The sequence below is a fragment of the Oribacterium sp. WCC10 genome (genome assembly GCF_900113415.1).
Taxonomy (GTDB): domain Bacteria; phylum Bacillota; class Clostridia; order Lachnospirales; family Lachnospiraceae; genus Oribacterium.
Window position 1 is genome coordinate 1 of record NZ_FOPH01000015.1, and the last position, 57,671, is coordinate 57,671.

39 protein-coding genes and 1 pseudogene are annotated in these 57,671 nt (G+C 43.6%); 6 read left to right on the plus strand and 34 right to left on the minus strand.

What is annotated here, in order from left to right; all coding sequences use genetic code 11:
* From BM294_RS11095 to BM294_RS11115, 5 genes and pseudogenes are all read right to left on the minus strand, one after another.
* Positions 1–247: pseudogene (locus BM294_RS11095) on the minus strand (transposase); the annotation flags it as partial.
* Positions 248–443: 196 nt separating this feature from the next.
* Complete coding sequence (locus BM294_RS11100) at positions 444–1,634, minus strand: ABC transporter permease (RefSeq protein WP_091208165.1); 1,191 nt, start codon at positions 1,632–1,634, stop codon at positions 444–446.
* On the minus strand, positions 1,618–2,277 hold the full coding sequence (locus BM294_RS16715; protein ID WP_091208319.1) for an ABC transporter ATP-binding protein: 660 nt from the start codon (positions 2,275–2,277) through the stop codon (positions 1,618–1,620). Before BM294_RS16715 ends, BM294_RS11100 begins: the two co-directional genes overlap by 17 nt.
* 371 nt (positions 2,278–2,648) lie before the next feature.
* On the minus strand, positions 2,649–4,442 hold the full coding sequence (locus tag BM294_RS11110) for a beta-barrel domain-containing protein (protein WP_091208322.1): 1,794 nt from the start codon (positions 4,440–4,442) through the stop codon (positions 2,649–2,651).
* 72 nt (positions 4,443–4,514) lie between these two features.
* Complete coding sequence (locus BM294_RS11115) at positions 4,515–5,615, minus strand: S-layer homology domain-containing protein (protein ID WP_091208168.1); 1,101 nt, start codon at positions 5,613–5,615, stop codon at positions 4,515–4,517.
* A 455-nt stretch (positions 5,616–6,070) separates the two neighbouring features.
* Between BM294_RS11115 and BM294_RS11120 the strand changes: the two genes are divergently transcribed.
* Positions 6,071–6,742, plus strand: coding sequence for a response regulator transcription factor (locus BM294_RS11120; protein ID WP_091208170.1), 672 nt, complete (start codon positions 6,071–6,073; stop codon positions 6,740–6,742).
* A 6-nt stretch (positions 6,743–6,748) separates the two neighbouring features.
* Entirely contained in the window at positions 6,749–8,245 is a 1,497-nt protein-coding gene (locus BM294_RS11125) for a sensor histidine kinase (protein WP_091208175.1), read from the plus strand.
* 194 nt (positions 8,246–8,439) lie between these two features.
* Here BM294_RS11125 and BM294_RS11130 read toward each other — a convergent pair whose 3' ends face one another.
* Both BM294_RS11130 and BM294_RS11135 read right to left on the minus strand, forming a co-directional pair.
* A complete protein-coding gene (locus tag BM294_RS11130; RefSeq protein ID WP_242944517.1) occupies positions 8,440–9,828 on the minus strand; it encodes an MATE family efflux transporter in 1,389 nt (462 codons plus the stop codon).
* Between the two features lie 108 nt (positions 9,829–9,936).
* Entirely contained in the window at positions 9,937–10,524 is a 588-nt protein-coding gene (locus BM294_RS11135) for a Maf family protein (protein ID WP_175494649.1), read from the minus strand.
* Positions 10,525–10,752: 228 nt separating this feature from the next.
* Between BM294_RS11135 and BM294_RS11140 the strand changes: the two genes are divergently transcribed.
* Entirely contained in the window at positions 10,753–11,763 is a 1,011-nt protein-coding gene (locus BM294_RS11140) for a LacI family DNA-binding transcriptional regulator (protein ID WP_091208178.1), read from the plus strand.
* Between the two features lie 159 nt (positions 11,764–11,922).
* On the opposite strand, the gene BM294_RS11145 is transcribed toward BM294_RS11140, so the two are convergent.
* From BM294_RS11145 to BM294_RS11240, 20 genes are all read right to left on the minus strand, one after another.
* On the minus strand, positions 11,923–14,487 hold the full coding sequence (locus BM294_RS11145; protein WP_091208180.1) for a response regulator: 2,565 nt from the start codon (positions 14,485–14,487) through the stop codon (positions 11,923–11,925).
* A 160-nt stretch (positions 14,488–14,647) separates the two neighbouring features.
* The gene (locus BM294_RS11150; RefSeq protein WP_175494650.1) at positions 14,648–15,586 is read right to left on the minus strand and encodes an ABC transporter permease; all 939 of its coding nucleotides are present in this window, start codon (positions 15,584–15,586) and stop codon (positions 14,648–14,650) included.
* A complete protein-coding gene (locus BM294_RS11155; protein WP_091208184.1) occupies positions 15,579–17,090 on the minus strand; it encodes an ATP-binding cassette domain-containing protein in 1,512 nt (503 codons plus the stop codon). Before BM294_RS11155 ends, BM294_RS11150 begins: the two co-directional genes overlap by 8 nt.
* Positions 17,091–17,156: 66 nt before the next feature.
* Positions 17,157–18,503 carry a D-alanyl-D-alanine carboxypeptidase family protein gene (locus BM294_RS11160; RefSeq protein ID WP_175494651.1) on the minus strand — a complete coding sequence of 449 codons (1,347 nt, stop codon included), beginning with the start codon at positions 18,501–18,503 and terminating at the stop codon, positions 17,157–17,159.
* Positions 18,504–18,703: 200 nt separating this feature from the next.
* Entirely contained in the window at positions 18,704–20,659 is a 1,956-nt protein-coding gene (locus BM294_RS11165; protein WP_091208190.1) for a YgiQ family radical SAM protein, read from the minus strand.
* 24 nt (positions 20,660–20,683) lie between these two features.
* On the minus strand, positions 20,684–22,120 hold the full coding sequence (locus BM294_RS11170; protein ID WP_091208192.1) for a M20 family metallopeptidase: 1,437 nt from the start codon (positions 22,118–22,120) through the stop codon (positions 20,684–20,686).
* A 479-nt stretch (positions 22,121–22,599) separates the two neighbouring features.
* Complete coding sequence (locus tag BM294_RS11175) at positions 22,600–22,857, minus strand: TIGR03905 family TSCPD domain-containing protein (protein WP_091208195.1); 258 nt, start codon at positions 22,855–22,857, stop codon at positions 22,600–22,602.
* Positions 22,858–23,033: 176 nt separating this feature from the next.
* The gene (locus tag BM294_RS11180) at positions 23,034–23,789 is read right to left on the minus strand and encodes an amino acid ABC transporter ATP-binding protein (protein WP_091208197.1); all 756 of its coding nucleotides are present in this window, start codon (positions 23,787–23,789) and stop codon (positions 23,034–23,036) included.
* The gene (locus BM294_RS11185) at positions 23,776–24,555 is read right to left on the minus strand and encodes an amino acid ABC transporter permease (RefSeq protein ID WP_091208200.1); all 780 of its coding nucleotides are present in this window, start codon (positions 24,553–24,555) and stop codon (positions 23,776–23,778) included. The genes BM294_RS11180 and BM294_RS11185 overlap by 14 nt, the downstream gene beginning before the upstream one ends.
* Before the next feature lie 208 nt (positions 24,556–24,763).
* A complete protein-coding gene (locus BM294_RS11190) occupies positions 24,764–25,717 on the minus strand; it encodes a transporter substrate-binding domain-containing protein (RefSeq protein ID WP_242944518.1) in 954 nt (317 codons plus the stop codon).
* A gap of 355 nt (positions 25,718–26,072) precedes the next feature.
* Entirely contained in the window at positions 26,073–27,242 is a 1,170-nt protein-coding gene (locus BM294_RS11195) for a hypothetical protein (protein ID WP_091208202.1), read from the minus strand.
* Between the two features lie 12 nt (positions 27,243–27,254).
* Positions 27,255–29,441 carry a clostripain-related cysteine peptidase gene (locus BM294_RS11200; protein ID WP_091208205.1) on the minus strand — a complete coding sequence of 729 codons (2,187 nt, stop codon included), beginning with the start codon at positions 29,439–29,441 and terminating at the stop codon, positions 27,255–27,257.
* A 562-nt stretch (positions 29,442–30,003) separates the two neighbouring features.
* Complete coding sequence (locus BM294_RS11205; protein WP_091208207.1) at positions 30,004–30,585, minus strand: histidine phosphatase family protein; 582 nt, start codon at positions 30,583–30,585, stop codon at positions 30,004–30,006.
* A 448-nt stretch (positions 30,586–31,033) separates the two neighbouring features.
* A complete protein-coding gene (locus tag BM294_RS11210) occupies positions 31,034–31,612 on the minus strand; it encodes an anthranilate synthase component II (protein WP_091208210.1) in 579 nt (192 codons plus the stop codon).
* The gene (trpE, locus tag BM294_RS11215) at positions 31,609–33,066 is read right to left on the minus strand and encodes an anthranilate synthase component I (RefSeq protein ID WP_091208213.1); all 1,458 of its coding nucleotides are present in this window, start codon (positions 33,064–33,066) and stop codon (positions 31,609–31,611) included. The genes BM294_RS11210 and trpE overlap by 4 nt, the downstream gene beginning before the upstream one ends.
* 710 nt (positions 33,067–33,776) lie before the next feature.
* Positions 33,777–36,356 carry a PstS family phosphate ABC transporter substrate-binding protein gene (locus tag BM294_RS11220; RefSeq protein ID WP_091208216.1) on the minus strand — a complete coding sequence of 860 codons (2,580 nt, stop codon included), beginning with the start codon at positions 36,354–36,356 and terminating at the stop codon, positions 33,777–33,779.
* Between the two features lie 184 nt (positions 36,357–36,540).
* Positions 36,541–38,943: an FAD-binding protein gene (locus BM294_RS11225; RefSeq protein WP_091208218.1), complete on the minus strand. Its 2,403-nt coding sequence runs from the start codon at positions 38,941–38,943 to the stop codon at positions 36,541–36,543.
* 45 nt (positions 38,944–38,988) lie between these two features.
* Positions 38,989–39,366, minus strand: a complete 378-nt coding sequence (locus BM294_RS11230; RefSeq protein ID WP_091208221.1) for a GGDEF domain-containing protein — start codon at positions 39,364–39,366, stop codon at positions 38,989–38,991.
* A gap of 207 nt (positions 39,367–39,573) precedes the next feature.
* On the minus strand, positions 39,574–40,569 hold the full coding sequence (locus BM294_RS11235; RefSeq protein WP_091208224.1) for a hypothetical protein: 996 nt from the start codon (positions 40,567–40,569) through the stop codon (positions 39,574–39,576).
* A 277-nt stretch (positions 40,570–40,846) separates the two neighbouring features.
* Entirely contained in the window at positions 40,847–41,446 is a 600-nt protein-coding gene (locus BM294_RS11240; RefSeq protein WP_091208226.1) for a biotin transporter BioY, read from the minus strand.
* A gap of 426 nt (positions 41,447–41,872) precedes the next feature.
* Here BM294_RS11240 and BM294_RS11245 point away from each other — a divergent pair, with 426 nt between their 5' ends.
* Positions 41,873–43,567 carry a phospho-sugar mutase gene (locus BM294_RS11245; protein ID WP_091208229.1) on the plus strand — a complete coding sequence of 565 codons (1,695 nt, stop codon included), beginning with the start codon at positions 41,873–41,875 and terminating at the stop codon, positions 43,565–43,567.
* Between the two features lie 594 nt (positions 43,568–44,161).
* Positions 44,162–45,454, plus strand: coding sequence for a homoserine dehydrogenase (locus tag BM294_RS11250; RefSeq protein WP_175494652.1), 1,293 nt, complete (start codon positions 44,162–44,164; stop codon positions 45,452–45,454).
* Positions 45,455–45,488: 34 nt separating this feature from the next.
* Here the strand turns inward: BM294_RS11250 and BM294_RS11255 are convergent, their stop codons facing one another.
* The gene (locus BM294_RS11255) at positions 45,489–48,506 is read right to left on the minus strand and encodes an EAL domain-containing protein (protein WP_091208231.1); all 3,018 of its coding nucleotides are present in this window, start codon (positions 48,504–48,506) and stop codon (positions 45,489–45,491) included.
* Between the two features lie 405 nt (positions 48,507–48,911).
* Between BM294_RS11255 and BM294_RS15965 the strand changes: the two genes are divergently transcribed.
* Entirely contained in the window at positions 48,912–49,070 is a 159-nt protein-coding gene (locus tag BM294_RS15965) for a hypothetical protein (protein WP_175494653.1), read from the plus strand.
* A gap of 256 nt (positions 49,071–49,326) precedes the next feature.
* Here the strand turns inward: BM294_RS15965 and epsC are convergent, their stop codons facing one another.
* The 6 genes from epsC to BM294_RS11285 all read right to left on the minus strand — a co-directional run bounded on the left by epsC (position 49,327) and on the right by BM294_RS11285 (position 57,215).
* The gene (epsC, locus tag BM294_RS11260) at positions 49,327–50,172 is read right to left on the minus strand and encodes a serine O-acetyltransferase EpsC (RefSeq protein WP_091208234.1); all 846 of its coding nucleotides are present in this window, start codon (positions 50,170–50,172) and stop codon (positions 49,327–49,329) included.
* An 84-nt stretch (positions 50,173–50,256) separates the two neighbouring features.
* Positions 50,257–51,189: a cysteine synthase A gene (gene cysK / locus BM294_RS11265; RefSeq protein WP_091208237.1), complete on the minus strand. Its 933-nt coding sequence runs from the start codon at positions 51,187–51,189 to the stop codon at positions 50,257–50,259.
* A gap of 455 nt (positions 51,190–51,644) precedes the next feature.
* Positions 51,645–51,890 (minus strand): PqqD family protein, encoded by a 246-nt coding sequence (locus tag BM294_RS11270; RefSeq protein WP_242944519.1) that lies wholly within the window; start codon positions 51,888–51,890, stop codon positions 51,645–51,647.
* A 79-nt stretch (positions 51,891–51,969) separates the two neighbouring features.
* On the minus strand, positions 51,970–53,850 hold the full coding sequence (locus BM294_RS11275; protein ID WP_091208242.1) for an OPT family oligopeptide transporter: 1,881 nt from the start codon (positions 53,848–53,850) through the stop codon (positions 51,970–51,972).
* Positions 53,851–54,099: 249 nt separating this feature from the next.
* Positions 54,100–55,602 carry a bifunctional metallophosphatase/5'-nucleotidase gene (locus BM294_RS11280; RefSeq protein ID WP_091208244.1) on the minus strand — a complete coding sequence of 501 codons (1,503 nt, stop codon included), beginning with the start codon at positions 55,600–55,602 and terminating at the stop codon, positions 54,100–54,102.
* Between the two features lie 107 nt (positions 55,603–55,709).
* The gene (locus BM294_RS11285; protein WP_091208247.1) at positions 55,710–57,215 is read right to left on the minus strand and encodes a bifunctional metallophosphatase/5'-nucleotidase; all 1,506 of its coding nucleotides are present in this window, start codon (positions 57,213–57,215) and stop codon (positions 55,710–55,712) included.
* Positions 57,216–57,671 lie beyond the last annotated feature (456 nt).

A 57,671-nucleotide genomic window follows, 5' to 3' on the forward strand; every position in this document is an offset into this window, starting at 1 on the left:
CTTCATCTGTTAGCTGAAACATCTCCTTTATAATAAGAGCACCTATAATTACGTTAATCGGAGTGTTACGGCGTGAAGGCTGATCACTGTACAATACTCGGAAAGGCTCTTCATCTATAGCTGGAAAAATATTTTCAGAAAAAAATTTAGCCCATGATTTTTCAAGCATTTTTACTTCTCTTTGGGTTAAATTAGAAGTAGAATCAAACAAGCTGATTTGCTGAGATGAATTTGTTGCAAATGACATAAACTATACCTCCAACAGATCCTATCTCTATTATACTATTTAGAAAAGGTAATGTATTAGGTTTTTAAGGTTCTAGCGCCCCATTTGTCGGGCGACTCATTATATCATGACGTGATCTGTTCGCACCCCTATAGATTTTAAAAAGACTGCATTCCATTACAGAATACAGTCTTTTGTAAATAAGGTGTTATCTTTTTTAGTCTGATCTCAGTGCATCAATCGGGTTCAGTGTTGCCGCGCTTCTTGCTGGCATGTAACCGAACACGAGACCGATGGCCATTGAGATGGTGAAGGATGCGATGACCCAGCCGATGGATGGCTGAGCATCTATGTCCATCATCTTTCCGGCTACAGTGGTTCCGATAAATCCGATAAATATACCGATGATACCACCCATGGAACTGGTTACTGCGGCTTCAATGACGAACTGCGTCAAAATAGTTGAACGCTTTGCACCGAGAGCCTTTCTGATACCGATTTCCCTGGTTCGTTCGGTTACCGAAACCAGCATGATGTTCATGACTCCGACTCCGGCAACCAGAAGGGAGATTCCTGCGATACCTCCAAGCATGAGAGACATTTGCGCGATCATCTCATTCATGGAGTCGAGAAGTTCACTCATGGCTGTGACAGTGTAAAGGTCATCATTCTTGAAGATGGTATAGAGAAAGTCTTCTATGACCGTTGTGACGGTTGAGGCCTCCTCCACATATTCATCCCGGAGAGTAAAGGTGTAGTTGTTGATGGTTCCGTTTCTTGAAAGCTTCACAGCTGCTGTATATGGAATGTAAACGAAATCATCGCTTCCGCCTTCGCTCATCTCATCACTGGATGAGGTCTGTCTCTCAACAACACCGACTATCTGGTATTTTGTACCGTTTACACTGATTCGCTCTCCGATGGCTTTTTCCGCAGACTCGTAGTAAGTCTCCGCCACATACAGTCCGATGACTGCCACCTTCTGTCTTGCTGCGATATCCGCATACTGGATGAAACGACCTTTTTCAAGATCGTAGCTCATGATATCGAGATAATCCTCGGATACACCTGTTACAGAAGTATTTGAGGAATTTTCATTGCCAACCTTGACTGTCGCACTGACGGAAACCGTCGGTGACAGATGAGAAAAATACTTCTCGTTGTCTTCGTAGAAATCGTACATTTCATCCACGGAAACGGAACGGGAGTTCAGGTTGATGACATTTACTGTGATACGGTTCGTTCCCATTGATGCAAAGCTTGATGTCATGTAGGACATCTCACCGTTTACTATTCCGACAAGGATGATAACGGCTGCCACACCGATGATGATACCAAGCATCGTCAGGAACGAACGCATTTTATTTGACCAAATGCTCTTTAGAGCAAGATTAAATGAGTTTAGCATAATCCTCCGCTGTTCCGTCATAAACCACTTTGCCGTCAGAGATTCGCACGATTCTTTTAGCTTCAAGTGCAATGGAGTTATCGTGGGTGATCATGACGACGGTATTACCATCCTGGTTAATGTCTTTCAGGAAGCCAAGCACCTGTCTTGAGGTTTTTGAATCAAGAGCTCCTGTCGGCTCGTCCGCAATGATAAGCTCGGGATCCCCTGCAAGGGCTCTTGCGATGGAAACTCTCTGCTGCTGACCACCGGAAAGCTGTGCCGGTTTCTGCATCCATTTATCAGAAAGACCGACACGTTCAAGCTGACGCATTGCACGCTCCTTCTGCTCATGCTTTGGAACTCCGGCATAGAGAAGCGGCAGGCAGACATTATCCAGAAGATTGTCTTTGGGAAGCAGGTTGTACTGCTGGAATATGAAGCCTATCTTTTTGTTTCTGATAGCGGCAAGCTCATCATCCTTCATGGACGATGTGTCCTGCCCGCTGATCAGGTATCTTCCGCTGGTTGGTACATCCAGGGCACCGATGATATTCATAAGGGTGGATTTTCCGGAACCAGACTTACCAACTATGGCTACAAACTCTCCTTTATAAATGTTTATGGAGATGCCGTCGTTGGCATGAACCTCTTCCGACCCCATCTTGTATATCTTATATATATCGTGCAGTTCAAGAAGCGGGAGCTCACCGATATGTTCTTTGGGAATGTAGACCACCTGACCGTTTGGCCCCGAGGCTGAGGCTGCCTCCTGGGCGGCCTTCAGCTTTGCAATTTCGTCATGATTCTCGGCATATTCGTCAGGTTCATCATCCTCTTCTGCTTCGTTTTGAACCTGTACGGGTTTGATGGAAGCATTATCGGAAGCTGTCTTATCAGATATATCCTTTTTAGAGATGTCTGTACATATATCCCGGGTAACGGAAAGGTCTTCTATTTCAAGAGCGTCAGTTCCGTTAGCAATATCAGTTTTGTTTATCTTTTTAAAATCTTTTAATGACATTTTTTTCTTCCTTAGAATGGGCCTCCGCCGCCACCGCTGCGGCTTCCGCCTGATCCACCACCGGGGCCACCGCTGGGACCGCCTGATCCGCCGCCCGGACCACCGGAACCACCCGGTCCGCCCTGATCGCCGAAGCCGCCCATCATCATACTCATATCATCGGATACAGTTGACTGGGATACGTAAACCTCATCGCCTTCTTCGAGATCACCGGAAACTATTTCAACGTAGCTGTCTGAGGTGAGTCCTGTTTCTACGGTTACGGAATGGAAACCGTCAGGTACATTGCTGCCTGATCCCGGCATCTTGACATCTGATCCATCCGGAGAGGACTTCTGTTCGTCAGAGTTTTCGGAATCGTAGGTTTCTCCATCCTTATTCTTTACATATACCTTGTTGCCTCGCTGGAGAGCATCAACCGGTATCGCAAGAGCATTTTCAGCTTCATCAAGGATGATGACGCCTTCTACATTCATACCCGGAAGGAGGCCTCCGAACTCGGTCATGGTTACAGTTACAGGATAGTAGGTAACGCCGTTTGATGAGGTTCCTTCCATAGAGATCTTTGTGACAGTTCCCTTGAAGGTCTCATCTTCAAATGCATCCGCCGTTACCTCAACTTCCTGACCTACTTTGACATTGGATATATCAAGCTCATCAATGTTCATCTCAAAGGTTACTTCAGTAAGGTCGTAAATGACTGCAAGTGAAGTTGCGGAAGAACCGTTCTGAACATTTTCACCTACATTTACCGATTTGGTCACAACTGTACCAGAAATCGGTGCAGTGATGGTGTAGTTCTCGTATGTATCAGTAGTGGAATCAAGGCTTGACTGTGCGCTTTCAACTGATGACTTTGCACTGTCCAGCTTGTCCTTATAGGAATAAATGATGTCGTTGATGTCGTCTGCGTCAGCAACAAAGAGAGCCTGTCCGGCAGTGACATAATCACCTTCATTAACCAGAAGCTGTGTAACGGTTACGGAAGATGTCAGATTATCTGCCTTCAACGAGAAGTCTCTTGCTGCTTCAAAGGTACCGTCTCCGGATGAATTCATTCCGTTAATGCTGGCTGTTGCTGCCATATCGGTTGTGAGACCGCCGGGATTTGATACCTCGATGGTTACGTATCTTACAAGCTGTCCGCCTGAAAGAGTTGTCTCCATGGAATCAACTGAAGTTACGGTTCCGTAAATCTCTTCCAAAGTATCCTCGATGATAACTGAAGCCGTACTGCCCACCGGGATCATGGCTGCTTCAACAGAAAGGAACGGTACATCAAGCTTCATAGTGGAATCATCGTAGATTTCGGCAATCTCCGTATTGGAACTTACCTGATCTCCGATTGTGATATTCAGAGTTTTGATGTGTCCTGTGTACTTGGACTTAACGGTATTGCCGCTGAAGTCGGATACTGCCTTGTCATAGTTGTTTGCGGCTCTTGAGTAGCTGTTCTCGGAACGCTCAAGAGAACTGTTGGCGGAACTTAATTTTGAGTCCATGGATGAGGCATCTATCTGATAAAGTACCTGCCCCTCTTCCACCACATCTCCTTCCTGAAAGTCTGCGGAGATGATGGTTCCGTCTACCATGGAAGTGATCTTGTAGCTGTCCTTCGGCGAGATTGTTCCGGAACTTGACAGTGATGACTGAATGGTCTGTCTTGATACAGTATCTGTTTTTACGTCGGTACTTCCGGCAGCCTTGACTGTTTTTTTGGAGAGATAGTAATACCCTCCGCCTGCCACCATCGCGAGAACCACCGTTCCGATGATAAGCTTTTTAACTGGTAATTTGAATTTCATATATGCTCCCAAAACTGTACGTGAATATGAGGCCAATGTTTATGCCTCTTTAGGATATGACCCGATAATAAATCACTTCGCTACCGCTGTGATTTCTTTCGTTCCATCGGAACTGAGTGACCATACAACTGTCACCGTATCATCAACTTCCTTACTGCCGTATACGGAGAAGGCGTACGCCACATCATCATTACCGATATCGAATTCCTCGCCGCCGATGACTACAGAAGTAGGAGTCATGAGGTTTGTTGAGCTGTAGTAGATACTGTCGATGGTTCCTGTAGTGGTACCCATATCGGATCCGCTGGATGAATATGCGTAAACAGACTTTGTTGAAGAATTGTAGTAAACAACAACCGGATCTCCGCTGGAAGCAGCATCTTCAATCTCGTCAACAGAGGATGTTTCACCATTGAGGGTACAGCTTGCCGAGCTTTCGCTGAATGGGATAATGCTTGAAAGACTCTTGTCCACTTTGAGAAGATATGGTCCCTTGAGGTTTGATTCCAGAGTACTGAGAAGATTAAGTTCGTCATTATCGGAAAGATTGAAACCGAATATCTTTCCGTATATTGTGTTGTCCGATTTGGTGCTGGACTCATTGGCGTAGGTATTGGTCTTCATAAGGTTGTAGAAAAGATTCACACAATCCTCATAGGTAAGAAACTCATTCACACCTTTGCTGATGTTTTCAACGAGACCTATGGCTGTGGACTTGGCATTTCTGTTGGAAACCAGATTTCCTGAAAAGTCTGAGTTTGAATATCCGAGCAATGTAAGACATGCTTTTTCAGCTTCAGCCATCTTGATGCCCTGGTCGGGCTTGAAAAGACCTCCCAGATATGCGCTGAGCCATCCCTGCTCTGCAGCGATTCGTATATAGGAAGCGTACTCCGAGGTCGAAAGTACATCTGAAAATACCGAAACATTGGATTCGGCAGCCACCATGGTGTGATAAGTTGAAGCCATGACCAGCATTTTTGCAAATTGAGCCCTTGATACCGGCTGTTCATTTAAAGTGACATCGAAATTCTCTATGATTTTTGCACTTATAAGGGCATTTTTTCTCTGGGTAAGTGTTGTCGATGCAAATGCTGTTAACGGTGTATATGAAACGATACTCACTATGCCTGTAACTGCTGCAAGTGAGCCGTATATAAATCTTTTGTTCATCTATGCTCCTTTCATATAAATAGGATGATTGCGGGGCGCAAAGCCTCAAAAAACGAAGCTGAAAGTGATTTTAGGAATGAAAGCTGAAACGAAACTGAAAATTCTTTCAGGAAAGAGCTGCGATGGCAAGTTTCACAGAAAAAACACAATTTGAAAACATATTTGCCGCTTCTCTGCGAGAGAAGGAGTAATATCCGAAACCATCCGGAATCTGACACCGGTGATGTTTTCGTTTTGGATTAGGCAGGGGTGCCTAAAGGAACTTGTATCAGTATACTATCTTTAAAGAAGATATTTGAATTTTCAGATTGTTTTCAGCTTGGGGAGATATAGTTTTGAGATATAATTAAGTGAGAGTCGAAAGTATTTGTCACTCACTTATGGTGCAAGCACATGATTTGGTACTTTTGCCCCTTACATCATATTGTAGTATGAAAAATCGAAAGGATATATTGATGAAAGTTTTAGTTGTTGAAGATGAAAAGCTTTTGGCGGATTCCATTAAGGAACTTCTTGAGGATAAAGGTTATGAAGCAGATGCGGTATATGACGGGGAGTCCGGAGTGGATTTCGCTGAGACAGGAGTTTACGATCTTATAATACTTGATGTCATGATGCCGAAGATGAACGGATATCAGGTGGCAAAGAAGTTGCGTCAGACACACGTGAGTACTCCCATACTGATGCTTACAGCCAAATCAGAGCTTATGGACAGAGTTGAGGGTCTTAATTCAGGTGCTGACTACTATCTCACCAAGCCTTTTGACAGCAGAGAACTTCTGGCCTGTGTTTCAGCGCTTCTCAGACGTCAGGGGACTGAAGTGGATGAACTCACATTCGGAAATACAGCCCTTGACCTTGGAACCGGTACACTCACCTGCAACGGAACCGAACTGAGATTAAGTGCCAAGGAATTTGAAGTCATGCGAATGCTCATGCAATCAAAGGAAAAGAATCTCTCCAAGGAAACTATTCTCAGCAAGGTTTGGGGATATGATTCCGATGCGGTGGAGAATCACGTTGAAGTATATGTAGGATTTCTGAGGAAGAAGCTTAAATCCATCGGCTCTGATGTGAACATTGTGGCTGCCAGACGTCTTGGATACCATCTGGAGCTTGAGGAGTGACAGTAAATGGATAAGATAAAGTTACTTAAGATCCGTTTTATTGCGGTAACCATGACTATAGTCACCATTATGCTTTTGATCATTTTCGGTCTGATGCTTAGTCTCACCAAACGTCGTATATATTCCAACAGTTTGAAGATGATGCAGGGAGTTGCAGATATGCCTATAGGCATGAATCGTAATATACGACCGGAAAAGAGAGACAGAAACAGTTCCCAGGATGTACAGCTTCCGTTTTTCAGGGTTGAAGTTGATTCTGACGGAAACATTGTGGATACAGACGGGAACTTTTACGACCTGACAGATGAAGCCTCCATCAATTCACTGGTTTCAGAGGTACTTTCAAGTGATGAAAAAGTCGGTGATCTAAAGGATTATTCGCTAAGATACATGAAGGTAAATTCAACTCCTTTTAGAGAAGGTGATATGAACAGGAATGATGGCCCCAAACCGGAATCAGTTCCGGGTGAGGTGTCGGAATCATCAGGAACCGGTATAGACAAAGAAACTCCGCCTGCTCCTGATGGTGATAAAAAGGAAAGGGTTGAAGTAAAGAATCCAGGTTCTGAGGAAGCTCCCGCTAAGGATCCTGACGGAAACCAGGATAGTGATGTAAAAGATGATAAGAGACCTGAAGATCCCGGAAAGGATAAATGGGATGGTAAAAGTAACAGGCTCATAGTATTTGCTGATATGTCATCAGAGATAGCTACTATGCATAATCTCGCAAGAAACTGCATTTTCAGCGGATTTCTAAGCTTTTTCGTTCTGCTTGCCATTTCAATATACTTTGCAAGATGGGCTGTAAAGCCTGTAGAGGATGCATGGAAACAGCAGAAACAGTTTGTTTCGGATGCTTCTCATGAACTGAAAACCCCGCTTACAGTCATACTTACTGATGCTGAGATGCTGAGATCAAAGGATTTTGATGAAGCTAAAAAGCGACAGTTTGCAGACAATATCTTCACCATGTCGCTGCAGATGAGAGGCCTTGTGGAGAGTCTGCTCCAGCTTGCAAGAGTGGATAACGGTGCAGTTCAGAATGTTCCGCATAAAATCATCGATCTGTCACAGCTTCTCGCCAATGAGATTTTGACATTTGAAGTGATCTTCTTCGAAAAGGGGCTGATGCTCACAGAGAATATTCAGAAAGGAATCAGTATAAAAGGGTCTGAACAGCATATCAAGCAGGCCGTGGAGATTCTGTTGGATAATGCTCAAAAGTATTCAGACAGTAACGGAACTGTCAATGTAAGCCTTGAAAAGAGCGGTTCACATAAGTGCATTATAAGTGTTTCAAATCCGGGGGCTCAGATCTCAGAGGAAAATCTCAAAAACATTTTCAAGAGATTTTATCGTATAGACGAGGCAAGAGCCATGAATCATTCCTATGGGCTGGGATTATCCATAGCACAAAACATAGTGAACAATCATAAAGGAAGAATCTGGGCGGAATCAAAAGACGGCCTCAATACATTCAGGATTGAATTGCCAATGGCATAATCCTCCCGAACTATAAAGTTACATAAAAAGCCGGACCCCGGTGGTATCTGTCAATACCCCGGGAAATCCGGCTTTTTGTTATACAGACTTTCGATCCTCTGGCGTCGGGGCACGGATTTTCAGAGGAAGCTTATGCTTTGCATTGAAAATCCGGCAAGGGAAAAGCTTTAATCAGCGTTTCCCCGGAAATTTCTTCAGATCAGCTGGTGTCTAAGCCATTTTGTTCCCATGAATCTGTGGATGTAGAACAGGCCTCTCACCAGCCAGTCAAGGGACATACCGTACCATACGGCGATCGGTCCGAAACCCATGAATCTGATAAGAACGGTTGTGAGGGCTACTCTTGTAAGCCACATTGACAAAGATGAAACCATCATGGTGTAGCTGACGTCTCCTGCGGATCTGAGACCATATGGGATGATGAAGCTCGGTACCCAGATGAGACATTTTACTACGGTAATGTAGATCATCATATTGAAGCACATGGCGGCACTCTCCTGCTCCATACCCGCGAGCCACATGACAGGTTTGCAAAGTGCAAATGTCATAAGGCAGGAAGCGATGATGACATAATCACCTATCCTCATGTGCTTAACTATGTAGTACTTGGCCTCTTCTGTTTTGCCGGCGCCCAGAGTCTGTCCGGTAACGGTCATGAGTCCCATGCCTACAGCGATAGCTGCTATTCCGTTGACATTTTCAAAGATGATGGTCATGGCCTGAGCTGCTATGGCGGTTGTGCCGAGAGTTGATACAGATGACTGAATGGCAAGCTTTCCGAACTGGAACATGCTGTTCTCGATACCGGACGGGATGCCTATGAAAAGAACTCTCTTAATCATCTCTATGTCAGGCTTAATCAGATAATGTCTGATCACTATCGGTTGTGATGGACGTCGCAGTGAAATCATGATAACAACTGCCGAAAAGATTCGTGACATCAATGTAGACAGTGCGGCACCGAAAACTCCCCATCTGAATATAAAGATGAAAGTGAAGTTTCCGATGATGTTGAAAAGATTCGAAATCACCGAAATTTTCATGGGGAATTTACTGTTTCCACCTGCTCTGTAGAAGGCGGCTCCCACCTGATAAAGCCCTATAAACGGAAATGATGCCGCCGTAAGTCTGAAGTAAGTCTCTGAATTAGTCATGACAGCCTCGTCCACCTGTCCGAAGATGAGGCGGAGGATGCCGGCATTAAACATTTCGGAAAAAAACGAAACTGTCAATGAGATGACAAGTACTGACAGAATGATCTGCTGTGCGGCACTGTTGGCTTTTTGGTTGTTTTTTGAACCGAGGTATTGTGAGCAGATGATCGTGCCGCCGGTGGCGATGGCTGAAAACATCTGGATGACCAGTGTGTTCAGGGAATCCGTGAGAGACACCGCGGAAATGGCTTCACTGCCGACTCTTGTGACCATCATGGAATCTGCCATACCCATAAAGGATGTAAGGAGATTCTCGATCATAAGAGGTATAAGAAGCTTTTTTAGATCAATATCGGTGAATTCGAGATCGTCCCATTTGATCCTGGCTTTGTCATATAGACGATTCAATCTGAATAAATAGTGGTACAACTGAAATCTCCTTTAATCTGTTGAAGCATTACGAGGATTTGTAACCGTTTTTCATTGAAAAACCGGTATGCAGCTTAAGAGAAACAATGACTGAAAACTGATGTTTACTCAGAGGTTTCTGATTCTTTGGTACACTTCTGCTATGGGAAGTCCGACAACATTGTTGTAATCGCCGTCTATTCCCCTAATGAATCTTGCGAAGGATCCCTGAATACCATACGCTCCGGCTTTGTCCATAGGTTCCTCTGAGCCTGAGTACGATAGAATCTCATCTTCAGTCATTGGGAAAACCTGTACAGTGGTTTTTATCGAAAAGCTTTCACGGTGATCTTCTGCTCCTTTTTTCTTTAGGATCAGTGTTACGCCTGTATATACCTGATGATCTTTTCCCTGAAGTTCACGTATCATATCTGCAGCTTCATCATGGGAATGAGGCTTTCCCAGGATCTTTCCGTCGATGGCAACTACTGTGTCAGCACCAAGAACAAGAGTGGATCCGGAAAAAGGTATCTCCGTTTTAGAGGCTATATCAGAAGCTTTCTGCTCTGAGAGAGAAATGACTACCTCCTCGGGAACAGTGGATGTGACCTTTTCCTCTATGCTGCTTGGTATGATTTCCGGGTTGATGCCGATCTGCTCAAGAAGTTCCTTTCTTCTGGGAGAACCGGACGCCAGGATAAAACGATCTATATTCATCAATGATTCCTTTCAAAAAATGTAAGCATTTACAAAAAGATTGAAACAATTATACAAAAATATGTCTCTTAATTCTATATGCCATATTGACGGTATTGTTGACAACAAGAGGCAAGATAATTAAAATTATCACAATTGAAAAAATGACGGAATAATCGCAGGTGAACCGGTTAAATATCTATCGGATACTTAAGTGATTGATATACCGTATAACATCGGAGAACATATATGGGACGTGAGGGAAAGATAACTATAAAGGATATAGCAGAGATGGCAGGGGTGTCAAAGACCACGGTTTCATTTTTTTTAAATGGAAAAACCGAGAAGATGTCACCTGAAACCAGAGACAAGATACAGGACATAATCAGAGAAACCAATTATCGTCCGAATATAGCTGCCCGCACACTGAATCAGAAAAAGACACATCTTATAGGTGTTATCATAGGTGACATAACCAATACATTTTCAAACAGGATCGTAAAAGGTATAGAGGATACGGCAAGGAAACGCGGATATCAGACATTGATAGGCAATTCTGCATACGACCCTGAGATGGAGTCAAGCTATGTCAGCAGGATGCTTACACTTGGCGCTGACGGTTTTATCATTCAGCCGACGCCGGGATTTCGTGAGACTTCAGGGATGATCAAGGCGGAAAACAAGCCGTTTGTGTATTTCGACAGTAAGATTTATGAGGAGGATGCCTCATGGGTTAAGACAGATAACTATCAGGCGACCTACCGTGCCATAGATTCTCTGATTCACAAAGGATATTCCAATTTCCTTATGATCGGTGCGGATCCTTCAAGACTTAGTACCCGCATAGAGCGTTCATCCGGTTTCATCGACTGTGTAACCGAGAATGGGTTTTCATACAGGAGTCTCTTGATTAAGGAGGGTGAAATCGACAATGCTGAAGTGGTGAGATTTGTGGAGGACAATATGAAGCCAGGGCATCCTACTCTTGTATACGTTCCAAACTGTTGGGCATTACCGGAGATACACAAGGCACTTCAGCAATTCAAGGATAAGGTTCCGGATCAGCTTGGCATCATAGGTTTTGATAATGTTGAATGGGCGGTGTTCTCATATCCGAAGATAACAACTATCGTACAACCGGCTTATGAAGAGGGGCAGAAAGCCGCAGAGATGCTCATTGATCAGATCGAAGAAACCAATAAAGAAAAGATACACCAGACATTGAAATGTTCAGTGAACTGGACAGAGTCAACCATGTAAAAAGCGTTCGAGGGAGATTTAACTCCTTCGAACGCTTTTCGGTTAGATGAGGTTTAATGTTCGTCAGCACTGATGTTTTGACTCCTGATCAAAGTAATCTGTAAGGATTCCTGCTCTATGTACACTAATGCACGTGTTGGCGCTGATCAGTGAGTGTCATCAGGTTGACATCGAATCAATGATTTCTGTTGCGATTTCTGCATCCAGATTGTCAAGGGCTTCCCTGATCTCTGAGATTTTTCCCTTCAGTGTATCTGAAAGCTTATATTCATCCAGTCTTGCCAATGTCTCTTCTACTGCTGTGTAGTCAAAGTCCTCAAGGTGGGTTTTGACATCTGTGAGGATATCATTCAGGACAGATACAGGTATTGCTTCTTTTTTCTTTGAAGCTGAAATATCTGCCTCATCCGCGTATCCTGCAGTACCTTCAGTTCCGATATCGCCTGTTTTCGCAGAAAGAGTATCCAGCGGACTCAGATTCTGAAGATAGGATCTGTACAAATCAAGCATGGAATCCGTTAATGTTTCAATAGTCGATATATCCGAAGCCTTTCCGGCTGTTTCAAGCTTCTGACACATCTCCGATAGTTCGATAGCTCCGATGATCCTTGATGTGCTTTTTAAAGCATGGACATCTATGGTGAAGTTTTCCCAGTCTTTATCTTGATATTCTGATTCTATCTTATCTGCAGTCTTTGTGATATGTGCACGGTAGTCTTTCACTATCTCAAAAAGCAGTTCTTTGGTTCCGGTATTGGAGAGTGCGGTGGCAAGGTCGATGCCGGTAACGGATTCAAGTAACTCTGATATGGAGTCATGTTCTGTTTCCAAGGCTCCGGATTCATAGCCGATACGTCTTATGGCTTTAGGCGCCTTTATGGTTTCATCAAAGTTTTTGCTTCCCGGAAGTATCATTTTAGCGGCAGGAAGATACTTCATAAGCTGAGCCTCAAGAAGCACCGGATCGACAGGCTTTGAAAGATAGTCATCAAAACCGGCTGCAAGGTACTCTTCTCTTGCACCGCTTATAGCGTTGGCTGTCAATGCGATGTATGGAACATCCGGATTCTTGTTTATAGTACTTGACTTCATCTGTTTTAAAGTTTCTATTCCATCCATCTTTGGCATCAGATGATCTACAAAAATGCAGTCATACTTGTTGGTACAAACCTTTTCGAGACCTTCGAATCCGCTCTGAGCCGTATCTACCATAAGCCGTGTTTCCTTAAGGAGACCGGTGATGACTTTCAGGTTCATGGCATTATCGTCTATCACAAGTACTTTACCTTCAGGAGATATGAAGCCCGGTTCATGGATGTTTTTGTTCCTGAGATGAGCCTTATGAGTTACCTTAAAATCTCCTATTGGAGTTGTGTCAATGATGCCCTGACGTATTTCAAATGAAAAATCACTTCCTTCACCGTAAACACTGCTGACTTCAAGGTGTGTTCCCATGAGAGCCAGCAGATGCTTTGTGATGTTCATACCAAGGCCGGTACCTTCTATACTTCTGTTCCGGTCCTCTTCAATACGCTCAAATGGAGAAAACAGCTTTTCTATATCCTCGGATTTGATGCCTATTCCGGTATCGACCACGCAAAAACGGAGAAAGATCTCATCTGCTGTATACTGCTTGCTGGTAATATTAAGCGTTACTGAACCCTGCTCTGTGTACTTTACGGCATTTGTCAGGATGTTAAGAACACATTGACGTATTCGTATATCATCTCCGTATAGATAATTGGGGATGTCCGGTGACACATTGATATTCAGAGTCAAAGCCTTTTGCTGAGCCCTGACACTGACCATGTTTACAATGTCATTTATCAGTGCACTTAACTCATAGTTTACAGGTATTATCTCCAGTTTACTTGCTTCGATCTTTGAGAAATCAAGTATATCGTTAATGAGAGAAAGAAGTGTCTGACCGGAACTCTGAATATTTGTGGCATACTCATTTAACTGAGGATCATCGTATTCTCTCAGTATCATTTCGTTCATACCAAGAATGGCATTGATAGGCGTACGTATCTCGTGGGACATTTTCGACAGAAATATACTCTTTGCCTTATTTGATTCCTGGGCAACAGATATTTCATTCTGAAGCTGTTCCTCACGAAGCTTACTGAGCTGATATGAGGTGACGAAAAAAGCTATGCGCTCTCTTTGGGTAAAATAGTGGATACTGATGGCTACAATCGCAAATGTTGTACCGTTTACCACATCACCTCTCGCCAGTGAGCCGGACTTCACCATAAAAGAGCTTGCAATGAGCATTGCGTCAGTGATAAAGCAAATGATGATGTATGCCAACATGGAATCAGTGAACACAACAGCCGTTACGATATAGAGTGCAAGTATAGCGGTTGCGACCACCTGTGTATCCGAGGCCGACTCTATGATGCCGAAAACCAGAAGAAGAAAGATGGAGCCACGACAGATGAACACGGCAAGTCCTGGAGTTATTTCTTTATTAATGTGGTAATAGATCCTGAGAAATGTAAGCAACAGAAAAAAGCCCAGATATTCAGGCAGCATTTCAAATCTTGCAAAGCCCATAAGACTGAGTACAGTAAAGGCAGCCATGACATATTGAAAGACCTTGGTGAAGTTCAAACACTTTTGATAAGCCTGCATGATCACCTTGTTTCGGCTTATTTCATAGGATGCCGGATCATATCCATAATGATTCAGATTTCTGAGTTTTTCTCTAAATTTCTCCATATAAACATTGTTCGTCAAAAAATTGATGCGCTATAAATAGTCTTTGCACTTATATCATAAAGGTGGAAATCGCGCAACGAAAAATTAAATTAAGGAATAAAAAATCAGAAGGACTCCTTAAATTTAAGAAATACTTCTGATTATGTAATAATATCTGTTTTTAGCGCTTATCCCTGTCTATCATCTCAAGACAAAGAGTGCCGATGATTATAGCTACAGCCCCTATAAGTAAGAGAATGCCCCAGCATTTAAGAATATTTGATATGGTTCCCGCATAAAGATCCTTTTGCATGGAACGTGCGGACAGGACATCCATCTTGTAACGTATATCGGTTCTTTGAATATAATCCACGATGGATTGTATCTCGGGGACACTTCTGAACTGATATATGGCAGAAAACAGAGCATGGGATGTCAGCTGATTATAATCCGCGACAGAACAAATAGCTATGGTTCCCCAATGGCTTAAGGTGATCATCTCAATGTATTGTGCAGGTCCTGAACTGAAGGAGAATATGACTCCCGCAAATACAAGCTGTATGATGAGCATGAAAGGCATGACGGTCATAGCTGCTGTGGTGGTTTTTACAATGCAGGAAATCATGAGAGCCATCATATCCGCACTGTAGGTTATGATCCACAGAGTGATACCGAAATCCAGAGTGAAATTTCCCGTCACTATGCTTTCTTTCGGGAATGCTATCCCGTACCACTTGTAGATCGCAATGGAAATGACTACCTGCGTAAGACACATTATGGCCTGGTAAATCATGTGGGCACCTATATATGCCGTGATATGAAGGCCGGCTCTGTGCTCTCTTTTTATGATGGCACGTTCTCTGCAGACCACCTGAATGGAATTGAAGAAACCGTTCCATATACATACGCAGACTATGGCAAATGCTCCGGACTGAAGTCTCTCCATGTTTGTGAAGAGATTTTTTCCCATAACAAATGCTACAAGAAGTGCAATGGCCGCAGACAGAGGCAATCCCTTCCAGCCACGCTCATTGATGAAAATTCTGAAGAGCTTTCCGAGATATATATGAATTTGTCTGAGTCTTCCGGTGTGATGTCTGGTCATAATATCATCAGCCATTAGCATTTGCCTCACTTCTGTACTTTGCGAATTTCTCGATGTAAAGGTCTGCCTGACCTTCGCCGCCCTCTCCTTCACTGTTTATGGCGAGAATTATCTCTTCCATGGTGTTCTTTCCAAAGAATTCCCTTGCTTCCGCCACAGTTCCGTAGAATGCAAGCTGTCCTGTCTGCTGACTGTTTTTGGCCAGAACTATGACCTTGTCAAACAGATCAACCACACGATCCGGGGTATGAGTTATGACCATGACTATCTTATTCTGATCCGCTATATGTCTCAGCTGCTTCATGAGATCTCTTGCCATGACGCCGTCGAGACCGGAATCCGGCTCGTCAAGTATGAACAGGCTTGGATCGGCCACAAACTCTATAGCTATGGACAAACGCTTGCGTTGTCCGCCGGAAAGCTTTTCCACAAGTTCTCCTTTGACAGTATCAAGGCCGAAAAGCTCGAGAGTATTCTGGACTCTTTCCTTCCGGGCGTTGACACTGGCATAATTCGGCATACGCATCTCCGCAGCATTGGACAAAGTCATGACGACCGTATCTTCGCCCCTTAGAAGATCCTGCTGAGGAACCATGCCAATCTTGTATTTCATCTTGTCATAATCATCATATACATCGATGTCGCCCTGCTTGATGTCGGCTTTGGCCTTTTCGTAGCCCGTGACAGCGTTAATAAATGTTGTTTTGCCGGCTCCCGAACCTCCGAGTATCAGAACCATATTGCCGGGCTCCACTGTCAGACTGATGTCTTTCAAAAGAATATGTTTTTTGAAAATGTTTCGAACCGAACGTTCCTGTATGTTTATGGTCAGATTGTTGTTGGTGAAGGTCTCCTGATTGTAAGCTATATAATCTCCGACAAAAACAAAATGCGTTGAGCCAATGTTTATGACATCGTAAAGATTAAGAACTTTGGTACCGGTGATGGCATTCTGATTGACGAGAACCGTTCCTGAAGTGTCTGCGTCCTCAAGCTGCCAGTGCCCTTCTGTGAATCTTATGATGGCATGATGAGTCACCTCGCCCGTCGTATCCAGAGGTCCGATCGAAGCCTTGTCAACATTATCCTCGCTCAGATGACTGTAAATGTGATATACAGACTGCTCTTTATCAAGCTGGATACGCTTCCACGCGATATCCCCCTTGAATTTCACGATAAATATAAAGATAAGGATGTCGTCATCCTTTTTAATTCTTATGACGTCACCATCATTTAGTATCCTGTCCCGGTCAGGAGGTATTTCTTCATCATTGATAGTTGTGACATTCTCATCGGTCAGATTCTTATAATGCCAGTCTCCCAGAGCATGAACTATTCTGCTCTGGGTTTTGGATAAGATTGAGTATTCCAATGCGAGTTTGGCATCATTTTTAAAATTGAAAAAACTCTGTTTTCCGATCTCGATTTCGGTTTCAACCTTAAACTGTTCAGGATCTTTACCGATCTTTATCACAACAAGTTTTGCGGGTCCGACCAGATCACCCAAAATTCCCGACATCCTTGCCTCCATTGTGATGTACTGTTCTGATCAATATCCGGGTCCTAAGCATTATCGGACCGGGTATTATAAAGCATATTTTTTATAGAGCTCTGCATGTGCGTAAACAACATTCCAGGCCCCGGTTGTCTTTCCTGTTACAAGGATATAATGCTTTCCGCTTGCTCCTGTGAAATATGATACAGCGCAGTTGCCTGCCTTTGAAACATATCCTGTCTTTGCCATCACTGCCTGCCCGCCTGTTGACTGGGTGTCGATACGCTTAAGGAAGAGGTTTGAGAATGTTATACCTGTTGAACGCTTATTGTTCGGCTTTGTGGTGTATGTTCTTGTAGACAGAACCGCACTTGCATAAGGGTTTGCAGCTGCATACTTCATAACAAGTGCCATGTCCCTGGCAGTCGTATAGTGATTGTCATTATAGAGCCCTGTACAATTAGTATAGTGCGTTGTGGCGGAAATACCAAGCTCTTGAGCCTTCTGATTCATGAGATTTACGAACTGATCCTCTGAACCTGCTATATGGCGTACAAGTGCAAGTGCCGCATCTGCACCTGACGGAAGAATGAGGCCGTAAAGAAGATCCTGGACTGTAACTTTTTCACCTGCCTTGAAACCGCAGTTGGAGGCATCGTTAGCATAGACATAATCTACTATGTCCTGTGTTATCTCCACGGTCTCATTCAGATCAGTGATATGTTCGCACGCTACAAGCAGGGTCATGACCTTGGTCATGGAAGCCGGGTACATCTTTGCTTCACCATTCTTGTCCGCAACTACAAGGTTGGCATCGGAGTCAACAAGGATCGCGAAGTTTGCATTTACTTCCGGAGATGCTGTAAGGCTTGTTTTCAGAAAGCTTGTTGCAGATCCGGTATTCTGAAAATAATTGACTGTTGTTGAAGTGGTATTGGTTGAATCAGTCGAAGTTCCGGTGGTGCCTGTTGTTGATGCAGTTCCGGTTCCGACTGTTACTGTTACAGAAGACGCTCCGTTTGATGAGGCACTTGTGATAGCTGTTGACTGAGTGTCTGTCACAGCCTGGCCTGAGCCTGTAGGCTGAACTGAGACATTGGCTGAATCTGCTGATGTGCCTGTCGGAGCTGAGATGTCAACAGTGGTACCTGTTACGGTTGTGACACCGGCATCTGGTGAAACGTTTACTGAAGCAGTTGAAGCAGCTGCAGTTGTCTCTGTTACCGCAGTTGTTGATTCAATAGAGGGACCGCTTGAATAACTCTCCAATGAAGCAGAATTTCCTGTTTCGGAAACCACCACCGGTCCGTTATCGGAGATCTCCACTATGTTTGTCGCTGTATCTGCAAGTGTGACTGTAGAGACACTTACTGATGCCATAACTGCGATAAGAATTTCTGCGGCTGTCTTTTTGATATACTTTTTGTAGCTTTTCATAATTTTTAAAAGCTGTGAATAAGCCATAGGGCGATATTCACAGCTTATGTCCTCTCCTCATATTTTTAGCTATATATTAGCATGATGAGTCGATCAATACTTTACTAAATGTTTTCAATAATTTGTAGATTAACAGTGGCATGGGCTTTTAAAGTAAACGAATGCCTTCATCGATAATAGCGTTCATTTGAACCGGAATATCAATGCCTGGTTTTCGCGCGCGAATCGGATCTATGTCTGTTCTTTAAGCCGGAAATATAGGTACGTCTTGCATCTCTTCGTGCCTTATCATGAGAACTGCTACGGGATTTTGAATCCTGCATGTTTTTCCCTGTTTTATGGGTTCCTTGAGCATTGTCCGGCATCTTTCTAGGGCGAATGAGACATTCAGGACCAAAACCTATGAGATCTTCTCTATGCTCTTTCAGAAGAGCTTCTTTTACAAGATCATAGTTCTCAGGCTTTTTGTACTGGATAAGGGCTCTCTGCATCGCCTTTTCGTGAGGGTTCTTCGGTACATATACCTCTTCCATGGTGAGCGGGTTCAGGCCCGTATAGTACATGGTGGTGGACACGGTTCCCGGTGTGGGATAGAAATCTTGTACCTGCTCCGGAATGTATCCCATATCACGGATATACTCCGCAAGAGTGATGGCATCCTTAAGTCTTGAGCCGGGATGGCTGGACATAAGATAAGGTACGATGTACTGATTAAGTCCCAGTTCTTTATTGATTTTCTCGAATTCCTTTACAAAAGAGTTGTACACTGACACATTGGGCTTACCCATCTCTTTGAGAACATTGTCGGAAACATGCTCAGGTGCAACACGCATCTGTCCTGATACGTGATACTTGCAGATCTCCTTCAAAAATTCCTTATTGGAATCCGCCATGAGATAGTCGAAACGGAAACCGGAACGCACAAATACTTTCTTGACTCCGGGAAGTGAACGAACTTCACGAAGCATCTGCACATAGTCGGAATGGTCAACTTTCAGATTCTTGCAGGGCTCGGGCCATAGACATTTTTTATTTACACAGGCACCCTTGGTAAGCTGTTTTCCGCAGGCAGGGCCTCTGAACTCCGCAGTAGGGCCTCCAACGTCAAAGATATATCCCTTGAACTCAGGATCCTGAGTAATCTCCTTTGCCTCCTCCAGAACACTTTCATGAGAGCGGACCTGTACGATTCGGCCCTGATGCATGGTAAGTGCGCAGAAATTACATTCTCCGAAGCAGCCTCTTGCCTGGGTGATACTTTCCTTTATCTCTCCGAAGGCTGGAATACCGCCGTCTTTGTCGTAGATCGGATGCCATGCTCTCATGTAGGGCAGTGCATAAACATCATCCATCTCCAACTCGGTGAGAGGCAGAGCAGGAGGGTTCTGTACCACAAACATGGCATGATCATAACATTCGTAGATGCGCTTTGCGCTTATGGGATCAGTATTTCTGTATTGGATTGCAAAGCTTTCTGCATACTTACGTTTGTCGTTCTTGATCTCTTCAAAATCAGGAAGTCTCACAGCATCATATATCTCGTCCTCGGAACGTGTCTTGTAGACCGTACCCGGAATCCAGGTAATATCTTTGACCTGAAGTCCTGAGTTAAGGGCGTCAGCTATCTCAACGATACTGTGCTCTCCCATTCCGTAGGAGATAATGTCGGCACCACTGTCCAGAAGTACTGATCGGCGAATGCTGTCCGACCAGTAGTCGTAGTGAGCCAGTCTTCTGAGGCTGGCTTCGATACCGCCTATTATGACAGGAGTATGTTTATATGTTTTTCTAATGAGGTTACAGTAAACGGTCACTGCTCTGTCAGGACGTTTGCCCATGACTCCGCCGGGAGTATAAGCGTCTGTCTTACGATGCTTCTTGGCAACGGTATAATGATTTACCATGGAATCCATGTTTCCGGCAGATACAAGGAAGCCAAGACGCGGTTCACCGAACTCTGTTACAGAGTCCTTGTTGTTCCAGTCCGGCTGTGGAAGCATGGCAACCTTATAGCCGTGTGCCTCCAGAATTCTGGAAATGATGGCAGCACCGAAACTTGAATGATCGACGTATGCGTCGCCGCAAACATATACAAAGTCCGGCTGCTCCCAGCCTCTCTCCAACATATCTTCCTTGTTAATAGGTAAAAAGCTCATATATCCTCAATTCATATCTTAAAACTATATTGCGATGGGTTTTGCGCCGTCCTCTATAGGACAAACGTATCCGCAGGCTGTTCTCTTCTCGAATTCAGCTCTCGCTTCCTTAAGTATCTCAGGCTTTTCGTAAAGATCAACTGCAGCACAGGCAAGTACTTTTCCTGCCTGAAGAAGTGCCTTATGCCCGATGGACGAACCACCGCAGGAAACATTCTGCCAGCTGTGACCCGGTGCTCCGTTTACAAAACCTGCTACATGAATCTGTGCAGTCGGGGTCTCCCATGATACGTCTCCGACATCTGTGGAGCCTGCCTGGAATGCAGTACTGTGATACAGCGGGATCAGGAAGTTGTTTATTCCGCACTTTCCGTGCTCACTGTGCTCTTCTGTGAATTCACGGATCGTATCATCAAATTTTGATGCAAATCCGGGTGCAGTGTTCTCCGGGCAGGTGGAGCTCAGTGCCTTGGCAAAACTTATCTCTTCATCAGTATAGGTGGGAAGTCCGACCTCTTTGAAGTTTTCGAAAAGAACATTTTCGAGAGTGAAGTTTGGTACCAGATCTGCAGTTCCATCGATAAATGTACGTGTGAAGTTTGTTTCAGTCATAAGAGCAGCGCCCTCAGCTATTTTATCGACGCGTTTTAAAAGTTCAACACAGTTTCTTACTTTTCCTGCGCGAACCATATATAAAACCGTTGCATGTTCCTGAACCACGTTTGGTGAAACTCCGCCTGCATCTGTTATGGCATAATGTACACGACAGTCAGAAGTCATATGCTCTCTCAGATACTGGACACCGGTATTCATGAGTTCCACCGCATCGAGAGCTGATCTTCCGTGTTCCGGATCTCCTGCGGCATGGGCTGAAACACCATGGAAGTCATACATTATCTGAATGGTTGAGTTATTGGTTCCGGTTTTCACTTCGTTCACATCTTCAGGATGCCATGTGAGGGCCGCATCAAGGTCTTTCCATATGCCGTCTCTCGCCATGAATGCCTTTGCGGCACCCCCCTCTTCGCCCGGACATCCGAAGAAAATAACTGTTCCCTCATGACCTGAAGTCTCAAGATAATGCTTGATTCCGAAGGCTGCAGCAAGGGCTCCTGTGCCTAACATGTTGTGACCGCAGCCATGCCCCGGAGCTCCTGACTTAAGAGGTTTATGACTTAATGCCCCACGCTCCTGACTTAAGCCTGAAAGAGCGTCGTATTCACCGAGTATTCCGATGACAGGATGTCCGGAACCGAAAGTTCCCGTAAAAGCAGTCTCAATATCGTCAAAATTCTTTTCAACCCTAAATCCGTTCTCTTCCAATACCTTTTCATAAAGAGCGGCAGATCTGTACTCTTTCAGACTAAGTTCGGGATTTGCCCAGATTTCATCTGATAAGTTTGTGAAGATATCGCTGTTCTTTACTATATAGTCTATTATCTGTTGCTTTAATTCTGTCATTCTGTCCTGCTTTCCGGACACAAAGGTGTCCATGGTGTAAATGTTGATGCAACACATTGCACAGGAATGCGAGCATTTGTGTCCATCTTTGAACTGTAAAAATCCTTAAAAACTGCTGCGCTTTAAGCTATCTCCTGGAGCAACTCTGATTCCGACATGCTCCCAAGTGTTTTACGAAACAGACAAGTCAGAAAAGGTTTTATATTATGACGTGAGTGTCAAAAGTATTTACCACTCACTGATTAGCGCTAACGCACACATTCGTGTGCATAGAGCAGGAATCCTTACAGATTCCTTTGAAGCGCTCAAAGCCGCGTGGCTCCTTCGATTAAAAATCGAAGGCAGTTGTGCTGCTGAACACGAATAACTCACGTCCTTTTGCTATGCAAAACGACTATGTTATTCGTGTTCGGGCGGGTCATAAAGTCTCAAATCAACGTGCAAGCACGTGATTTGGTACTTTTGACCCTTACATCATATTATGCAATCTGACTAAGTGCCTGCTCGATGCCTTTTGCCAGCTGATCGGCGCAGGAAGTACCTTTGCCGCCGCAGACATTACCCTTTAAGATATCAACGGCCTTCTTTGCATCATATCCTTCAAGAAGCTTGCTTATGGCAAGAGTGTTTCCGGGGCAGCCACCGTGAAATCTGACATCCTTTAACTTTCCGTCCTCGATTCCGAATTCAATCTGACTTGCGCAAACACCTGCTGTTCTCATGCTGTACTTTACCATATTATCTCCTTTTTTTAATAATAGAAGTATGTTATTCGTATCTATAGTAAGTGTCAAATACTTTTGTAAGATCAAAGCGTGAATTTAATTGATGATAAAAATGACCTGCAGCTATTCATAATACAGAATAGCTGCAGGTCGTGTATTGATGCCTGGATCTATGATTTGAGTGCTATTTATGCTTCAAGCACCTTCCCGAGGAAATCCTTAAGTCTCGGATTCTTCGGATGATCAAATATCTGCTCTGGTGTGCCCTCTTCAATGATGTTTCCGTCTGCCATGAATACCACACGATTACCGACTTCGCGGGCGAAGCCCATTTCATGGGTAACGCATACCATGGTCATACCTGCCTTTGCAAGTTCCTTCATAACTTCAAGAACCTCGCCGACCATCTCAGGGTCCAGGGCGGACGTAGGCTCATCGAAAAGCATAACTTCCGGGTTCATGCAAAGCGCTCTGACGATGGCTACACGCTGCTTCTGTCCGCCGGAAAGCTGAACCGGATATGCCTTGGCTCTGTCCTTGAGACCTACGCGGTCAAGAAGTTCAAGAGCTTTCTTCTCCGCCTCGGCTTTGCCTACGTGCTTTACTATCTGAGGAGCCAGGGTCAGGTTTTCAAGTATGGTTTTATGCGGGAAAAGGTTGAAGTGCTGGAAAACCATTCCCATTCTCTCACGGAACTTATCAAGGTCGATCTTCTCATTTACGATATCCTGACCGTCGAAGATGATGCTTCCTTCAGTAGGTTCCTCCAAAAGGTTAAGGCTTCGTAAAAATGTTGACTTACCGGAGCCTGATGGTCCGATGACCACCATTACATCACCTTTGTTGATATCGATACTGACTCCGTCAAGAGCCTTGATCTTTCCGTAGTTATAATGCTTCTTTAAATCTCTTACCTTTATAAGAGCTGAATTATCGGTTGTCACTTTGACGCATCCTCCTCTCAACGTACTCGATTATCTTTGATGTCGGGAAGCACAGGCAGAAGTATAGGAATGTTGCCATGAGGAGAGGCTCTGCGATGATGAATGTCGCAGACTGAACGCTCTTAACATTAAACATGATATCCTGTACACCGATGGTATAGCAGACTGAGGACTCCTTGATGATGGTTACAAACTCATTGGCAACCGCAGGAAGGATGTTCTTAATGGCCTGAGGAAGGATGATATGGTACATGGTCTGAGCCTTACTCATACCGAGAGATCTGGCAGCTTCTGTCTGACCGTGATCCACCCCTTCGATTCCGCCTCGAATGACAGCACTCATATATCCGCCTGAGTTAAGTGCCAGAGCAACCGCTGCCGGGAAGAACCTCTCAAACTGGATAAATCCCAGGAATGTAAACTTGGGAAGTGTCACAAATCCGAATACGATATAGTAAACAAGGAATATCTGAACCAGCATGGGGGTACATCTTACAAACTGTACATAGCAGTTTGCGATGAGCTGCACCGGATTAAACTTTGCGATGAAATCATACTGCTTCTTCTTTTTGATGTCGTCGGTCTTGATCTTCTCAAGATGTCTGAATGGTCTCACATCGGACAAAAGCATAAGTGCAAGTCCGAAAGCTAAGAAGAATCCGAAGAAAACTGTGCACAGTGCCAGAAGGATTGTAACTATCAAACCCTGCTGGAACATGTTGCCATAGGTAAGTATCTTTCCTATATTGGCCCAACTGATGGTCATAAAATATTCCTGCCTTTCAAAATAATGAAACTTTGTTTTGAAACATCATAGCATATCATAGGGATAATGCTATGAAAACTTTAAAACGTGAAAAATCTCCGGGACTTAGCCCGGAGAAAAATATTCTCTCGATTAGATGATATATGCTTAAAGTATCACCATTGACTTTTTCGGGACCGGATATCACACGGATACCCTGTGGTCAAGATTAGTTTGCGGCTGCCTGACCGTTTGCATCAAGCTGACCCTCGTAAACATTGTCGGTATCTGATGCAAGCTCCTGAGCCTTTGTGATGTACTCATCCATTGATCCGTCTGAAAGAACCTGGTTAACAACCTCATTAACCTTAGGGAGGAGATCACTGCCCTTCTTTAATGCGATGGCTGAACCCTCGGTGTCATACTCAACATCCCAGGCAATCTCTAACTCAGGATAGTTCTTGATGTACTGCTCGGCAACAGCCTTCTCAATGAATGCGCCCTCAAGCTTTCCGGTAACAAGCTCTGAGATAATGTCTGTAACCTTTGCAAGACCGATAATGTTTGCATTTGGTGTATTGGTTTCTGCAAGACCCATCTGGATAGAACCTGTCTGAGCACCTACAGGAAGCTTATCAAATGCAGCATAGTCCTTATACTTGTCAGCGTCTGCCTTTCTGATAACGAAAGCCTGTCCGCCTGAGTAGTAAACGTCAGAGAAGTCGAAAGTCTGTGCACGCTCAGGGCTTGGTGAGAAACCTGAGATTCCGAGGTCAATGTTTCCGTTCTGAAGTTCCATGAGGATACCATCGAAATCCATAGGAACTACCTGAAGCTCAAGACCCATCTCGTCAGCAATCTTCTGTGCTAGATCAATATCAAAACCTGAAAGCTCAGGAGTTCCGTTATTCATGTGGTAGAACTCATAAGGAGCGAAATCAGGTGATGTTCCGATAGTAAGCTTTCCTGCTGAAACAGTTGTGTAAGTCTCTTCACCTGCTGCCTCGGTAGCTGCTGTTGTGTCGGCTGCAGCTGCTTCAGTTCCTGCTGCTTCAGTTCCTGCTGCTTCTGTTGCGGCTGTGGTAGCTGCAGCTGTTGTTTCAGGTGCCTTTGATGAACCGCATGCTGCAAGTGAAGCTGCCATAAATGCTGCTGTCATAAGTGCTGTAAGACTCTTCTTCATAATATCCTCCTCAGAATTAAGAGCGACTGCTCTTTAGAATCGATACTTCATGATGATGAAAGATTTCATCACCTATACATCTCGGGTCAAATGTAATGAAAGATAAGTATATATAGAAATAAAACTTATATCTCTTTTCTAAAATATAACCTCGTTCTGTATGTTTTATGATTATAGTCTGTTTATTTATAAAATCAAGTATTTTTATTCAAAAAGATGCAATAAATTTGAATAATATGCAAAAATGCCTGCATAAACAGCCGTCTCAAGCAAATTTATGCAGACATAAAAGTATATAAACATGTTTACAGGTTATTTTTATTTAACCGCTTTTCATATTCCTGTCGATACTTACTTATCTGTATCCGGCTGCCTTAACGGCTTTTATACTATTCTTTGAATCTTTGTCACCATATCTGTAGAATTTATTCAACATAATAAGATAGTTGGTTCCATCCTTAAACTCTGAGTAGAATATAGTGGATGCACACTGGACATCATAGTAGTCATTGGACAGCTTCATATAGTTTTCGGAGAAATGTTTATCTGTAGGATTTAACTTACAGCTTGAGTATTCCACTGCGTCCACATCACCGTAGAAATATCTGAAGTCCTCAAACAGGCTTGTATCAGAGTAGTCCGCTACGAAATCCTCGTCACTTCCCATATAGTCATAGTATTCTGCTGTTACATTTCTGACAGTGGCATAAGCTGCATCTCCATCGTAAACGTACAGGAAATCATCACCGTAATCTGCATAGAAGCTATCGGGGTATTTGATCAGTGCCCCCATGTTCTTTGATCGCATCTTCCAGATTCCGTCTCCGTCGTATGCGAAATCGACATCACCATAGTGAGGATTACCGTAGGATCTGTTCATCTTTTCACCTGAAGCATCAGCTTTAATCTCTGTTTCAGGAACGTATGGAGTCAGAAGATCTCCTTCATCGTCCAGGAGTCTGACCTTGCTGGCAATCTGCATGATCTGTGGATCCTTGCCATTTTCTGTAAGCTCAATGGTATTTCCGTCGACTTTGAAAGAACCGTCTGAGGTTATATCTCCGCTCTTAAGGTCGTGAATCTCATATTTTCCGTTGTCATATAAATCAAGATACATATTATCGTACTTTTCATACTTCCAGCAGCCCACTACGTCTTTAGCGGTGTAGCTTAGTTTTTCTCCTGACTCAATGGCCTTTACTATGTCCTTATTTGGTTCTTTATCGGATTTTTCCTCTATTTTGTCGATATCTCCCGAATGGTCTTCCGCATCCTCCTTAAGGGTTTCCTTTGTGAGTTCCTTTGCTATGTTGTCCTTCTTTGACGCTGACTCCTCTTCTTTCTGTTTTTCGGTCGTTGCTTCTGTTGCAGATTCTGTTTCCGACTCTGTTTTGGCTTCTGTCTCTGCCACAGTCTCCTCCATGGCGCCGGCTACGGGAACATCAGTAGCACCGCAGGCTGATATATTAACAGCAGCCATAACACCAAGCATACCGAACAGCATCGTTTTAAAACATTTTTTCATTACTTCCACCTCTTAGTCATTATAAAACCAGTCCGTATAATAGGTGTTCTTATAAACATCCTCCAGTAAAAACCGGATTGCAGTATTGGCACCTTCCATACGGCAGTAGCCCACAGTTAAATTTTCCTTTGGAACAGTGATGGTATCACCCATTTGTCCGAAACTTGTTTCATTTCCGTCATAGCTGTGAATGGTCGCTACAAAGCTGAGAGTATCACCTTCCTTCAGAGATTTGAGATTACGGGTTACATCTCCGCCCTCAGTGTCCATCTCTTCAACGATCCAATATCCACAAACCCTGGCACTTCCTTCGCTTTTTTCCGGTTGAAGCAGTTCCACTCTGATCCAAATGTAGTCGTCATCATTAAGTATTGCCGGAACATAACCGAATGCATAAGCAGTTCCATCAGTCCTCATTCCAAGATCCTGCATATAGTATGGAACGAAGACATTATTCAGTGTCATCCAGACATTATGATAACTGGCAACAATATAAGAGCCGTTTTTATTCTCAGACCAGATATCAACCCCCATTTCCATAAAGTCTTTACCCGTATCAAGCCATACTTCCTGTCCGCAGTAAGTCATCTTATCCAGCTGTTCCGGAGTCATATCAATGACATTGGCCCCATCCATCTCTCTGTAGGGAATCATTTCAGGAAGTCCCAGATCAGTTAAGGATTCATATAGCTTTGCCATGTCCTGACGGTACCACTCCTTTTCTGCGTACTCATGTCCGTCTGTTGTTTCCCCCGCTGTCTGTGCCATGATGGTGCAGAATCCTGAAAGGCTGTCAGTATAAGGGGAATCAAATTTTAATGCATCAAACAGACCAAGCATCTGATCGTACTTTTCCAGGCTGCGGTCGGGAAAATACATGGCTAATCCATTAGCATTTTTCATATTTGATTTAAAATAGATCACCGCATCAGAAACCGTATTCTTCAGTTCATTCCCTTCAGGTATCGATGACTTTTCAGCAAAATCAATGATGTCAACCTGTTCATAGTTACCGTCGCCAAAGCTTCTTGAGTCGCTTCTTGCTTTAGCGATAGTGTCGTATGCCCTGTTGGTTATGGTCCTGTCAGCACTTTCGGCAAAGTCGATAAGCTTTCGGTAGACTTCTCCGATTTTTTTCAGATCAATCAAAGAGAGGGTATAAATGTCACCGCTCTCTTCATTTGAATCGGCAAAGTCATCTACTATCTGCATTCCTATTTTTTCCGGAGCGAGATTTGGATCCAAAAGGAGCTTTTGCACCCAGTTGGTATAGTACCATCCGTCTCCCGGCTCCATTTCTTCCGAAGCGATCAGATAGTCGGCAAACGGGGCCAGTGTGTATGCGGTTTCAACAGTTCCCATGAGGCATGCATCAAAACCAATGAAGTCAAAATGACAATTCACAGCTTCAAATGCTTTTTTCATCTGCTGAAGACGCATCATAAAGCCTGAGTACTGTTCGTCAGCACCGAAGCCCATGACGGAACCTCCGCCATGATTCCAAAGGATCAGATCATAATGGTCTGCGGGATAGGCATTGACACCCCAGTTCAAAAAATCTGCCAATGTCTCCGGCTTTGACATATTGGCAAGCTCTGTCTCATCTTTCAGTGTCAGTTCATGTGCGCCGACTTCGAAACGCTGGATTTTATCTGCGTCAATCGTGAAATCTGATCCCCACTTTCTGGATCCTCCGGTTTCAACCAGAATCTTTACGCTGCTATCACTTTTCCCGGTTGCTTCGATGGCATCCCCTATCTCCTGTAAATCCATGGTTCCCAGATTGTTCTCGGACTCCAGATTGGAACCAACCATGTAGATCAGAACTACTGTATCAAGATGTCCGTCGTATACAGTGATTTCCCGATCTGATAGTTTGAGTTTTGAGTCGCCTGATTCTTTAGTGTTCCCTTTCTTACCGGAAAGACCTCGTTTTACGTCCTGGTCTTCGACATCTCTGTCTAATGTTTCAGCAATAGAATCATTAGATTCTGATGAAGTTTCCGAAAAGGATTCAGAGGGAGAATCAGTGGATTTTGTATTGCATCCCGGGAGAGTGAAAATAAAAAAAAGCGCAGCTAAAAGAAAGGCTGTTTTTCTGATGTTGACTTCTCTTGAACCTGAACCTGTTGTGTTCAATGAACGTACCCGGAAGTCAGTGTCTGCCGGAAATATACCTTTGCCGATTCGTTTTGACATGCGCTTTCTCCTATGAATACCATCTCAGCCCCAGTTAAAGGGAATATGATGAAACACCGGACATTAACTACAAAAAGTATACTAAAACAAAATAATTTTTACATTATTATTAATTGTGAAAATATTGTCCGACGCATTACCTGTTTAATGATTAATAAAATCCGGAAATGATATATATAAATATTTGTAAAATCTGATAAATTTTAATTTGTGGGCATTTTATGGGAGATTCGCATTTCACCAAAGAAAAATGCTCGTGTACATCTCTGATTCTTTCAGATATAGGGATACATAAAGAAAGTGCGTTTGCCGGAGAAATAATTCTCTGACAACCGCACTGATGAGTTCAATATAAAAATGGTATGAGTCAAGGGGCCAAAGCCTGTCCCATATGACTTGTGGCAGATTCATTTAGGAATCCGGCGTGTAGCACCGGTCCTCGCGAAGCGACCTTTTAATGGACCGGTGTTCCCGGAGAGCACGAAGTGGAGCTTAAGCTTCATGGAAGTGCAGAATGCGGTGAAGGAGTGAGAGTACGAAGTACAAAACTCGTCTATTTGACTCACTGAATATGTATGTCATCCAATATTCTGTGTTTTCCATTGACCGACTCAAAAACCCTTATCTCACAATTTTTTGGTTTTGGTCTCCAGTAGATTCCATTTGACCTGTCCATGAGGTATCCGGAAAGAGGACGCATGATGCCGCCATGGCAGGCAACGAGAACATTCTCATAGTCCTTCTTCTCAAGATCTTTAAGAAAAGAATGACTTCGTTCTATCATCTCAGACAGCTTTTCAACTGATTCAGGCGCCGGAAAAAGCTCCGGGATGTACCAGTAAAGCATCATGGCAGGTCCAAGAAGATAATAGTTTTTAAGCTCATACTTTCCGAAGTCAGCTTCTATCAGTCTGTCATCGATGATGATCCCGGATCTGTCAACGTTACCAATGATAGAGCCTGTTACTATAGCACGATTCAGCGGGCTTGCGTAAACTGCATCAAACCTGATATCGCCTATCTTCGCTCTTGCGGCCTTAGCCTGTTCTATACCGGTCTCGTTCAGTGGCTCGTCGGTTCTCCCCTGCATAAGATGCATTTTGTTGTATCTTGTCTGTCCGTGTCTTGCTATCCAGATCTTCATTGATAAATGATTCCTTTCCTGAAATATAGTCTGAAAACAGACAATAGGAAACTTATATAAGATGACGTGAGTGTCAAAAGTATTTGCCACTCACAAATGATGCGCAGCACGCACACATTCGTGTGCAATGTGCTGCTGAACACTCATAACTCACGTCCTTTTGCTATGCAAAACGACTACGTTATTCGTGTTCGGGCGGGTCATAAAGTCTCAAATCAACGTGCAAGCACGTGATTTGGTACTTTTGACCCTTACATCATAAGATTACAAATAAAAAATAACCGCCACAGCCCCAACTGAACGGTTATTTCATCTAACTAATCATAAGGGCTGACCGTCTACGGAAAGCACCTCTTATATCCATAATAAATCAAGTTATACAGTATTTCAACAGTTTGCACAGAGCTGTTTGTTTTTTCTGTATTTCCCGTAGATATCCTGATTATATTCATTTTTCTGTCAACTCAATGAAATTTTTGAGTATTTTTGCTCCTTCCGGTGTCATGATGGACTCCGGGTGGAACTGCAATCCGTAAACATTGTCGGAGCGGTCTTCCACAGCCATAACCTCTCCGTCAGTTGTGATTCCGCAAACCGTAAGCCCGGTTTCCTTCAGGGTCTCCTTCACAACTGCAAGTGAATGATACCTTGCCACTTTGATGACTTCGGGAAGTCCTCTGAACAGCGGACAAGTGGTGTCAATCTTTGTGTCTGACTGCTTGCCGTGCATTAGCTTTTTCGCGTAGCTCACGGTTGCCCCGTATGTCATACATATAGCCTGTTCCCCAAGACAAACGCCTAATATCGGAAACTCACCTCTTAAATCACTTATGACTTCAGGACAAACACCGGAATCTTCGGGGCGTCCCGGTCCAGGTGAGATAATGATTCCATCAGGGTTCATCGCTCTTATTTCATCAACGCTTATGGCATCATTTCGAACTACCCTAAGGTCCGGCTCAATACTTCCCACCATCTGATACAGGTTGTATGTAAAACTGTCGTAGTTGTCCAGCAATAAAATCATAATGTTTCGCCCTCCTTTAATGCCGTCACTACTGCCGCGGCCTTATTGATGCATTCCTGATATTCCTTCTCGGGTACAGAATCTGCAACGATTCCCGCGCCGCTTCGAACAAACACCTTGCCGTTTTTCTTGTAGGCGATTCTGATGGCGATGCAGAGATCAAGATTACCGGTGAAGTCTATATAGCCGATACCTCCGCCATAGATGCCTCGTTTGTTGTTTTCGAGATCGTTTATGAGCTGACATGCGCGGATCTTTGGTGCGCCTGATAATGTTCCTGCCGGTAGTATTGAACCAACCGCGTCAAGTGCATCACAGTCATCTCTGATTTCGCCGCGTACGGTTGACCCTATATGCATCACGTGGCTGTAGCGCTCTATCTCATGATACTTCTCCACTTTCACTGAACCGAACCTGCTGATACGTCCAATATCGTTTCTTCCGAGATCCACCAGCATGTTGTGTTCGGCCAGTTCCTTCTCATCCTGAAGAAGTTCCTCCTCGAGTCGCTTATCCTCTTCTTCGTTTTTTCCGCGGGGCCTTGTTCCTGCCAGAGGGAATGTATGAAGTACCCCATCCTGAAGCTTCACCAGTGTTTCCGGCGATGCTCCGGCAACCTCAAGATCCGCACTTGAGAAATAGAACATATAAGGTGATGGATTAAGGGTCCTCAAAACCCTGTAGGTGTTAAGAAGAGAACCCTCATAGTCTGCCTCAAGCCTGTTGGAAAGAACAATCTGGAAAATGTCTCCTTCATGTATATAATGCTTTGCCTTCTCGACCATATCGCAGAAATGCTCCTTGTCGAAAAACGGCCTTACTTCGCTTAGTATTCTGCCGGGGTCTTCCTGGTTTGGAACTCCTGTTTTCAGGAGCTTGACAATGTTTTCTATTTCCATCTCGGCATTGCGATAAGCACTTTCGCCGCCGGAAAGTTTTACATCAACGATGACCATGATCTTCTGCTTCAGGTTGTCAAAAGCTATAACCTTGTCAAAAAGCATCAGGTCAATGTCATTGAAGTGCTCAGTATCCTCAGCGTCAAGATTCAGAGTCGGTTCATAATATTTGAGATAATCGTAGGAAAAATAGCCCACAAGTCCGCCGGTAAAAGGTGGCATCTCCCGCATTTTCGGCATCCTGTACTCGTCAAGGAGCTGGCGAATGTAATCGTCTGGGCGGTCGGTTTTTATATTGAGCCCACCGACCTTGAACTCGCCGTTAAGACAGGTTATCTCCATCTTCGGGTTAAATCCTATAAATGTATATCTGCCCCACTTGTCACGACCCTCAACTGATTCAAGCATGAAGACATGGTCGGATACATTCTTGAGAATCCTGAGTGCTGTGATGGGTGTGAGGAAATCAGACAGAATTTCGCAGGCTACGGGAATGTATTTGTAGCGTGTGTTGTTCCGGTACTGTTTCACTGTTTCATAAGATGGAATAATCATGTGAGAAATCTCCTTTCAAAGATCCCGCTGCGCTTTTTATAGTAGAGGTACCAAAACCAGCCTCGCCATTTGTGGCAGATTTTCTGCGAAAATCTGTCATGTAGCGTCGGCCCTCGCAAAGCGAGATTAAATGGGCTGACGTTCCCACCGCCTGGGGGGCATCCCTGATTCTTTTAGAATCAGGGATATATAATAAAAAACCCCGGCAGAATCAATTCTGATTCTGCCAGGGACGAATAATCTTCGCGGTGCCACCCTGCTTCACATACTATGTGCGCTTTGCGAGATACCAACATATCTCCGACTACTAACGTAAGCCTCACGTCACAGGATACTCGGCAAACTTCCTGATAGATCGGGACATCTGATCCGGTGCAGATTCTCACTGTACCGGATAACGAACACATCAAAGTTGTGTTCGGAAATCTATCATGTACTGCCTTTCATTGTGCCCTTAGCGGTCCATTTGCGAAACTGTAATTCTGCCGGATTCTCACCATCGCCGGCTCTCTGTGAGAGCATATTCCGTTTTATCTCCGCCTCAACGGTTTGTGGTTTCTATTAAATTAAGATAATTCTATGGTTGCTTTAAGTTGCTGTCAATGAAAATGCCCAAAACCAAACAGAACAATATTTCATATAAGCTAAAAGCAATATTCATATTGCTTTATAAACCACCAGAAAAATAACTGATTCTGATTATAATTTTCCTAAGAGCCTTCAATACCGGTCATCATATAGCAGAAGATTTCATTTCCATCCTTATCTACACCTACGAATGCATTACCGTCATTATAGGTCATGTAACCGTCGTAAACTCTCGGATAATTCTCTATAGCCATTACTTCATTCAGATTCTTGTCATAGACTTTGGAGGAGTCGCCGTTAGATTCTGACATTATGAGCAGCCATTCATTTGTGATACGGTCTTCGGATGGATTGATATATCCGTCATATTCCAGTCTGGACTTGAGATTTTCGTCGTAGATCCACTGATGGTTTGTGTCATTTTTATTATCATATTTAGTGACGCAGATAAACGGGATATCAGCTGTTCCCTCAATGGTATAGAACTGATATGCATAGTCTGCATCGTTAATGATATCCTTCTGACCATTCTTCAGATTCAGAATCCAGACACCGATGTGTTCCTTATCTCCGGTGCACGGGTCGTCTCTTGTGGCATCAGTGTAGGCAACAGGAATCTTATCCGCAAAATACCAGTTACCAAGATTGTCGGTGAAAAGCTCGTTTCCGTCATTGTCATAAACTGTCTGAGCCCAGTGTGAGTTCTCTACATATTCTCCGATATAGAATCCCCAATCGTAGCGACCCATGCTGTCATAGTACGGGAATGTCTTTATCAGTCTTCCATCATTATCATAGAGGAAGATTCCGGTATCCTTCTTCGCAAGGAAGTTGCCGTTGCCAAGAATGTTTATGAAGTCGTAGTTGTCCTTTACAACAGGATTGCCATTTGTATCTATGATAAATGCATACTTTTCATCACGGACAAATGCTCTTCCGTTTTCAAACGGCTGTGCATACTGATACGGTCCAAGAACGATTTTTCCGGTCGTTTCATCAATATAGTAGTAGCCGTCATTCAGATCAAATACGTAATAACCTTCACCGTAGGTTACGTCATCCAGAGAATATTCGTCCTGAAGCTTCTTTTCTATGGTGCCGTCATTGGCTTCAACCAGCTCCTTGTATGTCATGACGATCTTCCCCTTTGTATCATAGATTACAAAGTCAGTTCCTTCGCCCTTTGGTCTGCAGAGAACATGATCCTTCATGCCGGATATATAGCCATACTCAGGAGATACGAAGCTTCCATCCTCTGAGATGATCTGCTGGTGCGTCATGGATTCATCACCATAGTACTCTTCATCAGAAGAAACAGGAACGCCGGTTTCATCGTACTTTACGGCACGATAGTACGGCAGGTAATACTGGTTGTATGAAAGCGGATCATAGTAGTCCATCTTTTCTATGGAGTTATAAACCGGATCAGTTACCAGTCTTCCATTGATATCGAAGAAGCCACGCATATAGCCTGCGATATATGAGTAATCTTCATCATTGTCTTCGTTGCCGTAATTGTAGTACAAAGCACTTCCGTCATAAGGAAGAAGCATGCCGTAATCATTTCCCGGCTCCACTTCTGTAAGAGCACCGGCAGGGGCATCATTGAGACGTGTAAAATTTTCGGAATGAGGTGTTTTTCCGTCAGAAGCATTATCACCAAACGAAGACACATCCATGATGGAAACGTAGCCTTTTGAAGCGATGAGTCTCTGGCCGTCCTCAGTCATAAACCAGTCGTAGATCACTCTGGCACCTTTGGCACGTTCATCGCCCGGATCAGTGTCTTCAGGGATGACGCAGTAGTATGCATTACGATGAGGGTAGGTTTCATTTCTGATGGTGTCCGGATTTGGATCCACACCGTCAACACCTATGATCTTGAGCCCATTTGCCATCTTCATATCGTTGGCATAATAGTAAACGGAATAACCGATGGCATTGGCGGAATTGTCATAGGACTTTACTGCGGTCATAAGTTCTCCCATCTCAGAAGCGACAAGTCCTGACGGAGCCTCCATCATCTCTGTATCCTTCATAATGAGTTTCTTGATGAGAGCCTGTGAACCGGCGCCTTCATTACGCTGGAACGGAACTATCTCGGCATCGTTTCCGCCTACTTCTTTCCAGTTGGTTATCTTTCCGGTGTAAATGTCTTTGATCTGTTCGGTTGTCAGAGAATTTACCGGGTTATCTTCATTTACAACAAAGATAAGGGCGTCTGTTGCGAAATTTTCAATTTGGTATTTAAAGTCGGCTTCATCCATTTCTTCAAATACCTTTGCATTGGGTTCGCCTACGATAAGAATGTCAGCTTCTCCTGCAAGAAGATTTCTGAAGGACTGTGTTGTTCTGTTGAAGCGGCAAAGATCGGCAGTCTTCTCTGGTTCCTCGTTGAGAAGCACACCTGCAAGAGCCTTCCCCAGAGGAACTGTAGCGGTAGAACCGTCCATTCTGGGGAAATTCTCTCTTGTGAAATGATATTCCGGGAGCTTTATAGGAGCTGTAGATTTCTTTTCCTGAGAATCCTTTTTATCAACGTTCTCCGTGTTTTCGCCCTCACCGTCTTTTTTTGTGGTTTCGGCTGCATCTGAGCCTGCGACGGTGGTTTCTGCATTTGTGGCAGCCGGTTTTGTTGTGGTACATCCCACCATGGCAAGAGTTGTCATGGAAAGAATAAGTGGTAATAGATGTTTTTTCATGATACCTCCGTGGCTGGAAAATAATAAAGATGTAAGTAACGAAAGTTGATATCGAATCACTTTACACTCTAAGGGGAAAAAGCAACCCCAGGTGCGTCGGATAAAGGCATGATGCGCATAGCATACCGGTGTGCTATGCGCATCATGTATAAGTAGAAAATATCAGTAAACGCTCACAGCATTTTTACTTAATGGCTTCTGCAATGTCGGCACCAACCAGACGTCCGCTGGTGAATGCATAACCCATAGCTGCTCCGCCGTAGGTTACGTATGCCTTTGTTTCTGAAAAGAGAACACCCATACTGTCTGTACCAACTGCGTAGAGACCTTCCATAGGAGTTTCATCCTTGGCACTGAGAACCTGGAAATTCTCATTTACATTGAGACCGCCACAGGTTGAGTAGCACCATGAAGAGCCTACGATTCCGTAGTAGCAGTCACCGGTTACAGCTCTGAGATACTTGGGATCCTTTGCAAACTCGGCATCCTCGCCCTTTTCGCAAGCTGCATTGTAGGTCTCAACTGTCTCGGCGAGAGTCTTTGCGTCAAGCACCATCTTGTCAGCCAGTTCCTCGATGGTGTCAGCCTTGAAAACATAGCCTGCATCGATGGCTGCCTGAAGAACTGTGTCGGCATTGTCCATAGGAACACCGGCAGGGATGCTTGAACCATAGCCAAGGTAGCTTGTTGAAGGACCAGCAGGCTCCTCATCAAAGCCTTCCTTTATAAGTTTTTCAACCTGATCACGGCCGTAAATACTGTAGAAGTGAGGGCCTGAGATCCAGGGGTTAAACATTGAAAGTGCTGTTTCGGAAGTAAAACGCTTTGCATCCTTACCTACAGCAAGTGTGTCTGAAGAGATGGCCATGTTGAGTGGCAGATCACCTTGTGACCAGACTGCAGGACGACCAGTTGCGACACCTGTCTTGCCTTCGATCGGAACAGTCTCAAATCCCGGAAGGAATCCGTCAACACCACCAACGTGAACCATAGGAGCAACACTGATGTTGTAGGTTCCGGCACCGTTCCGGATAGCAGATTCTATCATCTTTCCGTCATCCTGGTGCTGTCCGAAGAGTTTCCACTCACCCTTGAGAGGATAGTAAGTGTCACTCAGGTACTTCTCTTCCATCTCACCGCTTCCGGCGAAACCGCCGGTTGCAAGAACTACGGCTTTGGCGTGGATGACATATTCCTTACCATCCACCATGCTGCGGGCCTTGGCACCGGTGATCTTACCGTCTTCAACGATGAGTTCGTAAGCTTCTGTTTCAAGCATGTACTTTCCGCCAAGCTTCTCGAAGTTTTCAACTGTCTTCCTGAAGAAATCCTCTGTCAGCTTCTTTCCGCCGGAAATCGGTGTATAGGCTGCCCATTTATTACCGACAAAGCCGCTTGCGGGATCAAACTGGAATCCATATTGGGTAAGCCAGTCATCGGTATATCCGCTTTCATCAAGGAAGAGTTTGACCATTTCAGGCTTTGCCTGTTGCTCCCCCTTATCATTTGTGGTGTACTCAAGCCATGCATCGTAGAGAGCGTCCTTATCGATGAGATCGTCGCCTGCCTTCTTTGTGATAGTCTCCTTCTTTATAGGATCATTCCACTCAGGAATCTCGGCTTCAACCTGGCTTGGAACATTGATAGCCATCGGTCCGCTGGTGAGAACAGCATTACCGCCCCACTTTGCAGCCTTGTCAATGGCAAGAACCTGAAGATCCTGTTCTGCCGAGCTAAGGGCTGCAGCCATTCCTGAACCGCCCATTCCGACAACCAGAACGTCGGTATCGATTTCTTCGGTTTCATTGCTCTTTGGAATTGAGTTGTAGAAAACACTGATGTCCTTTGCGTCTCCGCCACCTGCTGTGATGGCTTCTGTAACCGCTGCTTCAACCGCCTGCTTTACACCGTTACTGGTTGCGGTAGCACCTGAGACACCATCGATGGATACCGACTGATACTCAAGCATACGTGGAATCAGCTTATCTACCACTGTCTGAACCATTGCTTTGGTATCGGAAATGTTTTCCTGATCCACAGTGATGGCTTCGATTTTGTCTTCTGAAACTTTAACCTTGACTGATACAGGCTCGCTGATTCTGAAGCCGATTCCCTGAGCTTCGTACTCACCCGGCTTCATCTTTACAGTGACTTCAGATGAAACTCCCATAGCCTGATTGATACAGTCCTGAGCAGCTGTTTTGATAGCCTTACTTGTAAATGTTGCACCTGAAACTGCATCAACATCGGCACTCTGAGCCTCCATGATGGCATCAGGAAGACTTTCTATAGCCTTGCTCCCAACGCCATCAGTTTCTTTGTTACCCACGATCTTTACACCAGTGATGTTGTCAGCATCAAAGGTCATGGTAACTGTTACGTTACCCCCGAAACCTGCGCTTGTTGCGCTGTACTCACCTGGCTGATATTTTCCCTCTGTTTTACCTGAAGCTTCTGTTGCAGCTTCGCTTGCAGCCTGAGTGGTTTCTGCCGTATTTGCATCAGGTGGTACGTCATTACCTGAAGAACATGCCACGAGAAGTGCAAGGGGCAGTGCACAAGCCAGCATTTTTGTTGTTTTTCTCATACTTTCCTCCTAATGTTTTGTACAAATCTGATAAAATTTTATCATCTATTTTTCATAATAAAAAGGAAATTTCTCTAAATGATTATGGAAAGTATTGAGTTTGGAATAATTCATTATTTCATCAAGGTGCAGATAATCATGGTCCTGAGCGATAGCAACAAATTCATCACCGCCTATACGATATACCGGACTATGTTTGAAGTAATCACAAATGAGTGAGCAGCCATCTTTGATAAACTGATCTCCTGCCTGATGACCTAAAGTATCATTTATGGTTTTCAGTCCGTTCAGATCAAATACGATTATAGCGAAATCCGGTGATTCGTTTTCTTCAATGAGGCTGTTTAGTTTTGCTTCAGCATCGATATATGCGTGTTTATTCTTTACACCTGTAAGAGGATCATAATTGGCTATTTTGCTCATTTCTGCCAAAGTCTTATAGTAGGTCTGATCTTTTCTGATTTGTGAATCGGTATCTATGATACCGATGATAAGGCTACAGTTACTACGCGTTTATTTATGAATTGATAAACTGCTACAGGTATACTGCTGTTTTCGATCAATTGTAATACTTCGGGGTTATATGAATACTTTTCCATACTGTTTAATACTATTTTATAGTGGTTATAGTTATGCATCCCACGTATGTGTACTGATGACATCGTCATCATCCTGCTCATACAGTTTTTTTTGACCGGTATTGTGTTTTGCACGTTTTACCTTCAGGGCTTCAGGAGTGGATTCTGCGCGGACGGTGCTTTTATATACTTTTTCACCCTCTTCTGTGACAGTTTTCTCTCCTGTTACACCTGCATCTTTAGACTTGTGAGAACTTCCTTTAATTACCTGTTCCCTATAGTCTTTGTTATGGGATAATGTTTTTGCTTCGTCATCGTCATAAGCATGTCTAAAGCTGTCCTTTGTGTCATCTGTGGATGCGTTTACGTCATTTTCAGAATGTGAAAGGCCGGTTTCTTCAGGTAATCTGCCATCACTGTCTTCATGATATTCAGTTTCCTCTTTTCTTCCTGCATTTCTAAGCTCTTCTTCTCTTGCTTCTCTGATTTCTTTCTCGGCTTTACGTTTTTCTGCATCTGTCGGAAGCTTTGCATACTCGCCCTTTTCGACATATGTTTTGAAGATAGTCTGCTTTTTCATCAGTTTTCTGTATTCAGCTGCGCAGACAGCCATTTTATCTGCTTCCGATACATTTGGATTGTTGGATACCGAATTGACTTTGCTGAGTGCGGCGTTGCATTCGTCTGCGATGACACGCTGAGTTTCGTCTTTGGTTCTGGCAGCACGCAGCTTCTTTTCAAAACTTTTCAGTTCTTCCTTTTCAGCCTGAATCTCGTTATAGAGCTTTGTATCCTTTTGCCTTATGTAATCAAGTTCATCGGGAGACAAATTTCCACCGTACATATATTTGAGTCGGATCTTTGAAAGCTTGTCATCGGATTCATCATTTTGCTGAGACTGCTTAAATGCATCTTCAATTTTTTGAGCTTCTGATTGAATCATGTCACGTATCTTATCAGAAGTCGTTCTTGTGTCATATTTTACAGTTTTAGTTTCCTTTGATGTGAAATCACTTTTGGTCTTCCTCTGCTGCCATTTTTGCTTCATACTTTGGGTCCTGGAATAGTTTCCAATACTCCCGTAACGAGTAAAAAAAGATAGATCTATACTCATAGCAAACTCCATTCCCTTGTAAATGGCATAACTGCCGTTCCTTCGGCAGATAACACGAAATTGTGCTTTGTATCGATAACCAGGCTGCGTATACGCTTAAGGGCACACTTCGCCCGTTTCATTACAATCTGTATCGGCATTTTTCTAAAAAATAAAAGACTCAATGCCCGAAATCACAGGAATTGAGTCTTCGTATGTTTAATAATTGTCTTTATGCTGCATTGGCAGTTCCTATAAGTCTTGCCTGATACAAGGTATGTCTGAGTGCAGGTCCGAGTATGAGAATCAGAACATTTTTGAGTAATGTCGTAGGAATGAACGGAATCACACATGCCGCGAGAGCTGCACCTAAGGTGTTGTGTGTCATGGTCATGAACCAGAGAACTCCGATTCCGTAATTCAGAATATTACCTATAAGTATTCCGGAAAGTATGAGGGCATAATATATAATGATTTTTCCGGTGCCTTCTCTTTCACCGGAAAGCTTCACTGCCATCTCATAGAAAAGCCCTGCGGACAATGCAATAAACGGGAAAGAAATGATAAATCCGCCGGTTACCCCAAGGATACTTCCAAGTCCTCCTGAAAGACCGGTAAATACAGGAACACCTATGGAACCTAAAATAACATATGAAAGAGCTGAAAAGAATCCCCGTCTGCTGCCAAGAACTATTCCCGCAACAGGAATGATAAAGGTCTGTAACGTCATAGGAACTCCGCCGGGAAGCGGTATATTGAACTGACTGACTACGGTGATGACTGCTGTGAACAGCGCTATAAGACAAAGATCCAAAGTTTTTGTGCTTTTCATGATGTGCCTCCATGTGCATGATGTCGGTCCGTTGATGATTCGCTTAGTAACAGGCTGACTTGATCAATAAAATGATGTAAGGGTCAAAATTTGGAAAAAATTTTCAACGAGACAAATATATATTCCTTCTTGCAAAATGTCAACCTATAAATATTCTCAGGTTGACACCGCGTAAAGAAAATTAATGTATGTGGTTAACATTTGTCGGAGACACTTTGCATTTTAGCCTGAAATCGGTGGTTAGATACCTTTATATCAGTTATAATCAAAAAGAATACTTGATGAATGCGGATTGTGAAATCAGGTGATTACCCAAATGGCTTACTATTCACTTATAATGTGTCGTTTGAATATTGTGAATATGCCAGGTAAATAATACCCGGGCGCTTTTTCATCAGGAAAACTTTGATATCACAGGAGGAATATATGGATTACCAGTCAAGATATAACGAATGGTTAGATAAGATCGATGATACAGATCCGTTAAAGCAGGATCTTATTTCTATAAAAGATGATGAAACTGAGAAGGAGGATCGTTTTTATCAGGATCTGTCTTTCGGAACAGCCGGACTCAGAGGCAAGGTTGGTGCAGGAACGAACCGCATGAACTTTTTTACAGTAGGTAAGGCTACTCAGGGAATTGCGGATTACATCATTGCCCACGGTGAAGAAGCTATGAAGAAGGGTGTTGTTATCGCCCATGACCCGAGACATTTCTCAAAGGAGTTTTCAGAGCTTGCGGCAGGAATATTTGCAGCCAATGGTATAAAGGCATATACATTTCCTGCTCTTCGTCCGACTCCGGAGCTTGCATTTATGGTCAGCCGTCTCGGAACAATTGCCGGTATAAATATTACCGCTTCTCATAACCCAAAGGAATATAACGGCTACAAGGCTTACTGGGAGGACGGCTGCCAGGTATCAAGTGAAGTTGCTGACGGTATGCTTGAGAAGATCAATGCTGTTGACATCTGGACAGGCGTTAAGAAGTCTGATTACACTGAGGGCGTTAAAAGAGGAGCTATCACAGTACTTGGTGAAGAGTATGACAGAGAGTATCTTGATAAGGTAATAAGCTTAAAGATTCACGATGGTGACGAGCTTGACCTTGATATCCCGTTTGTATACACACCGCTTAACGGATGCGGTTCCATACCTTTCCGTGAGATGCTTAAGGAGCGTGGATTTAAGAATTGGAAGATAGTTCCCGAGCAGGAGATGCCGGATCCTGACTTCAAGACAGTCGGATATCCGAATCCTGAAGATCCAAAGGCATTTAAGCTGAGTGAACAGTACGGTCGTGAGTTCGGCGCTGAACTTCTCATGGCTACAGACCCTGATTCAGACAGATTTGCTATTGAAATCCGTGATGCCGAGGGCAACTACATTCCTCTCAACGGAAACCAGACAGGCTATCTTCTGGTAAATTATATCCTTGAGGGGCATAAGACAGCCGGTACTCTTCCTAAGAAGGGCGCTATGATCAAGTCTATCGTGACCTCTACTCTCTCGGATATCATCGCTAAAGCTTATGGTGTTGAGATGTTCGAGACACTTACCGGTTTCAAGAATATCTGCGGAAAGATACCTTATCTCCATGAGAATGGCTATACATATCTTTTTGGTTATGAGGAGTCGGTTGGCTATGCAGCATGCGAGGAAATCCGTGACAAGGACGGTATTTCAGCCGGAATGCTTGTGGCGGAAGCCGCTGCCTACTATAGAAAGCAGGGAAAGACACTTTGGGATGTGCTTCAGGAGATTTACGCAAAGTACGGTTACTTCGCTGAGGATGAACCAAACCTTGTTCTGGAGGGAATCCCGGGTGCACAGCGCATCAAGCGTATGATGAGCTATATCCGTGAGAACCATCCTGCTGAACTTGCAGGCTCAAAGGTAGTAAAGGTCATCGACTACAAGGACGGATATGAGGATATCCCGGCACAGAATGCCATCAAGTTCTTCCTGGAGAATGGTTCATGGTTTGCCATCAGACCAAGCGGAACCGAGCCAAAGATCAAGTTCTACATTTACTCAAATCAGGATTCCAGAGAGCAGGCGCTTGCTGTGAACAGACAGTTGAAGGATGAGATACTTGAAATGATAAATGCGGTTGAATAATATGACATAAGTGCCATAAGTCTATCTCCCGTTTGTGCTTGCACAAAAATGGGAGATAGACTTCATGACACGCCCCACATGGAGCACGTAAGGACGCTTTCTGCGGACTGGGAGTGCGGAATGTGGGAGAATCGTGATAGCGCTATGCGCGGAACGATTCGATGTCGATTTTTGACACTCACTGATGATGCGCAGCACACACATTCGTGTTCGGGCACACTTAAGTGCGAACGGGACGAACACTGCAAGCGGGATGTGCTCTCAATTGAGTGAGCCGGCGCCCGCCCTTACAGTTTCTGAATTGAATTAGTCAGATTGATCAAAACAACTAAGGAAACACTGATTAAATAAGTGTTTTCTTATAGCCTCCGGAGTATGGCACGGATTTTCAAGGGAAATTGATGCTTTGCATCGAAAATCCTGCCGGGGAAACTCTTTAATCAGCGTTTCCTGAGGTAAAGGGAATTTGTGGTATTACCTAAACGAAATTGAAGAGCTTTCAAGCATGTGTTAAAATTATATGAGTGGCATCTGTATGCCACTCATATTCTTTTTTATTCTATCTATCCATATGGTAAAGAAATCGGAGAAATCATGAAAAAGATCAACATCGGAATGCTTGGCATCGGAAATATAGGAAAGGGAACATATCAGACTCTTGAGATGAGCCGTTCAAAGATAGAACAGTCTACAGGTATGTCTCTTGAGATCGTAAAGATCCTGAATCGTCACCCTGAGATTGACAGGGGTATCGATATCCCAAAGGAAAAGTACGTAACAGACGCGTATGATATCATCAATGACCCGGATATAGACATAGTTGTGGAGCTTATCGGCGGTATCGAGCCGGCCACTACATTTATGGCAGATGCATTGAAGGCCGGAAAGCACGTGGTTACTGCCAACAAGGCGGCTATCGCAGCCAACGGACAGATGCTCCAGGATCTTGCTTACAAGAATCAGCTGATGCTTCGTTTTGAAGCAAGCGTTGCGGGAGGAATTCCTATCCTCAATGCTATCTCCAGTGCTCTTATCTCCAATGAGTTCAGTCAGGTACAGGGTATTCTGAACGGCACAACCAACTACATACTTACAAAGATGGCTGAAAACGGAACACCATATGAGGAGGTTCTGAAGGAAGCACAGGCCAAGGGATTTGCAGAGGCTGATCCTACAGCTGATGTTGAAGGAATCGATGCAGCAAACAAGCTGTCCATTCTTATATCTCTTCTGTTTGGTATAGGCATCAAGCCTGCAGATATTCCTACAAAGGGTATCACCACCGTGACCAGTGAGGATATCGCATTTGCAAAGGAGTTTGGTTACAAGATAAAGCTTCTTGCCACCGCTCATAACGAGGAAGGAAAGGTCACCTGCAATGTAGAGCCAACGCTCGTTTCAGAGAATCATCCTCTTGCCAATGTTAATAACGAGTTCAATGCCGTATATATCACAGGCAATGCTGTTGACAATCTTATGTTCTACGGCCGCGGAGCCGGTCCGCTCCCTACAGGAAGTGCGGTTATCGGTGATGTGGTAAGTGTTGCGAGAAAGATTGAAAAAGGTGCCGCTTACGATCTGCTTCCTCATCTCAGATATGATGCGAATCTTGAGTTCGCCGGTGAAGGAGCACATCAGTACTATATCCGCTGCCATGCTGTGGATCATCCGGGAGTTCTCGGTCAGATCGCTTCTACCCTCGGTGTTTACGGTATCGGTATCAAGACCATGATGCAGCGAGCCGGTGACAATTCAGGCGGAACAGTTCCGATGATCTTCATTGTTTACGATATCGACAAGAGTATTCTAAGTACTGCACTTAAGGTTCTCGTTGAGAACAGATCAGTTTCTTCTGTTGACAATGTTTTAAGAGTTTTGAAATCCTGAGAAAAGAACCATCCGCGAATGCGGATGGTTCTTTTTAATACTCTTCCAGCCTTTTCTTTTTCATTCTGGTGTATGCCAGATTCACCACATCCTGTACAGTGGCCGCTTCAGAAGCTCTGGCGATTCCATAATCTGCATGAACAGAACATTTAATGCCATTAAGTAAAGTTATGGCATGAATTTCCGCTTCTGCTCTCTGTACCAGATCTACCATATCATTGAAGCTGGTGGTGGCTTTACAGATGGAGAACTGTCCTCCGCTGGTTCTCGCCAGTATGAAACTGTCCTTGAATGTTGCTCTCAGTATATCTGCAACTCTGAGCAGAAGTTCCTGAGAAGCGGTATCGCCATAATCCTCCTGTATATCTGTATATTCCGCTACGTCAAGAACCACGTGCATATAGTTTATGCGATTCTTCCGGTAATTATCGTTAAGTTCAAGCGATGCGATCATCAGTCCTCTTCCGTCCATGAGTCCGGTGACAGGATCCACGAGGTTAAGATTTCCCGAAGTATTACTCTTCGACTGCATCTCTTCCATATCTAAAAACGATCCCATGATTCCATATATCTTTCCCCTGTGATATAGAGGATATTTAGTCATGGCGATACGATGAACCACGCCCTTAACGATAGTCTGTCTGATGGCCTCATGCACAGATTCCCCTTTATTTAGTATGGACATATCTGTTTTTCTGGAAATGCTGCTGTCCACATGCCATCCGATCTCCTCATTGGTTTTGCCGATGATCTGATCCGGAGTCATACAGTAATAATCGTAAAATGCCTTGCTGGCACCAAGAAATCTGAAGTTTCTATCCTTCCAGAAGAACTTGACGTCACTCTTGTTGATCAGGATATCCCAAATGTTTCCGGAAACGTCCAACTCCTGCTCGTCATTTCTGTAATTGTGCCGAACAAGCCTTTCCACGATGGCCATGGCAGAAGGATCGTTGATTATGGCCGGCTTGCTGCTGACCAAGAGCTTGTGAGCATTGGAGCCACGGAAGGATGTAACGGTGAATTCGGTCCATTCGTAGCTTCCGTCTATCTGACGCATGCGGAATAATGCCGAGAAATTGCCTCGCTGGTTCACCTTTAGAGAGTCTTGTACATTTTGGGATGATACAAACTGTTTCCATCTCTCCTGTTCTGTAGGATGAATGTACTGAAGAACATGTTCAGAATAATACTTCTCTGCATCATCAATAACATCCCCTACTTTTTCTGAAGGAATGTTGCTTGCGATAATACTTCCTTTATGTTCATTGATGTCAACATAATGAATACTGTCATAATTGAACATGATCTTCCTTGCTATGATATCAAGCTCAGAAGTATGGCTTCTGTCATGATCGTATACAAGGTTATCCATGGAAGTATAGAGAATATAGCTTTCATTACTATCGGCTATGATCTTGAAGGAAAGCTTGTAATAGTTGTTATTGGCAAGGAAAGTCATATATTGTCCGGAATTAAGTTTTTTGGCCTTGAACGCCAGATCTCTGCATTTCCGTCCTTTTGGACTCTCCGGCATATTCATGTCAGCCTCTATTGCTTCAAGATCTTTGTAACCGGCTGTAAGAAGAGTTCTGTTGAACTCCTCATTGCTGAAAAGTCCCTTAAATGTGTTGCCGTCAAACAGGAACAGTGCTGCCGGTGTATCTACTATTACATTTGTAAGACCGGCCTTATCATACATGATAGAGTAGTTGCGGGCTTCCCACTTCATGCTTCTGCTCTGAAGGAGGCTTAACATCTCTATGTGATGCATGGCTTTTCCGAAATACAGTCCCTGAATCTTTTCACAGCCAACACTCTTCAGAAACTCCAAGTGTTCTTCGGTTTCTACCCCTTCTGCCAATGTATGCATTCCTAGTTTTTTGGCCATCTCAATGATCATGGATACGATGGTTTTGGCTCTGTCATTGAAATGCTGGAAGAAATCCAGATCTATCTTTATCTCGTCAAAAAAGAAATCCTTGAGGAAATTAAGAGACGAGTATCCGCTTCCGAAATCATCCATGATCACGGAAAAACCTTCATCGTGGAACCGGCTGATGGCTGTACTGATGGCACCATCATCAGAAACTATGGAAGATTCAGTGATCTCAATGCTGATGAGATTTTTTCTGATGCCGTACCTGTTCACCACTTCGGACACAACCTTCACAGGATCATTGATGACGAAATCTGTTCTTGAGAAATTGACGGAAATGGGAACTACCGGCAGGTTCTCATCCTGACGTTTCCTGAGTATTTCCGCCACCTTTGTGATCATGTAGTTGTCAAGTTTATAGGATATCCTGTTCTGTTCAAGAAGGTAAATGTAATCCCCCGGGGTCATCAGTCCGTAACGGGGATCTTTCCAACGTGAAAGAGCTTCGAAACCGCAGAGTTCCCCTGTCAGAGTACGTACAACGGGTTGAAGATATACCTGTATCCACTCCTCTTCTATGGCCTGATCAAGGTGTTTTATGATATAGTCCTTTTTTGTGTTTTCATCTGCAAGTTTTTCATCGAACCACACAAAACCGGAATTATAGTTACTACGTAAAGTATCACAGGCCATACGTGCTCTGTCACAGGCGATGTCCACGGAAGTGGAGTCATTAACAGAACAGATACCCATACGTACGGGCAGAGTATGACCGTTGTTTATGTTCTGTATCTGCTTGATGATTCCGTCAAGCTCGATCTCAATGCCTACAGCTCTGGTGAAAACATAATACCTGTCTTCACCGAAACGGGAACAATGCTCATTTCCGAAATGCTGTTTCAAAATGTCAGCAATCTCGCAAAGAAGCCTGTCGCCCTCTTCCTGACCGTAGCTGCTGTTGAATCCCTTCATATCCTTGAGATCAAGCGTAATAATAACAGCCTGGTCGTATCTTTTAAGAAGATCAGGTATGTCATTACCTGCTTTTTCCAAAAAAGAACTACGACAAAGGAGCCCGGTGAGAGTATCGTACTCCAACCGAACCGGCATATTGAATCTATCCAAAGTTTTATCTATATCATCAAGCTCAGTTATATTTACTGATTCATTCATATCTTGATTATGTGCTCCTGAAAAAACTAAAATTATCAACGAGCGTTAAAGTAACAGATGTTCCAAAGTATTAAAAATCACACTTTTATTTAGGACACACCTATCCTTTTTTAATCTATCAAATGAATCATCACAAAAGTGTCACAAAAAATAATTCTTCTATAACCGGAAAGCATAAGACACATTCGTAAAAGCAATACCCGGAATGGCGCCTTTTCATGCTGTTTGTGACAGTACTGTGATGAAAACTCTGCTAGGATGAAGGAACAAAATTCTTTTTACGATTAAAGGATAGTAAAACGCGGTTTTGCCGGTGATATTGCCGGAAAACGGCATGTAGATTCAGTACTTTCCGAATGATATATATAATCATATCGGAAGGTTATCAGAATGGGGGTCAGACATATGACGAATTTCAATATGATACAGGATATATTTGTAAGTGTTTTTCCTTTGATTTCAGTTGCATTATTGGGCGCATTGGTGACAGGGATTATCAGAAAGACAAAAGAACCTGAAGCAAAACCGGTTAAGGTCAGGGTAAGAAAAGAATACAGAGACTGATTTAGAATTACGTGGAAGTACTTTGGAAACAGTTTTCCACATAAGTTCATTTACTCTTCAAAAAAATCCGGGAGATGAAACAAGTTGTTCATCTTCCGGAGTTTTATTTTGCTGATTACTTGTTATCCGGTGTACCGGGTATACGCTGATTAAAGCGTTTCTTGCCTGAAATTCGATATCCTGCAACAATTTCCCCTGAAAAAATGTACTCCGACGTAAAAGCACTGAGAAGTGTTTATATATTTCTATGTACGCCTTAAATACCTGCTCCACATTCGCCGAAGAACTGCTCTGCTTCCGGCGTGTCAGGAGAATAAAGGATACGACTTCCTGCGGGCACAGAGCTGACGATCCAGGTACTTGCACCGATGACGGAATTATCACCGATGTAGGTATTACCGCCAAGTATGGTGGCATTGGCATAGATGACTACATTGTTGCCGATGTTAGGATGACGTTTGATATCCTTGACAGGATTGCCGTTTTCATCCACCTCAAAGCTCTTTGCACCGAGAGTTACTCCCTGATAGAGTTTAACATGATTTCCGATAACCGTCGTTTCGCCTACTACGATACCTGTTGCATGATCAATGAAGAAATGCTCTCCGATCTTTGCACCAGGGTGAATATCAACACCGGTCTTTTCATGGGCAAATTCCGTCATCATACGTGGAATAAGCGGAACATGCATGTCATAAAGAATGTGAGCAATTCGATATATCGCTATAGCTTTGAAACCGGGGTAGCAGAGAACTATCTCTTCACGGTTTTTGGCAGCCGGGTCACCGGCGTAAAATGATTCGATATCTGTGAAAAGTATCTTTTTAACCTCTGGGATACTTGTCATAAATGTTTCTGTAAGCTGTTCAGGGTCAATACCCTGAGTCATATTTCCCGTGGCCTTAAAGGCTATCTTTATCTGAGATTCAAGTCTCCTGGCAATGGATTTTAGATTGGTTGATTCCTTGGTATAAAATCCCCCCGGAAACATCAGTGAAAGAATATCCATAACTATGGATCGTACTTCCCTTATCTCAGGAACTTTTGTTTTGAAGGTACCTACAGTATCTATTTCTTGCTGCAACTTTGCTAAATTTATCATCTTACATCCCTATAAATGAAAACAATCTCTGTGAACAGTTACGCGTTCCATTATAGCATCAAGTTAGATGATACATCAAATCACTTACTCAGTGAAAAGCGGTGTTGAGTAATATCTGTCTCCACTGTCAGGAAGAAGTGCTACGATTGTCTTTCCTTTATTTTCAGGTCTCTTTGCAAGATCAATGGCAGCATGAAGTGCGGCACCGGAAGAGATACCGACAGAGATACCTTCCTTTCTTGCGAGAAGCTTTGCGGTTGCAAATGCATCCTGACTTGAAGCCTTATATACTTCATCATACACCTTTGTATTGAGAACATCAGGTACAAAACCTGCTCCGATTCCCTGAATCTTGTGAGCGCCGGCCTTGCCCTCAGAGAGAACAGGTGAATCTTCAGGCTCAAGAGCTATTACCTTGACATCAGGATTCTGCTCTTTCAGATACTCTCCTGTTCCGGTTACTGTTCCGCCGGTTCCTACTCCTGCAATAAAAATGTCTACCTTACCGTCAGTATCTCTCCAGATCTCCGGACCGGTTGTTGCCTTGTGTACTGCCGGATTTGCCGGATTAACAAACTGTCCGGGTATGAAACCTCCCGGGATCTCACTGGCAAGCTCTTCTGCTTTTGCGATAGCACCCTTCATACCCTTGGCACCTTCGGTAAGCACAATTTCGGCACCGTAGTTCTTGAGAATGCTTCTGCGCTCAACGCTCATTGTCTCCGGCATGGTAAGAATGATTCTGTATCCCTTTGAAGCTGCAATGGCAGCAAGTCCGATACCTGTATTGCCGGATGTAGGCTCGATGATGACTGAACCTTCCTTAAGAAGACCTTTTTCCTCAGCATCCTCTATCATAGCCTTTGCGATACGATCCTTGACACTTCCTGCCGGATTCAGATACTCAAGCTTTACAAGAACTGTAGCCTCAAGACCAAGCTCCTTTTCGATATTTACAACCTCAACGAGAGGTGTATTTCCAACGAGTCCAAGTGTTCCCTTATAAATGTTTGCCATAACTTATTCCCCTTTATATTTTGATTTATATTTTTTTCAATATTCAATTTTTATTTATTTCGAAAGTCGTGTTGATGCAATGAGGTTTGATGTCATTCTGTCAAAGATTTGCAGATTTATGAAGTCAGGATATAAAAAAGCCCGGAAGATTATCTCTTCCGGGCACTTAACTTCGTTAAATCAAGGCTTCACATCAGCATGAACATCGACATGACAATAAAAGAGCCTCTTTAAACGCCCGGGTATCTGTCATGCAGCAACAACACTGGTTAATTCTGTTTTCTGCTATCATTACGTTAAGCATCGTTCATGCCTCCATGTGTTATATAGAATGTCGGGAGTGATAAGCATTGTTAATTCCTACCGAATCACTCTGATATAACAATCATATAAGCTTTTTTTATTGATGTCAACGATTTAGATATTCCGTGTGAGTATACATGATATAACTTGATTCATTTTACAAGCTTCACAAACTCATTTTTCTCAAGACTTTTCATATAGACGCTGAGTCTCTCGTATAGAGGTTCCGCTTCTTCCCCGAAGTGATCGTGAACCATCTGACCTATTTCATATACACTTTTTTTACCATCTATACATCCGAAGATAAAGCTTCCCATACCTTCTATGTGAATATATGAAATCTTTGGCTTTTTGAAGAATTTTTGCGCCAGTCTGTTTGTGAAGCCTTTGTTTTCCATTTCAACTATGACCTCCCCGGACTCGGAGCGAGTCCAGCGGAGGTCATTGTTTATCTCATATATACGATCTAAAAAATTATTATTTTGCATTTTTCTTAACCATAGCTGCCTTAAGTACCAAAGCAGAAACGATGATAATGAGAACAAGTGCAGGGATGTTTCCAGAAGGAACCATTGCACTTAAGTTAATACGATCAGTTACTCCCATAACTGTGAGAACTGCAAGGAGTACACCGATGATACCCTCTCCGGCGATAAGTCCTGAACAGAAAAGGATACCCTTTCCGGACTCTCCGTTCTCCTTACCGAACTTCTTGTCTGCAAAGAGCTTGATGAGACCACCGATCATGATGGTGGATGAAAGCTCAAGAGGAAGGTAAAGACCAATTGAAACAGGAAGTGCGGCAATACCAAGTATCTCAACAGAGATGGAAATGAATGCACCGATAAAGATAAGTGCCCATGGAAGGTTACCGCTCATTACACCTTCGATGATCATCTTCATCATAGTAGCCTGAGGAGCAGCGAGCTTGTCTGAACCAAAGCCGTAAGCATTGTCCAAAAGGATCATAACACCACCGATGGCAAATGCTGCTGCAACTGTACCGATGATCTCACCGATCTGCTGCTTCACAGGAGTAGCACCAAGGATGTAACCGGTCTTGAGATCCTGAGAAGTATCACCTGCCATACATGTTGCGATACAGATGATAGAACCGATGGCGATGGCGCCCTGCATACCCATAACACCTGTATCACCTGCTGCCTTAAGACAGATTGTAGTGATAAGGATGGTGGCAATGGTCATACCTGAAACAGGGTTGTTTGAGCTTCCTACGAGACCAACCATACGTGATGAAACGGCACTGAAGAAGAAACCGAATACAACGATGAGGATGGCGCCGAGAAGTGTTACAGGCTCAACAGGAACGATCCATATTGCAAGTATGATAAGCACGATAGTGCCGAGAACAAGGCGGATGTCCATGTCGATGGCTGTACGCTCGTTTGTAACCTTACCTGCATTTGAAATGCTCTTAACTGAATCTATAAATGTTCTTACGATAAGAGGGAGTGTCTTTATAAGGCTGATGATTCCGGCCGCAGCAACTGCACCGGCACCGATATACTTGATGTAGTTTGACCAAATGGCTGAAGCGCCGCCTGTTGCATAAAGCTCTGATACAGAAACGCTTGCAGGATACATCACCATGTCTCCACCGAAAGTTGCGATGAGAGGAATCAGCACGAACCAGCCAAGAACACCACCGGCAAACATATATGCAGAAATTCTTGGTCCGCAGATGTAACCTACTGATATAAGTGCAGGATAAACCTCTGCTGACAGCTCGGTTTTAAGTGCATTGATCTTTAATGTTACAACACCCTGAACAGCCATAAGACCGTCAACGATGAACTTAACCAAAGCACCAAGTCCCATTCCGAGGAATACTGACTTTGCTGAGGAACCGCCCTCTTCTCCTGCGAGAAGTACTTCAGCACATGCTGTTCCTTCAGGATAAGGAAGTACGCCATGCTCCTGAACGATAAGTGCATTACGAAGCGGTACCATGAAAAATACACCTAAAAGTCCGCCGAAAAGAGCAGTGATAGTTATAGCTACAAGTGAAGGCTTGTCCATGATGCCTTCCTTGGCCCAAATAAAAAGAGCCGGCATGGTAAAGATAGTTCCGGCTGCAAGTGACTCACCTGCTGAACCGATGGTCTGAACCATATTGCTCTCAAGAACTGAATCTTTATTCAGAATAACTCGGATAACAGCCATGGAAATAACTGCTGCCGGGATAGATGCAGATACTGTCATACCAACTCTGAGTCCCAGGTAAGCATTGGCTGCACCAAAGATTACTGCAAGGAAAAGTCCCATGACAATGGATGTGACCGTCATCTCCGGAATAACCTTATCCGCAGGGATATACGGTTTGAATTGATCGTTCATAATTATTAAATTTCTCCTATCTTTTTGCGGTTGTTCCATTATATATGTACTTTAATAACAAGACAATCTAACAAAATGCCTATTTTATAACTGCATATTTATGTAGATATATGAATTATTTATAACCGTGCAAAGTTTTAAAGCTTTAAAGTTGCGTACCGGCATAGTAAATAAAAAGAGATGCCGCGTACGACATCTCTTGATTGAATCGAAGTTCTATTCAGTTAATGCTTTAACTTCACTTTCATTCTACTCATTCTCTGCTCCTGTTGTAGTTCCATCCTTAAGGTGTATGATCAGTCTTCCGGTGCCTTTGGCATTCTGGTGCTGACCCTTTTGAAGATACTCCTCAAGGATCTTTGCACTTCCGGTGGCTATTTCTCTTGATGCATGATTCATCTCAAGCTCTTCTAAACTGATATCAAATCCGTCAAGAGTGTTGCGGAAATGGAATTCCTCAAGTCCCACCGTGAATACCCTGTCCTCATCTATCGGTTCGCCTTCAAAATCAAATCTCAGGAATTCATGTGTTTTCTGGTCATATTCAACCTGAAGTCCCTTTGAAAGCTGATAGAACTCTGTGTGTGCACCTTCAAGAGCCTCATCTCTCAGCATCCTCATGATGCCGTGTTTAATCTGTTTTCCTGTCCAGTAGGTTGCATGGATCGGTTTATTATAAGGATAGTTTTCATCGAAATCCCCTTTAGTCACAACCGGTCCCAGTTCTTCTGTGCGGATGGATCCGGAACCCAAAAGGAAGATATCAAGTCCCAGGGCATCTTTTAATATGTCGGAATATAGATCACCAAGCTCAGTCTCCATGATCCTTGATGGGTGAGTCAGCTTCCGCACAAATTTTGTCAGGATTCGACCGTATTTTTCATCCGTCGCATTCTTGTAATTAAGTATCAGTCCCTCTATGGCAGGATCTCTTGGACAGGTTTTCTCATTGATTGGTATAGGCTTCCATGTAAAGCTGTCAATCTTGTTTTCATCGGTATCTACCATGATGTCAAATCGCCCGATCTGGTCAGTGCCTGTTCCTGCCTGTACGATGGGGATGTCATTTACGATAGCCGGTTCCTCCAGAAATGTATGGGAATGCCCGCCTATTATTACATCCACGCCCCATGCGGGATCCAGCATTGCGGCAAGCTTTTTGTCCTCCTCAAATCCTATGTGGGTCAGAAGCACTGTGAAGTCTATATCGATGGCATTGTATGAATCACAGATTTTGCCGATTTCCTCTGCCGCATCCTCAAGGGTAATGAACGTACCGATTAGCTGATCCGACTTGCACTGCATCAGGGCAACCTCTGTGAGAATGCCTATGAACAGAATCCTCATACCGCCGACTTCCAGCACCTTACATGGCTCGAAGAGTCTTTTGTGATTGGTCTTTATATGAAGGTTTGCATTGATAATTGGAAACTCGGCACATTTTTCAAGGAAAAGGAGGTGAGCGATTCCGTAATCAACCTCATGATTTCCCAATGTCACTATGTCGGGGGACAGCATATTCATGATCTGTATGGTGGACAGGCCGTGATATTCTGAATCAATGACAGAGCCTCTGAACATATCGCCGGCTATGCAGTAGAGTACATTTTCCTCCTCATTACGAACCTTGCTGATATAACCGGACAGCATGGACACGCCGCCAACGAGGTTCTCATCCACCTGCTCCGCAAGGAAATCCCCGTGCATATCATTGGAATGCAGTAATGTTAGTTTTTTCAAATGTTTTTCCATAAATTCACTTCCTTACCGGGAGCATCACCCCTCTTATCTATTCAAAGGAGCTGATGCTTTATGCCGGGATCTCCCGGAAAACCGGCACCCCTGTCTTAATCTCTGACTTATCTTCCTCTTTCAGCCAATGCCTGTTTTGCTTCATTTGTCAAATGAAGGTTTAGTCTTCCTTCTATCTTTGCATCCTGATGCTGTCCCTCTACAAGCATTTCCTCCAAAACCTGGGCACATGAGGTTGCGATCGCGCGGTGCTTGTGATTCTTATCAAGCTCTTCCATCTTAAGGTCGAAGGAATCTTCAAGATTCCTGTAATGATATTCCTGCAATCCTACTGTGAATATCTGGTCATCCGTAACAGGTTTACCATTGAAATCAAATTTCAGGAAAGAATGGGTCACCATGTCGTATTCTATGGAAAGACCTTTGGAAACCTGATAGAATTCCGTATGTTCGCCGAAAAATGCTTCGTCTCTCATCATTCTCATGATGCCATGCTTAAGCTGCTTCCCTGTCCAGTATGTAAGGATGGCCTCATCGTCATAAGGAAATGTTTCCATGAGATCTCCCTTTGTAACAACAGGACCAAGTTTCCTGGTTCGTATGGAGCCCGATCCAAGAAGGAAAATGTCTACACCAAGAGAATTCTGAAGGATGTCCGCCAAAAGATTTCCAACTTCGGTTTCCATGTAACGGGACGGATTTGAAAGCTTTCTTGTAAATTTAGTAAGAATCCGGCCATATTTCGCATCAGTCACATCTTTGTAATTCTTGATGATATCTTCCATTGCAAGGTCTTTGGGGCAGGTTTTCTCATTGATGGGAACCGGCTTCCATGTAAAGCTGTCTATCCTGTTCTCATCAGTGTCTATCATGATATCGAAACGCCCGATCTGATCGGTACCTGTTCCGGCCTGAACGATGGGGATACCGTTTACGATTGCAGGTTCTTCAAGAAAAGTATGGGAATGGCCTCCTATTATAACGTCTACTCCCAATGCAGGATCCAGCAGGGAAGCCAGCTTTTTGTCCTCTTCAAAACCAATATGTGTCAACAGAACAGTAAAATCGATATCAATAGAATTATAGGTATTACATATCTTTCCGACTTCCGCTGCTGCCTCCTCAACGGTTATGAAGGTCCCAATGAGGTCGTCCTTTTTGCAGTCATTTAAAACCATCTCTGTCAGTATTCCTATGAAGAGAATCTTCATGCCGTCAACTTCCAGGATTTTGTAGGGTTCAAAGAGTCTCGTATTATTGGTTTTGATATGCAGGTTTGCATTAACGATCGGAAATTCGGCACATTTTTCCAGAAAGAGAAGGTGGGCGATTCCGTAATCTACTTCGTGGTTTCCTAAAGACACTATATCGGGGGCAAGCATATTCATGATCTGTATAGTGGACAGTCCCTGATACTCTGAATCTATGATGGAGCCTCTGAACATGTCTCCTGCTATACAGTAAATGACATTTTCTTCTTCCTGACGTACTTTACTGATGTAACCTGACAAAAGGGATAATCCTCCTACAAGATTCTCATCCACCTTCTCCGCAAGGAAATCTCCATGCATGTCGTTTGAATGCAATAGAGTGAGTTTTTTGATATTGCCCATAAAAACCTCCGTTATACTGAAATTACAAAAACCACTGATTCTATATTCAAAAGCAAAACCCTGACTATGTTTTAGATTTTATGGAAACAATGATTAACCCGGTGTTTCCTGACAAATCGTCGCAAGAAATAGTTTTCACTTTCTAAAATCCCATAAAACTTATATCTATAATCGTCGCATATGTATTGTATATCGTCAACATCATATCGGGATATAAATACGTACGATTTGTGCAATATGCTTATATTTGCGTCAAATACTTTGATTATGCAGCAAATATTTAAGTATTCAATGATGCATTCATAAAACACTTTTTTATATTTCTGCTTGACATATACTTATCGAAATGTTAATCTCCTATCGTTCAATTCAGTATGTAACTGTTCGCAGGCATTCACTGTACATAAAATGCTTTTTGGTTTATGTGGTGAAGTGTCTGTTTTTTTATGCCTCCGC

Excerpts from the sequence above, each read along its gene's own strand:
- BM294_RS11100 (WP_091208165.1), bottom strand. The coding sequence starts at position 1,634 with ATGCTAAACTCATTTAATCTTGCTCTAAAGAGCATTTGGTCAAATAAA.
- BM294_RS16715 (WP_091208319.1), bottom strand. The coding sequence starts at position 2,277 with ATGGGGTCGGAAGAGGTTCATGCCAACGACGGCATCTCCATAAACATT.
- BM294_RS11110 (WP_091208322.1), bottom strand. The coding sequence starts at position 4,442 with ATGAAATTCAAATTACCAGTTAAAAAGCTTATCATCGGAACGGTGGTT.
- BM294_RS11115 (WP_091208168.1), bottom strand. The coding sequence starts at position 5,615 with ATGAACAAAAGATTTATATACGGCTCACTTGCAGCAGTTACAGGCATA.
- BM294_RS11120 (WP_091208170.1), top strand. The coding sequence starts at position 6,071 with ATGAAAGTTTTAGTTGTTGAAGATGAAAAGCTTTTGGCGGATTCCATT.
- BM294_RS11125 (WP_091208175.1), top strand. The coding sequence starts at position 6,749 with ATGGATAAGATAAAGTTACTTAAGATCCGTTTTATTGCGGTAACCATG.
- BM294_RS11135 (WP_175494649.1), bottom strand. The coding sequence starts at position 10,524 with ATGAATATAGATCGTTTTATCCTGGCGTCCGGTTCTCCCAGAAGAAAG.
- BM294_RS11140 (WP_091208178.1), top strand. The coding sequence starts at position 10,753 with ATGGGACGTGAGGGAAAGATAACTATAAAGGATATAGCAGAGATGGCA.
- BM294_RS11145 (WP_091208180.1), bottom strand. The coding sequence starts at position 14,487 with ATGGAGAAATTTAGAGAAAAACTCAGAAATCTGAATCATTATGGATAT.
- BM294_RS11150 (WP_175494650.1), bottom strand. The coding sequence starts at position 15,586 with ATGGCTGATGATATTATGACCAGACATCACACCGGAAGACTCAGACAA.
- BM294_RS11155 (WP_091208184.1), bottom strand. The coding sequence starts at position 17,090 with ATGTCGGGAATTTTGGGTGATCTGGTCGGACCCGCAAAACTTGTTGTG.
- BM294_RS11160 (WP_175494651.1), bottom strand. The coding sequence starts at position 18,503 with ATGAAAAGCTACAAAAAGTATATCAAAAAGACAGCCGCAGAAATTCTT.
- BM294_RS11165 (WP_091208190.1), bottom strand. The coding sequence starts at position 20,659 with ATGAGCTTTTTACCTATTAACAAGGAAGATATGTTGGAGAGAGGCTGG.
- BM294_RS11170 (WP_091208192.1), bottom strand. The coding sequence starts at position 22,120 with ATGACAGAATTAAAGCAACAGATAATAGACTATATAGTAAAGAACAGC.
- BM294_RS11175 (WP_091208195.1), bottom strand. The coding sequence starts at position 22,857 with ATGGTAAAGTACAGCATGAGAACAGCAGGTGTTTGCGCAAGTCAGATT.
- BM294_RS11185 (WP_091208200.1), bottom strand. The coding sequence starts at position 24,555 with ATGACCATCAGTTGGGCCAATATAGGAAAGATACTTACCTATGGCAAC.
- BM294_RS11190 (WP_242944518.1), bottom strand. The coding sequence starts at position 25,717 with ATGAAGAAGAGTCTTACAGCACTTATGACAGCAGCATTTATGGCAGCT.
- BM294_RS11195 (WP_091208202.1), bottom strand. The coding sequence starts at position 27,242 with ATGAAAAAATGTTTTAAAACGATGCTGTTCGGTATGCTTGGTGTTATG.
- BM294_RS11200 (WP_091208205.1), bottom strand. The coding sequence starts at position 29,441 with ATGTCAAAACGAATCGGCAAAGGTATATTTCCGGCAGACACTGACTTC.
- BM294_RS11205 (WP_091208207.1), bottom strand. The coding sequence starts at position 30,585 with ATGAAGATCTGGATAGCAAGACACGGACAGACAAGATACAACAAAATG.
- BM294_RS11210 (WP_091208210.1), bottom strand. The coding sequence starts at position 31,612 with ATGATTTTATTGCTGGACAACTACGACAGTTTTACATACAACCTGTAT.
- trpE (WP_091208213.1), bottom strand. The coding sequence starts at position 33,066 with ATGATTATTCCATCTTATGAAACAGTGAAACAGTACCGGAACAACACA.
- BM294_RS11220 (WP_091208216.1), bottom strand. The coding sequence starts at position 36,356 with ATGAAAAAACATCTATTACCACTTATTCTTTCCATGACAACTCTTGCC.
- BM294_RS11225 (WP_091208218.1), bottom strand. The coding sequence starts at position 38,943 with ATGAGAAAAACAACAAAAATGCTGGCTTGTGCACTGCCCCTTGCACTT.
- BM294_RS11230 (WP_091208221.1), bottom strand. The coding sequence starts at position 39,366 with ATGAGCAAAATAGCCAATTATGATCCTCTTACAGGTGTAAAGAATAAA.
- BM294_RS11235 (WP_091208224.1), bottom strand. The coding sequence starts at position 40,569 with ATGAAGCAAAAATGGCAGCAGAGGAAGACCAAAAGTGATTTCACATCA.
- BM294_RS11240 (WP_091208226.1), bottom strand. The coding sequence starts at position 41,446 with ATGAAAAGCACAAAAACTTTGGATCTTTGTCTTATAGCGCTGTTCACA.
- BM294_RS11245 (WP_091208229.1), top strand. The coding sequence starts at position 41,873 with ATGGATTACCAGTCAAGATATAACGAATGGTTAGATAAGATCGATGAT.
- BM294_RS11250 (WP_175494652.1), top strand. The coding sequence starts at position 44,162 with ATGAAAAAGATCAACATCGGAATGCTTGGCATCGGAAATATAGGAAAG.
- BM294_RS11255 (WP_091208231.1), bottom strand. The coding sequence starts at position 48,506 with ATGAATGAATCAGTAAATATAACTGAGCTTGATGATATAGATAAAACT.
- BM294_RS15965 (WP_175494653.1), top strand. The coding sequence starts at position 48,912 with ATGACGAATTTCAATATGATACAGGATATATTTGTAAGTGTTTTTCCT.
- epsC (WP_091208234.1), bottom strand. The coding sequence starts at position 50,172 with ATGATAAATTTAGCAAAGTTGCAGCAAGAAATAGATACTGTAGGTACC.
- cysK (WP_091208237.1), bottom strand. The coding sequence starts at position 51,189 with ATGGCAAACATTTATAAGGGAACACTTGGACTCGTTGGAAATACACCT.
- BM294_RS11270 (WP_242944519.1), bottom strand. The coding sequence starts at position 51,890 with ATGGAAAACAAAGGCTTCACAAACAGACTGGCGCAAAAATTCTTCAAA.
- BM294_RS11275 (WP_091208242.1), bottom strand. The coding sequence starts at position 53,850 with ATGAACGATCAATTCAAACCGTATATCCCTGCGGATAAGGTTATTCCG.
- BM294_RS11280 (WP_091208244.1), bottom strand. The coding sequence starts at position 55,602 with ATGGAAAAACATTTGAAAAAACTAACATTACTGCATTCCAATGATATG.
- BM294_RS11285 (WP_091208247.1), bottom strand. The coding sequence starts at position 57,215 with ATGGGCAATATCAAAAAACTCACTCTATTGCATTCAAACGACATGCAT.